This window comes from Mammaliicoccus sp. H-M34 (assembly GCF_022386495.1).
Taxonomy (GTDB): Bacteria; Bacillota; Bacilli; order Staphylococcales; family Staphylococcaceae; genus Mammaliicoccus; species Mammaliicoccus fleurettii.
This window is the reverse complement of sequence record NZ_JAJNIK010000002.1, coordinates 346,028-403,698: the sequence shown is the minus strand read 5'-3', so window position 1 is coordinate 403,698 and position 57,671 is coordinate 346,028. Positions and strand designations below refer to the sequence as shown.

Annotated in this window: 56 protein-coding genes and 1 riboswitch (1 of these 57 cut by a window edge); of the genes, 22 read left to right on the top strand and 34 right to left on the bottom strand. The window is 30.9% G+C overall.

What is annotated here, in order from left to right; translation table 11 throughout:
- The 14 genes from LQ608_RS04145 to LQ608_RS04080 all read left to right on the top strand — a co-directional run.
- Nucleotides 1-179: the 3' end of a S41 family peptidase gene (locus tag LQ608_RS04145; RefSeq protein ID WP_239749914.1), read on the top strand. 1,249 nt of this gene lie to the left of the window's left edge; the window shows 179 of its 1,428 coding nt (coding positions 1,250-1,428); its start codon lies off the left edge, out of view; it ends in the stop codon at nucleotides 177-179.
- 16 nt (nucleotides 180-195) lie between these two features.
- Nucleotides 196-711 (top strand): GNAT family N-acetyltransferase, encoded by a 516-nt coding sequence (locus tag LQ608_RS04140; protein WP_239749913.1) that lies wholly within the window; start codon nucleotides 196-198, stop codon nucleotides 709-711.
- A gap of 3 nt (nucleotides 712-714) precedes the next feature.
- Entirely contained in the window at nucleotides 715-1,782 is a 1,068-nt protein-coding gene (locus LQ608_RS04135; protein WP_239749912.1) for an undecaprenyldiphospho-muramoylpentapeptide beta-N-acetylglucosaminyltransferase, read from the top strand.
- Between the two features lie 12 nt (nucleotides 1,783-1,794).
- Nucleotides 1,795-2,403: a phosphatase PAP2 family protein gene (locus LQ608_RS04130; RefSeq protein ID WP_115337459.1), complete on the top strand. Its 609-nt coding sequence runs from the start codon at nucleotides 1,795-1,797 to the stop codon at nucleotides 2,401-2,403.
- 401 nt (nucleotides 2,404-2,804) lie between these two features.
- On the top strand, nucleotides 2,805-3,479 hold the full coding sequence (locus LQ608_RS04125; RefSeq protein WP_078358156.1) for a response regulator transcription factor: 675 nt from the start codon (nucleotides 2,805-2,807) through the stop codon (nucleotides 3,477-3,479).
- Nucleotides 3,476-4,852, top strand: coding sequence for a HAMP domain-containing sensor histidine kinase (locus LQ608_RS04120; protein WP_239749910.1), 1,377 nt, complete (start codon nucleotides 3,476-3,478; stop codon nucleotides 4,850-4,852). The genes LQ608_RS04125 and LQ608_RS04120 overlap by 4 nt, the downstream gene beginning before the upstream one ends.
- A gap of 92 nt (nucleotides 4,853-4,944) precedes the next feature.
- The gene (locus tag LQ608_RS04115) at nucleotides 4,945-7,731 is read left to right on the top strand and encodes a 2-oxoglutarate dehydrogenase E1 component (RefSeq protein WP_239749909.1); all 2,787 of its coding nucleotides are present in this window, start codon (nucleotides 4,945-4,947) and stop codon (nucleotides 7,729-7,731) included.
- A gap of 13 nt (nucleotides 7,732-7,744) precedes the next feature.
- Entirely contained in the window at nucleotides 7,745-9,004 is a 1,260-nt protein-coding gene (gene odhB, locus LQ608_RS04110) for a 2-oxoglutarate dehydrogenase complex dihydrolipoyllysine-residue succinyltransferase (RefSeq protein WP_239749907.1), read from the top strand.
- Between the two features lie 417 nt (nucleotides 9,005-9,421).
- On the top strand, nucleotides 9,422-10,237 hold the full coding sequence (locus LQ608_RS04105; RefSeq protein WP_239749906.1) for a VOC family protein: 816 nt from the start codon (nucleotides 9,422-9,424) through the stop codon (nucleotides 10,235-10,237).
- A 15-nt stretch (nucleotides 10,238-10,252) separates the two neighbouring features.
- A complete protein-coding gene (locus LQ608_RS04100) occupies nucleotides 10,253-10,456 on the top strand; it encodes a DUF6501 family protein (RefSeq protein ID WP_078358149.1) in 204 nt (67 codons plus the stop codon).
- Nucleotides 10,457-10,548: 92 nt separating this feature from the next.
- Nucleotides 10,549-11,346, top strand: coding sequence for an ATP-binding protein (locus LQ608_RS04095; protein WP_078358148.1), 798 nt, complete (start codon nucleotides 10,549-10,551; stop codon nucleotides 11,344-11,346).
- 10 nt (nucleotides 11,347-11,356) lie between these two features.
- Nucleotides 11,357-13,243, top strand: a complete 1,887-nt coding sequence (locus LQ608_RS04090; RefSeq protein WP_239749904.1) for a vWA domain-containing protein — start codon at nucleotides 11,357-11,359, stop codon at nucleotides 13,241-13,243.
- Nucleotides 13,244-13,357: 114 nt separating this feature from the next.
- Nucleotides 13,358-14,695: a branched-chain amino acid transport system II carrier protein gene (gene brnQ / locus LQ608_RS04085; RefSeq protein WP_239749903.1), complete on the top strand. Its 1,338-nt coding sequence runs from the start codon at nucleotides 13,358-13,360 to the stop codon at nucleotides 14,693-14,695.
- Nucleotides 14,696-14,773: 78 nt separating this feature from the next.
- The gene (locus LQ608_RS04080; protein ID WP_239710228.1) at nucleotides 14,774-15,976 is read left to right on the top strand and encodes a DUF819 family protein; all 1,203 of its coding nucleotides are present in this window, start codon (nucleotides 14,774-14,776) and stop codon (nucleotides 15,974-15,976) included.
- 38 nt (nucleotides 15,977-16,014) lie between these two features.
- Here the strand turns inward: LQ608_RS04080 and LQ608_RS04075 are convergent, their stop codons facing one another.
- The 3 genes from LQ608_RS04075 to LQ608_RS04065 are packed head-to-tail and all read right to left on the bottom strand — an operon-like array spanning nucleotide 16,015 to nucleotide 18,208.
- Nucleotides 16,015-17,217, bottom strand: a complete 1,203-nt coding sequence (locus LQ608_RS04075) for a toxic anion resistance protein (RefSeq protein ID WP_078358143.1) — start codon at nucleotides 17,215-17,217, stop codon at nucleotides 16,015-16,017.
- Nucleotides 17,210-17,923, bottom strand: a complete 714-nt coding sequence (locus LQ608_RS04070; RefSeq protein ID WP_078358142.1) for a 5-bromo-4-chloroindolyl phosphate hydrolysis family protein — start codon at nucleotides 17,921-17,923, stop codon at nucleotides 17,210-17,212. Before LQ608_RS04070 ends, LQ608_RS04075 begins: the two co-directional genes overlap by 8 nt.
- A 15-nt stretch (nucleotides 17,924-17,938) precedes the next feature.
- Nucleotides 17,939-18,208, bottom strand: a complete 270-nt coding sequence (locus LQ608_RS04065) for an acylphosphatase (RefSeq protein WP_239749902.1) — start codon at nucleotides 18,206-18,208, stop codon at nucleotides 17,939-17,941.
- 147 nt (nucleotides 18,209-18,355) lie between these two features.
- Here LQ608_RS04065 and LQ608_RS04060 point away from each other — a divergent pair, with 147 nt between their 5' ends.
- Nucleotides 18,356-18,658 (top strand): DUF1033 family protein, encoded by a 303-nt coding sequence (locus LQ608_RS04060; RefSeq protein ID WP_078358139.1) that lies wholly within the window; start codon nucleotides 18,356-18,358, stop codon nucleotides 18,656-18,658.
- Between the two features lie 168 nt (nucleotides 18,659-18,826).
- A complete protein-coding gene (gene cspA / locus LQ608_RS04055) occupies nucleotides 18,827-19,027 on the top strand; it encodes a cold shock protein CspA (protein ID WP_016912585.1) in 201 nt (66 codons plus the stop codon).
- Between the two features lie 769 nt (nucleotides 19,028-19,796).
- Here cspA and lysA read toward each other — a convergent pair.
- The 9 genes from lysA to LQ608_RS04010 all read right to left on the bottom strand — a co-directional run bounded on the left by lysA (nucleotide 19,797) and on the right by LQ608_RS04010 (nucleotide 29,991).
- Nucleotides 19,797-21,062, bottom strand: a complete 1,266-nt coding sequence (lysA, locus tag LQ608_RS04050; protein WP_107509954.1) for a diaminopimelate decarboxylase — start codon at nucleotides 21,060-21,062, stop codon at nucleotides 19,797-19,799.
- Complete coding sequence (gene alr / locus LQ608_RS04045) at nucleotides 21,059-22,132, bottom strand: alanine racemase (RefSeq protein ID WP_239749901.1); 1,074 nt, start codon at nucleotides 22,130-22,132, stop codon at nucleotides 21,059-21,061. The genes lysA and alr overlap by 4 nt, the downstream gene beginning before the upstream one ends.
- Nucleotides 22,132-23,280 carry a M20 metallopeptidase family protein gene (locus LQ608_RS04040; RefSeq protein WP_078358132.1) on the bottom strand — a complete coding sequence of 383 codons (1,149 nt, stop codon included), beginning with the start codon at nucleotides 23,278-23,280 and terminating at the stop codon, nucleotides 22,132-22,134. The genes alr and LQ608_RS04040 overlap by 1 nt, the downstream gene beginning before the upstream one ends.
- Nucleotides 23,281-23,359: 79 nt before the next feature.
- Nucleotides 23,360-24,079 (bottom strand): 2,3,4,5-tetrahydropyridine-2,6-dicarboxylate N-acetyltransferase, encoded by a 720-nt coding sequence (dapD, locus tag LQ608_RS04035; protein WP_107509952.1) that lies wholly within the window; start codon nucleotides 24,077-24,079, stop codon nucleotides 23,360-23,362.
- Nucleotide 24,080: 1 nt separating this feature from the next.
- Nucleotides 24,081-24,818 carry a 4-hydroxy-tetrahydrodipicolinate reductase gene (gene dapB / locus LQ608_RS04030; RefSeq protein ID WP_107509951.1) on the bottom strand — a complete coding sequence of 246 codons (738 nt, stop codon included), beginning with the start codon at nucleotides 24,816-24,818 and terminating at the stop codon, nucleotides 24,081-24,083.
- Entirely contained in the window at nucleotides 24,815-25,705 is an 891-nt protein-coding gene (gene dapA / locus LQ608_RS04025) for a 4-hydroxy-tetrahydrodipicolinate synthase (protein WP_239749900.1), read from the bottom strand. The genes dapB and dapA overlap by 4 nt, the downstream gene beginning before the upstream one ends.
- A gap of 17 nt (nucleotides 25,706-25,722) precedes the next feature.
- Nucleotides 25,723-26,706 (bottom strand): aspartate-semialdehyde dehydrogenase, encoded by a 984-nt coding sequence (locus LQ608_RS04020; RefSeq protein WP_239749897.1) that lies wholly within the window; start codon nucleotides 26,704-26,706, stop codon nucleotides 25,723-25,725.
- Nucleotides 26,707-26,726: 20 nt separating this feature from the next.
- On the bottom strand, nucleotides 26,727-27,929 hold the full coding sequence (locus tag LQ608_RS04015; protein WP_239749895.1) for an aspartate kinase: 1,203 nt from the start codon (nucleotides 27,927-27,929) through the stop codon (nucleotides 26,727-26,729).
- 86 nt (nucleotides 27,930-28,015) lie between these two features.
- Nucleotides 28,016-28,191, bottom strand: a riboswitch (Lysine riboswitch).
- 198 nt (nucleotides 28,192-28,389) lie between these two features.
- Nucleotides 28,390-29,991 carry an ABC-F family ATP-binding cassette domain-containing protein gene (locus tag LQ608_RS04010; RefSeq protein ID WP_239749894.1) on the bottom strand — a complete coding sequence of 534 codons (1,602 nt, stop codon included), beginning with the start codon at nucleotides 29,989-29,991 and terminating at the stop codon, nucleotides 28,390-28,392.
- A 143-nt stretch (nucleotides 29,992-30,134) separates the two neighbouring features.
- Here LQ608_RS04010 and LQ608_RS04005 point away from each other — a divergent pair, with 143 nt between their 5' ends.
- Nucleotides 30,135-31,037, top strand: coding sequence for a CvfB family protein (locus tag LQ608_RS04005; protein ID WP_078358125.1), 903 nt, complete (start codon nucleotides 30,135-30,137; stop codon nucleotides 31,035-31,037).
- A 62-nt stretch (nucleotides 31,038-31,099) separates the two neighbouring features.
- On the opposite strand, the gene pepF is transcribed toward LQ608_RS04005, so the two are convergent.
- Entirely contained in the window at nucleotides 31,100-32,896 is a 1,797-nt protein-coding gene (gene pepF / locus LQ608_RS04000) for an oligoendopeptidase F (RefSeq protein WP_239749892.1), read from the bottom strand.
- A gap of 211 nt (nucleotides 32,897-33,107) precedes the next feature.
- On the opposite strand from pepF, the gene LQ608_RS03995 reads away from it, so the two are divergent.
- Nucleotides 33,108-33,449 carry a hypothetical protein gene (locus LQ608_RS03995; RefSeq protein WP_239749887.1) on the top strand — a complete coding sequence of 114 codons (342 nt, stop codon included), beginning with the start codon at nucleotides 33,108-33,110 and terminating at the stop codon, nucleotides 33,447-33,449.
- Nucleotides 33,450-33,762: 313 nt separating this feature from the next.
- On the opposite strand, the gene LQ608_RS03990 is transcribed toward LQ608_RS03995, so the two are convergent.
- A complete protein-coding gene (locus tag LQ608_RS03990; RefSeq protein WP_239749886.1) occupies nucleotides 33,763-34,341 on the bottom strand; it encodes a GNAT family N-acetyltransferase in 579 nt (192 codons plus the stop codon).
- Nucleotides 34,342-34,485: 144 nt separating this feature from the next.
- Between LQ608_RS03990 and LQ608_RS03985 the strand changes: the two genes are divergently transcribed.
- Together LQ608_RS03985 and LQ608_RS12475 are read left to right on the top strand one after the other, a co-directional pair.
- Nucleotides 34,486-35,241, top strand: a complete 756-nt coding sequence (locus LQ608_RS03985) for a MerR family transcriptional regulator (protein ID WP_239749885.1) — start codon at nucleotides 34,486-34,488, stop codon at nucleotides 35,239-35,241.
- Between the two features lie 260 nt (nucleotides 35,242-35,501).
- Nucleotides 35,502-35,627, top strand: coding sequence for a hypothetical protein (locus LQ608_RS12475; RefSeq protein ID WP_275583016.1), 126 nt, complete (start codon nucleotides 35,502-35,504; stop codon nucleotides 35,625-35,627).
- Nucleotides 35,628-35,775: 148 nt separating this feature from the next.
- On the opposite strand, the gene LQ608_RS03980 is transcribed toward LQ608_RS12475, so the two are convergent.
- The 13 genes from LQ608_RS03980 to LQ608_RS03920 form a co-directional block, all read right to left on the bottom strand.
- Nucleotides 35,776-35,967, bottom strand: coding sequence for a hypothetical protein (locus LQ608_RS03980; RefSeq protein ID WP_078356368.1), 192 nt, complete (start codon nucleotides 35,965-35,967; stop codon nucleotides 35,776-35,778).
- Entirely contained in the window at nucleotides 35,954-36,097 is a 144-nt protein-coding gene (locus tag LQ608_RS03975) for a hypothetical protein (protein WP_239749884.1), read from the bottom strand. The genes LQ608_RS03980 and LQ608_RS03975 overlap by 14 nt, the downstream gene beginning before the upstream one ends.
- Before the next feature lie 333 nt (nucleotides 36,098-36,430).
- Complete coding sequence (locus LQ608_RS03970) at nucleotides 36,431-37,690, bottom strand: aminoacyltransferase (RefSeq protein WP_239749882.1); 1,260 nt, start codon at nucleotides 37,688-37,690, stop codon at nucleotides 36,431-36,433.
- A gap of 31 nt (nucleotides 37,691-37,721) precedes the next feature.
- The gene (locus tag LQ608_RS03965) at nucleotides 37,722-38,975 is read right to left on the bottom strand and encodes an aminoacyltransferase (protein WP_239749880.1); all 1,254 of its coding nucleotides are present in this window, start codon (nucleotides 38,973-38,975) and stop codon (nucleotides 37,722-37,724) included.
- Between the two features lie 145 nt (nucleotides 38,976-39,120).
- Nucleotides 39,121-39,780, bottom strand: coding sequence for a type 1 glutamine amidotransferase domain-containing protein (locus LQ608_RS03960; protein ID WP_239749879.1), 660 nt, complete (start codon nucleotides 39,778-39,780; stop codon nucleotides 39,121-39,123).
- Nucleotides 39,781-39,860: 80 nt separating this feature from the next.
- Nucleotides 39,861-40,592 carry a tryptophan synthase subunit alpha gene (trpA, locus tag LQ608_RS03955; RefSeq protein ID WP_239749877.1) on the bottom strand — a complete coding sequence of 244 codons (732 nt, stop codon included), beginning with the start codon at nucleotides 40,590-40,592 and terminating at the stop codon, nucleotides 39,861-39,863.
- Nucleotides 40,585-41,805: a tryptophan synthase subunit beta gene (gene trpB / locus LQ608_RS03950; protein ID WP_239749874.1), complete on the bottom strand. Its 1,221-nt coding sequence runs from the start codon at nucleotides 41,803-41,805 to the stop codon at nucleotides 40,585-40,587. The genes trpA and trpB overlap by 8 nt, the downstream gene beginning before the upstream one ends.
- Nucleotides 41,806-41,810: 5 nt before the next feature.
- On the bottom strand, nucleotides 41,811-42,428 hold the full coding sequence (locus LQ608_RS03945) for a phosphoribosylanthranilate isomerase (protein ID WP_239749873.1): 618 nt from the start codon (nucleotides 42,426-42,428) through the stop codon (nucleotides 41,811-41,813).
- Complete coding sequence (gene trpC, locus LQ608_RS03940; protein WP_239749871.1) at nucleotides 42,418-43,212, bottom strand: indole-3-glycerol phosphate synthase TrpC; 795 nt, start codon at nucleotides 43,210-43,212, stop codon at nucleotides 42,418-42,420. Before trpC ends, LQ608_RS03945 begins: the two co-directional genes overlap by 11 nt.
- The gene (gene trpD / locus LQ608_RS03935; RefSeq protein ID WP_239749865.1) at nucleotides 43,196-44,212 is read right to left on the bottom strand and encodes an anthranilate phosphoribosyltransferase; all 1,017 of its coding nucleotides are present in this window, start codon (nucleotides 44,210-44,212) and stop codon (nucleotides 43,196-43,198) included. Before trpD ends, trpC begins: the two co-directional genes overlap by 17 nt.
- Entirely contained in the window at nucleotides 44,178-44,774 is a 597-nt protein-coding gene (locus LQ608_RS03930) for an anthranilate synthase component II (RefSeq protein WP_239749863.1), read from the bottom strand. The genes trpD and LQ608_RS03930 overlap by 35 nt, the downstream gene beginning before the upstream one ends.
- The gene (locus LQ608_RS03925) at nucleotides 44,771-46,174 is read right to left on the bottom strand and encodes an anthranilate synthase component I (protein WP_239749849.1); all 1,404 of its coding nucleotides are present in this window, start codon (nucleotides 46,172-46,174) and stop codon (nucleotides 44,771-44,773) included. The genes LQ608_RS03930 and LQ608_RS03925 overlap by 4 nt, the downstream gene beginning before the upstream one ends.
- 508 nt (nucleotides 46,175-46,682) lie before the next feature.
- On the bottom strand, nucleotides 46,683-47,729 hold the full coding sequence (locus tag LQ608_RS03920) for a M42 family metallopeptidase (RefSeq protein WP_239749847.1): 1,047 nt from the start codon (nucleotides 47,727-47,729) through the stop codon (nucleotides 46,683-46,685).
- 113 nt (nucleotides 47,730-47,842) lie between these two features.
- Between LQ608_RS03920 and LQ608_RS03915 the strand changes: the two genes are divergently transcribed.
- The gene (locus LQ608_RS03915) at nucleotides 47,843-48,934 is read left to right on the top strand and encodes a prephenate dehydrogenase (protein WP_239749845.1); all 1,092 of its coding nucleotides are present in this window, start codon (nucleotides 47,843-47,845) and stop codon (nucleotides 48,932-48,934) included.
- A gap of 494 nt (nucleotides 48,935-49,428) precedes the next feature.
- Here the strand turns inward: LQ608_RS03915 and LQ608_RS03910 are convergent, their stop codons facing one another.
- A complete protein-coding gene (locus LQ608_RS03910; RefSeq protein WP_239749843.1) occupies nucleotides 49,429-50,154 on the bottom strand; it encodes a DUF443 family protein in 726 nt (241 codons plus the stop codon).
- Nucleotides 50,151-50,354, bottom strand: coding sequence for a helix-turn-helix transcriptional regulator (locus LQ608_RS03905; protein ID WP_078356354.1), 204 nt, complete (start codon nucleotides 50,352-50,354; stop codon nucleotides 50,151-50,153). The genes LQ608_RS03910 and LQ608_RS03905 overlap by 4 nt, the downstream gene beginning before the upstream one ends.
- 209 nt (nucleotides 50,355-50,563) lie before the next feature.
- Here LQ608_RS03905 and LQ608_RS03900 point away from each other — a divergent pair, with 209 nt between their 5' ends.
- Nucleotides 50,564-52,078 carry a Na+/H+ antiporter NhaC family protein gene (locus tag LQ608_RS03900; RefSeq protein ID WP_239749837.1) on the top strand — a complete coding sequence of 505 codons (1,515 nt, stop codon included), beginning with the start codon at nucleotides 50,564-50,566 and terminating at the stop codon, nucleotides 52,076-52,078.
- A gap of 41 nt (nucleotides 52,079-52,119) precedes the next feature.
- On the opposite strand, the gene LQ608_RS03895 is transcribed toward LQ608_RS03900, so the two are convergent.
- From LQ608_RS03895 to mqo, 5 genes are all read right to left on the bottom strand, one after another.
- Complete coding sequence (locus tag LQ608_RS03895) at nucleotides 52,120-53,262, bottom strand: glycerate kinase (protein ID WP_239749836.1); 1,143 nt, start codon at nucleotides 53,260-53,262, stop codon at nucleotides 52,120-52,122.
- 117 nt (nucleotides 53,263-53,379) lie between these two features.
- Nucleotides 53,380-53,796, bottom strand: coding sequence for a VOC family protein (locus LQ608_RS03890; RefSeq protein WP_239749833.1), 417 nt, complete (start codon nucleotides 53,794-53,796; stop codon nucleotides 53,380-53,382).
- 129 nt (nucleotides 53,797-53,925) lie between these two features.
- A complete protein-coding gene (locus tag LQ608_RS03885) occupies nucleotides 53,926-55,125 on the bottom strand; it encodes a Y-family DNA polymerase (RefSeq protein WP_239749831.1) in 1,200 nt (399 codons plus the stop codon).
- A gap of 215 nt (nucleotides 55,126-55,340) precedes the next feature.
- Nucleotides 55,341-55,745, bottom strand: a complete 405-nt coding sequence (locus LQ608_RS03880; protein WP_078356350.1) for a sporulation protein — start codon at nucleotides 55,743-55,745, stop codon at nucleotides 55,341-55,343.
- A gap of 137 nt (nucleotides 55,746-55,882) precedes the next feature.
- Nucleotides 55,883-57,367 carry a malate dehydrogenase (quinone) gene (mqo, locus tag LQ608_RS03875; protein ID WP_239749822.1) on the bottom strand — a complete coding sequence of 495 codons (1,485 nt, stop codon included), beginning with the start codon at nucleotides 57,365-57,367 and terminating at the stop codon, nucleotides 55,883-55,885.
- Nucleotides 57,368-57,671 lie beyond the last annotated feature (304 nt).

Here is a 57,671-nt window from a genome sequence, read left to right as displayed (position 1 = left end):
ATGGAAAATTCGATAATGAACTAGAGAGTAACGTAAAAGCATTCCAAAATGATCATAAATTAGAATCAAATGGTATCTTTACAGACGACACTACTAAGAAATTCATAGAATTATTACGTAAAAAAATACGTAGTGAAGATAAACAATTAGATGAAGCTATTCAATACATTCATAAGTAGATGGAGGTAAGTAAAAATGAGAAAAGCAACACGAGCAGATATACTTCACATAAATAAACTTACAGAGATGGCTAAATCTATTATGTTAGCTGATCAAAATCCACAATGGGATCATCGATATCCTATAGAAAAAGATTTCTATGACGATATTGATAAAGGGCATCTTTATTTACATGAAGTGAATGATGAAATAGTAGGTTACATTTGCATTAATCAAGTACAAGCAGAATGGTATCAACAATTTGATTGGCCAGTAAGTACTGAAAATGCACTTGTTATACACAGGATGGCAACGAATCCAGAGTATAAAGGAATTGCACAAATAATGATGCAATTCGCTCTTGATTATGCTTCACAAAATGAGCTATCAATCGTGTTAACAGACACTTTTTCACTAAATAAAAGAGCACAAAAATTGTTTCATAAATTTGATTTTAAAAAAATGGGTGAGTATGAAACAGATGAATTTCCATTTGATAAAAATGCACCATTTTATGCTTATTATAAATTGATAGAAAATGAGGAGAAATAAATAATGAAGAAAATAGCTTTTACCGGTGGCGGTACGATTGGACATGTAGCTGTAAACTTAGCACTTATACCTGAAGCAAAAAAACGTAACATTGAAACGATCTATATAGGTTCCAAAAATGGTATTGAAAGAGAAATGATTACGAATTCTGCAAAAGACACTAAATATATCGCTATATCAAGCGGTAAACTTCGAAGATATTTATCTTTCGAAAATTTAAAAGATATCTTTAAAGTTATGAAAGGTGTATTAGATGCTCGAAAGGTTTTAAAGAAAGAAAAACCTGATCTCGTTTTTTCAAAAGGTGGTTTCGTAAGTGTACCAGTTATTATGGCTGCAAAATCATTGAAAATACCAACAATTATTCATGAATCTGATGTTACACCAGGCTTGGCTAATAAAATTGCTATGAAATTTGCAACAAGAATGTATACAACATTTGAAGAAACATTAAAATACGTCCCTACTGATAAATCTGATTATATCGGTGCCATTATTAGAGAAGATTTAAGAGACGGCTCTACAGAAGAAGGCTATAAATTAACTGGATTTGATTCGAAACTTCCCGTTCTCTTAATTATGGGTGGTAGTTTAGGTTCAAAAGCACTTAATAAAGCAATTAGAGAAAATCTTGAATATTTAACTAAAAAATATCAAATTATACATTTAACAGGTAAAGGTCATCTTGATGAAACAATCAAAAATGAAAATTATGTTCAATATGAATTTGTTTCCAATGAACTGATGCACTTTTATGCTATTACAGATACTGTTATTAGTAGAGCAGGAGCAAATGCAATTTATGAATTCGCAACTTTAAAATTACCAATATTATTAATACCCCTTGGATTAGATCAATCTCGAGGTGACCAAATTGATAATGCTAAAATTTTCGAGAAAAAAGGCTATGCTAATGTATTACAAGAAAAAGATGTTAATCAATCAAATTTAGTAAGGCAATTAGACAAATTAGAAAACGAAAGAGATGACATTATTGACAAAATGTCTCATTTCAAAGAAAGTTATACTAAAGAAACATTATTTAATAAAATAGAAGAAGACTTAAAGTAAGGGGGATATCGAATGAGCCAAGCTAATCGTACATTATTAATACTTATTTTCAGTTTGATTTTTGGTGTTATTGCTTTCTTTCATGAATCAAGACTAGGTAAGTGGATTGATAATGAAGTTTATAATTTTATATATTCAACAGAAAGTTTTATCACAACTTCTATTATGCTTGGTTTTACAAAATTAGGAGAAGTTTGGGCAATGATAGCTCTATCATTGATAGTAATTTGCTACTTGAAATTAAAAAAATATAACATAGAGACATTATTTTTTGCAATTACAATGATATTATCAGGTACTTTAAATCCACTTCTTAAAAATATATTCGATAGAGAAAGACCAACTTTATTGAGACTTATAGATATTTCTGGATTTAGCTTTCCAAGCGGACATGCCATGGGATCTACCGCCTTTTTTGGATCATTGATTTATGTTCTATATAGAATATCCAACAAAACAATGAAACCATATTTAATCGGATTGTGCCTCGTATGTATAGCAATGATTTCTTCATCTCGTGTATATTTAGGCGTACATTATCCAACTGACATCATTGCAGGTATAATTGGTGGCGTTATTTGTATTCTATTAACTCAAAGCATGTTAAGAGCTAAGTTATAAATTAGGCTTGAAAATTGAACCACATAAGAAAAAAACACCCAAGTGATTTGGACAGAATCACTTGGGTGTTTTACTTTTATGGGCATAAAAGGGGGTTATAGAAAATGTTCAATCCATACTTAGAGGGGGAACTCTTTTAGTTGATTGATAATCATTTTCAATTACTATTATAACTAAATGAGAATGAATGTCAATTAGTTATTTGAAATTTATACTATTTTAAATGATAAAATAGTTCTGCTCATATATAATGAACTTATTAAACATGAAAATGTTACCTTCTAAATAGAGGGGGAACTCTTTTAGTTGATTGATAATCATTTTCAATTACTATTATACTCAATTGAGAATGATTGTCAATTAAATAGAAAAATTTTTATAAATTATTACGAGGTGCAGTTATGAAAAAAATACTCATCATAGAAGATGAACAAAATTTAGCTAGATTTATCGAATTAGAACTTAAGCATGAAGATTATGAAGTAGAAATATGTAATGATGGAGAAAGTGGTCTTAAGCAAGCTTTATCTGAAGATTATAATTGTATTCTTCTTGATCTCATGTTGCCAAAAATGAATGGATTAGAAGTATGCAGACGTGTTCGTCGTGAAAAAGAAACACCTATTATTATGATTACGGCAAAAGGTGACACTTACGATAAAGTTATCGGGCTTGATTATGGAGCGGATGACTATATTGTTAAACCTTTTGATATAGAAGAATTATTAGCAAGAATTCGTGTGATTATTAGAAGAAATGTAACTACAGAAAATGTGAGTCACACAATAACAGTAAATGATTTAACAATTGATAAAAATGCATTTTCAGTTTCAATTCAAGGTGAAAATGTGGATTTAACAAAAACTGAATACGAATTATTATTATTACTTGCTCAAAATCAAAATTTCGTTCTACAGAGAGAACAAATATTAAATCACGTTTGGGGTTATGAATCTGAAGTTGAAACGAATGTCGTGGATGTGTATATTCGTTATTTACGAAATAAACTTAAACCGTACAAAAAAGAAAACATCATCGAAACGGTTAGAGGAGTGGGATATGTGATTAGATCATGAAACAGCAATCATTAAAAACAAAATGGATGATGCTCACCACGACAATAACCTTTATAATATTCGCTTTATTTAGTATGTTCATTATTTATTTCATAAGCTTATATTTAAAAGATCAAGAAACTAGTGTAGCTACAAGAAGTGCATATGACACAGTTAATTTATTGAAGACTAAAACATTAGGTCAAATAACTTCAAATGATATAAACGCTACAATTACTGATAATCAAAAAATAGTACTTTACGATAAATTTGGCAAACCTATTTTCGAAGAAACACATAATAACAATTTAGACTATACACCGAAATTCGAAAAAGTAAGCCACCATAAACTTTATGAAACGAGCAAAGATAATAGATCTTATATTGTCATTTATACGCCAGTAAACACAAGCTATTTCAGTGGCTATGAAGCTATAATTCATCCACTCGATAATTACAATGCTATTATTAAATTCATGATTATTTTGGCTACAATATTTGGATTTATTGCTTTATTGTTAATTGCGATTATTAGTTATATATTCTCGACACAAATCACTAAACCAATCACGATTTTATCCGATAAAATGAAGCAAATACGTCGTGATGGCTTCCAAGAAAAACTAGAAGTTCCAACTAACTACGAAGAAACTGATGATATGATTCATACTTTTAACAATATGATGGAACAACTTGAAGTTTCTTTTAATCAGCAAAAGCAATTTGTTGAAGATGCATCTCATGAATTGAGAACACCACTTCAAATTATTCAAGGACATTTAAATCTTATTCAAAGATGGGGTAAGAATAATCCTGAAGTATTAGAAGAGTCTTTAGATATTTCAATTGAAGAAATGACGCGTATTACAAAACTAGTAGAAGAATTACTTTTATTATCAAAAGATGCCCGTTCTAGTACGGGTGATGAAATAGATATTGTAGATATAAATTATGAAATTCGCTCAAGAATTAAATCATTAAAAACATTACATCCAGACTATACATTTAACTTTGAGTCAAATTTCAATGCAATTAGGATGAATATTAATCGATTTCATTTTGAGCAGATGTTATTGATATTTATAGATAACGCTATGAAATATGACACAAAAAATAAAAACATCGAGATTAACACAAATCTTAAAAATAGAAATATCACAATTGATATAATTGACCACGGAATGGGTATACCTAAAAAGGACCTAGATTTTATATTTGATCGGTTTTATCGAGTTGATAAATCACGTTCACGAAAAGAAGGTGGGAATGGCTTAGGACTATCAATTGCTAAGAAATTAGTCAATTTTTATGATGGTACTGTGAAAGTAGATAGTGTCGTAAATGAATACACTAAAATCTCAGTTGTATTTAAAGAATCTTTTATAAATAAATAAGTGTGTTTAATGTCAAATTAGCCTTTAACTCAATACTGTTAAGTGCTAAAATGGAAATGTAAACGGTTTATAATTTTCTTGGAGGGTGGAACATGAAGAATGATAATCATGTCGAAGCACCTGTAAGATTTGGAACTAACTTAGGGTTAATGTTAGAAATGTATGATAATTACGTTAATGATCCAGAGTCAGTACCAGAAGACTTGCAAGTGTTATTCGATGAATTAACTAGTAACAACACAGGCGCTGGCCTAAAATCAAGTACTGGGGTGGACAACTCAAGTGTGAAACGTGTAATGCGTTTAATTGATAATATCAGACAGTATGGACATTTAACTGCCGATATTTATCCAGTATACCGTCCAGAAAGAAAAAACGTACCTAAATTAACACATCAAGACTTTGGACTATCAAAAGAAACGCTTGAAAAACTTCCATCTGTAATCGTATCAGATCATTTTGATGGTGAATTTAATAATGCATATGAAGCAATTGAATATATGACTTCATGTTACCAAGGTCCTATAGCTTTTGAATATACACATATCAATAATAATGAAGAACGTGTATGGCTAAAAAGATATATAGAATCAACTAAAACTATTGAAATTACTAAAGAAGAAAAACTTGAATTATTAAAAAGCTTAGCCGAAGTAGAAGGCTTTGAAAAATATATCCATAAAAATTTCGTAGGTGCAAAACGCTTTTCTATTGAAGGCGTGGACACATTAGTACCTATGTTACAACGTGTTTTAAAACGTACAAATGCTGCAAACATACCAAATATCCAAATTGGTATGGCTCATAGAGGTAGATTAAATGTATTAACACATGTGTTAGAGAAACCATATGAAATGATGATTTCTGAATTTATGCATAAAAATCCTTTAATCTTCTTACCTAAAGATGGTTCATTAGAAATTACTGCTGGTTGGACTGGGGATGTTAAGTATCACCTTGGTGGTACTAAAACAACAAGCAAGTACGGAATAGAACAATCTATTACGTTAGCAAACAACCCAAGTCATCTTGAAATCGTTTCTCCAGTTGTACTTGGTAAAGCTAGAGCAAACCAAGATACTACAATCGATGCTGGTAGACCTAGTCAAGATGTAAATAAATCACTAGCTGTATTAATACATGGTGATGCTGCTTTCCCTGGTCAAGGTATTAATTTCGAATCAATGAACTTAAGTAATTTAGATGGATATACAACAGGTGGTTCATTGCACATTATCACTAATAATAGAATTGGTTTTACGACTGAAGCAACAGATGGTCGTTCAACTACTTATTCTACTGATGTGGCTAAAGGTTATGATTTACCGATTATCCATGTAAATGCTGATGATGTTGAAGCAACTGTTAAAGCTATTGAAATGGCTATGGACTTCAGAGAAAAATTCAACAAAGATTTTGTAATCGACTTAGTTGGATACAGAAGATATGGCCATAATGAAATGGATGAGCCATCCATCACAAATCCAATGATGTATAAAGCAATTAAAGAACATCCTTCTATTGAGTTGTTATACGGAAGAAAACTTGTCGAAGATGGTATCATTTCTGAAGATGAAATGAATCAAATATTTGATGATGTTTCTAAGAGACTAAGAACTGCACACGATAAAATAGATAAAGATGCACAAATGGATAATCCGGAAATGACTTTACCTGACAAAATCAGTGAAGGTCAAGACTATAAACTTCAAAATGCTACTTTTGAAGAATTAAAAGCTATCAATGAAGCTATGTTTGATTATCCAGAAGATTTCACAGTGTTCAAAAAATTAAATAAAGTATTAGATAGACGTCGTGAACCTTTCGAAAAAGATGGACTAGTAGATTGGGCACATGCTGAACAATTAGCGTTTGCAACAATTTTACAAAATGGAACACCAATTCGTTTAACGGGTCAAGACTCTGAACGTGGTACATTTGCTCAAAGACATGCTGTGTTACATGATGAAAATGACGGTAAATTATTTATACCACTTCATCACGTGCCAAACGGTCAAGCATCATTTGATATCCACAACTCTCCATTATCAGAAGCAGCAGTCGTAGGTTTCGAATATGGTTATAACGTAGATCATCCACAATCATTTAATATTTGGGAAGCTCAATACGGAGACTTTGCAAATATGGCACAAATGATTTTCGATAACTTTATGGCTAATAGTAATGCTAAGTGGGGTGAGAAGAGTGGTTTAGCTCTATTCTTGCCACATAGTAATGAAGGACAAGGACCTGAGCACTCATCAGCAAGATTAGAAAGATTCTTACAACTAGCTGGTGAGAACAACATGACAATTGCTAACTTAACGAGTGCTTCAAACTATTATCATTTATTAAGAAGACACGCTAAATATTTAAATACTGACAAAATGAGACCATTAGTTTTAATGTCACCTAAGAGCTTGTTACGTAATAAAATTGTTTCGAGACCAATTGAAGAATTTACTAAAGGACAATTTGAGCCTATTTTAGTAGAACCTTACAAAAAAACTAAAGTTAAAAAAGTTATAATCTCATCAGGTAAAATGTTTATTGACTTAAAAACAGAATTGCAAAAAAATCCTAACGATGAACTTTGTTTAATTGCTTTAGAACAACTTTATCCTTTCCCGAAAGAAGAGATAACAAATGTTCTATCAGAATTTAGAAATCTAGAAACTGTTAGATGGGTTCAAGAAGAAGCGAAGAACCAAGGCGCTTGGTCATTTGTAAGCTTAAAACTACAAAGTATTCTAGAAAATCGTAAAGTAGAACTTGAATATCATGGACGTAAAGTTCGTTCTTCAACTGCAGAAGGCGATGGCGAAATTTATAAAATTCTACAAAGCAAAGTAATCGAAGAAGCTTTAAAACATAATTAGGGGGAAAAGAATAATGTCAGAGGTAAAAGTACCAGAATTAGCAGAATCAATTACAGAAGGAACAATTGCAGAGTGGCTTAAATCAGTTGGTGACCAAGTTGAAAAAGGTGAAAACATTGTTGAACTTGAAACTGACAAAGTAAACGTAGAAGTCATTTCAGAAGTTGCAGGAGTACTTTCTGAAATAAAAGCTGAAGAAGGCGAAACTGTTGAAGTTGGATCTGTAATTGCAGTCGTTTCAGATGGAGAAGCACAACCTGCATCTAATGATTCTAAAGAAACTGAAAAACAGGAAGAACCACCTAAAGAAGATGCTGCTAAAACAGTAGCACCATCTAACAAACAAGAAGTTAAAGAAGAAGAAACTGTGTCATCAAATGATAGAGTTCAAGCAACTCCTTCAGCACGTAAATTAGCACGTGAAAAAGGTATTGATTTAAGTAAAGTTAAAACACAAGCTGGAGATGTAATTAGACCAGAAGATGTTGAAAACGCATCAAAACCTGCTCAACCTAAACAAGCTGAGAAAAGTCAACCTGCACAAGCTAAATCAAATGACAATCCTTCTAAACCTGTTGTACGTGAAAAATTATCACGCAGACGTCAAACAATTGCTAAAAAGTTATTAGAAGTATCTAATAATACAGCTATGTTAACAACATTTAATGAAGTAGATATGACTAACGTTATGGAATTACGTAAACGTAAAAAAGAAAAATTCCAAGAAGATCATAATGGTACTCGTTTAGGCTTTATGTCATTCTTCACTAAAGCATCAGTAGCTGCATTGAAAAAATATCCAGATGTAAATGCTGAAATTGATGGTACTGATTTAATCTTAAAACAATTCTATGATATTGGTGTTGCTGTTTCTACTGAAGAAGGATTAGTTGTTCCAATCGTAAAAAATTGTGACAAGAAAAACTTCGCAGAAATCGAGCAAGACATTGTAGACTTAGCAGTTAAAGCTAAAGACAAAAAATTAGGATTAGATGATATGATGGGCGGATCATTTACTATTACAAATGGTGGAGTATTTGGTTCATTAATGTCTACACCAATCATCAATGGTACTCAAGCTGCAATTCTTGGCATGCATTCAATCGTAACAAGACCAGTTGCTATCGATAAAGAACGCATGGAAAATAGACCAATGATGTATATCGCTTTAAGTTATGACCATAGAATTATCGATGGTAAACAAGCAGTTGGTTTCCTAAAAACAATCAAAGACTTAATCGAAAATCCAGAAGATTTATTATTAGAAAGCTAATTATAAATAAGGTTGGGGCATAAACCCTAGCTCAAAACAAATAAGCATATCACTTAACTGATTTTTAAAGTTTACAGTGATATGCTTATTTTTTATAAAATATTGTGATTTTGTACGTGCATTTGCCAGAGGGTATGGTTCGAGCCTGTAGTCTCTCACGCATACTATTCCCTCAGGCGTCCGCACTTCACAAAATCATTACCAATAAACATTTTTATTAAATCTTGCGATTTTATCAATTAAAAAGTATAAGTACTATTCTAAAGTGTCGTCCGATGTATAAGATTGGTAAGTAATTAATTACTCGGCTCAATCAGAATTTACAAATTGTATCGTAATTATAATTTGATTGATTTGTCATTGTTTCAATATATTTGGTATAATTTACTAGACTTCATAAATGGGAGAGAGATATTCATGAATGGACTTAGAAGTGTGACTTTATCGACTTATAATTTAAACGAAACAGAATCATTCTATAAAAATATTTTAGGGCTTAATACTTTAATCAACAATGAAACAAATATTTTACATGTTGGAGATGCAAATCTTGCGCCAGGTACAAGACTTATTTTTAAACAATACCAAGGTGACCAAGAAAAAATAGATACTCATTTTCATAGTATTGCTTTACGAGTGCCGACTGATTTAGCTTTGTACGAATATAAGCAACAGTTTGATAAACATGAAGTTAAATATGAATCTGTTCAACAACTCAATGGTAAACACTTATTTAAGTTTTATGATAATAATGGACATGCTTTCCATATTATCTCAGACGAACTAAATGCGGGTGTACCACTTGGTACTGCATACGATGATGGTCCTATAAGTCCAATTCATCAAATTCAAGGGATTGGTCCAGTTATGATTAAATCACCTGAAACACAAGCTACTGGCTCACTTTTAAAAAATATTTTTGATTTGCAATTATTTGCAGAATACAAGACAATAGATGATGAGTCAGCTTTAGTCTTTAAAGTAGGTGCAGGTGGAAATGGTGGGGAACTACATTTAATAGATTATCCAAATGCTATTGAATCTTTAAATCCACCTATTGAAAGAGTTGCAGTCTCTATAGATGATATAGATCATTTTGAAAAAATAGTGAATCACGTTAAAGAAATCGAAATTGAACATCACATCATTCAACATGAAGCAGGTTTAATTTCATTATTTGTACGAGATTTAACAGGTATTATTATTACAATTACATTTGATACAGTGAATTAAAGGAGCGTTTAAAATATGTTACATGAAACTTGGAAAGATAATCACGTTATAAAGAGAGTAGAAGTTACACATACTGATGCAGAAAAGTTCAAAGTTTCTGATATGTTAACTACAGGAAAAACATACGACGTAGTAAATGAAACAGAAGAGTATTATCAAATTATTGATAATTCTGGTCATGTTGGTGGTTATTATAAAACATACTTTAAAGAAGTATAATTTTTAAAATATTAAACTAGAGAAAAGCTCTATAGTAATTATAGAACTTTTCTCTTTTTAGGTTTACTTATAGTAGATTAAAGGAGAACATTATGACAAATTTTAATAAATATTTAAATAACGATGAAACAATATACAATGATGCATTATCAATGATTCAACTTAATAAAAATATCCTTCTAAAAGGACCAACTGGATCAGGAAAGACAAAATTAGCTGAAACTCTTGCAAGAGATTTAAATAAACCTATGCATTCTGTAAACTGTTCAGTAGATTTAGACGCTGAAAGTTTGTTAGGTTTTAAAACTATAGAAACAAATGAACACGGTCATCAAGAAATTGTCTTTATAGATGGCCCAGTTATTAAAGCTATGAAAAATGGTGACATTTTATATATTGATGAAATAAACATGGCAAAACCTGAAACATTACCAATTTTGAATGGTGTATTAGACTTTAGAAGAGCTTTAACAAACCCATTTACTGGTGAAGTTGTCCAAGCTAAAGAAGGATTTTCTGTAGTCGCAGCAATCAATGTTGGCTATATTGGTACGCTACCGATGAACGAAGCATTAAAAAATAGATTCGTTGTCTTAGATATAGATTATATTGATGGCGAAACCTTAAAAATGATTATAAAAGAACAGAGTAAATTAAAGGATGATGAAATAATTGATTCCATTATTCAATTTAATAAAGATTTACGCATTATGTCTAGTCAAGGTCAAATTTCTGAAGAATCAGCAAGTATAAGAGCACTAATCGACCTTGCAGATTTAACTACAGTTATACCAGTTAGACGTGCAATAAAACGCGCAATTATCGATAAAATAGACGATGAAAGAGAACAACAAGCTATACAAAATGCCATTGAATTAATTTTCGAGTAAGGAGAATATCATGAGTGATCGTTTTATATTATTTAATGATGAACAAATCGATGCACAGCAAATTATGATGTTAACAGATCTAGCAAAATTATTACTTGAAGATCCTAATGTTAAAGTATCGTTTCAAAAGTTTCAGCATTACGATCCAATACAAAATACATGTAATGTCAGTTTCACTTGGTTACATCGTCCTGAACATGTAACAAGAGCAGGACTAAAATCTGATATCATGCTAGATACGATTGGCTTTAAACACATTGATCCTTCAATTTATAAGGAAGTATTAGATGAATCATTCGATCATATGAACTTTTTTAAGCAGTTGTTTATGCTCATTGAAGAATATAGATTGTCTAATATTATCATGCAAAAAAGACCTGTAACAAAAAATATATTTAAACATAGATTAGCAGTAAAAGTTAAACAAAATAATAGTCAAATCCATGTATATCAAACAAAAACAACTTATACTGATTTACTATTTTTAGCTATAGAACATGCTATTTTGAACGAAAATTTTATAAATAATATTGCTATTCACGAAAATTTTGATGATGCTCTTGTGCAAGTTTTTAATAGATTAACTCAAATTTTTAATTTAAATACGTCTGAAGATAGTTATGATTTAGCTGTTAGCATTATGGTACTTGTTGATTATTTATTAAAAGAAGATATGTTAAATCAGTACTATCATATTCCAGAACGAATATACAAAAGTTATGAAGAAGAGTGGTCACTTGAAGATTTAAGTAGACAAGATGCTGCTCAAACTGATCAAAGTAACGAAAAAGAGCATGACCAAGACGAAATTACGACAGAAGAAGCTGAAACAAAAACGGCAGATAGTAAAGCTGATAGTGATTCATATTTAGAAATGGAATTACATGAAGGTGAAAATAGCGATGTACTTTCTGATAACGAGCGTGAAGGCGATGCATCTGATGATATGACAGATATGATGGAGAAAAAAGGCAAAGGATCAAATGATACGATTGACGATGAAGAAGGCGGAGCACAGGGACTAAACAATCATTATAATTTAAAAGGTGTAAACCAAAATGTCTCATTATCCTTTAATAAACCTGAAATCACACCATCTGATGTTGTTGCTTATAAAGAAGCAGTAGATAGTGTACAGTTTGAAATTAAAGACTTAACGAGCATAATTCAAAAATCTATGAATCATCAATATAGTGATTTAAGAGAAAACATGACTAAAGGCAGACTACAAAAGAACTTATTAAACTGGTTTATTGATGATCAGTATAAATTATTCTTTAAAAAAGATGCTTTTAGTAGAAAACTAGATGCTACATTTACGTTATTAGTCGATGCTTCAGCAAGTATGCATGACAAAATGGAAGAAACTAAAAAGGGTGTTGTGTTATTTCATGAAACGCTTAAAAATCTTGATATAAAACATGAAATACTTGGTTTCAGTGAAGATGCGTTTGATTCTGATAAGCAAAATCAACCTAATACGATAGAAGAATTAATTTTATATAACGAATCTACACTAAAACAAAATGACGCTAGAATTATGACACTTGAACCTCAAGATGATAATCGTGATGGCGTAGCGTTAAGAGTTGCTACACAACATTTACTACAAAGATCTGAGGCACAAAAATTCTTGATCGTGTTCTCTGATGGAGAACCATCAGCCTTTGATTATGCAGAAGATGGTATTATTGATACACATGAAGCAGTCATTGAAGCAGACAAACAGGGCATTTACGTATTCAATGTTTTTCTTAATCAAGATGTAATTGATGAAAGTATTAAACGGACTGTTCATAATATTTATGGTAAGCAAAGCCTATTTGTAGAAGGTGTTGAGAATTTACCATACCAACTGGCTCCGTTACTGAAAAAATTATTATTACAATCTATATAAATGAATTTGAAAATATTTACATTCTTTTTTTAATTTTCAGAAATTTCATATGGACGAAAACTTTCTCCAATGATAAAATATAGATTATTGTAAGACGTAAAAGGAGTAAAATATATGAATAAGAATATTTTTGTAGTAGGATTTATGTTATTTGCGATTTTCTTTGGGGCAGGGAATTTAATTTTTCCACCTGCACTAGGATTATCGAGCGGCAATTTCTTTTGGCCAGCAATATTTGGGTTTGTTATAACGGGAATAGGTTTGCCTTTAATTGGTGTAATCACAGGATCAATTGAAGAGAAAGGGTACAGAGTATCATTAGGGAAGATACATCCTGTATTTGCAGTTGTGTTATTAGTTGCTATTTCTTTAACAATTGGACCGCTATTTGCTATACCACGTACGGCAGCAACATCATTTGAGATGGGAATAACTCCGATATTTGAAACAACGAGTTCAATGTCTTTATTTATTTTCACACTCATTTACTTTATTATTGTATTTTACTTAAGTTTTAACTCAAGTAAAATGGTAGATAAAGTTGGGTCAATTTTAACTCCTTTACTGCTAATATCAATCACAGCTTTGATTGTTAAAGCTTTCATTACTTTAAGTGGTGAATCTACTGTATCAGGAGATCCTGCTGTATATAGTAGTAGTGGTACTAGCTTTGGTAAAGGTTTTGTAGAAGGTTACTTAACAATGGATGCAATTGCTGCCATTGCTTTCTCTATGATTGTTATTACTGCAATTAAGAGTAAAGGTGTAACAAAAGAAACTGGATTATTTAAACAAACTATTTTTGCAGGAGTTATTGCTGCAATAGCTTTAGGTTTCATTTATATTTCATTAGGCTGGATAGGAAATCATATGAATGTTTCAGCTGAAACGATTAAAGAACTGAATGATAACGGTCAAAATATCGGAACTTACTTACTAACATCAGCAGCAAATTTAGCATTTGGTGAATTTGGTAAATATTTAATCGGTATAATCGTAGCATTAGCTTGTTTAACAACAGCTACAGGCTTGATTGTTTCTGTAAGTGAATTCTTCAATGAATTATTACCTAAAATTTCTTACAAATGGTTTGTTGCAATCTTTACTTTAATTAGTTTTATCCTTTCAAATCAAGGTTTAACAACTGTAATTAAAGGTTCTTTACCAGTATTACTTGTACTATACCCAATTGCAATTACTGCAGTGTTATTAATTTTATTAGCTAAATATGTTAAAACACCACCAATTGCACAACAATTGGCTGTAGCATTCGTTACAATCATTTCATTTATATCAGTATTTAATCAGATGGAGTGGGCAACAATTGGATTTATTAGTAAATTACCTTTAGCTCAATATCAAATGGAATGGATACCATTTGCAATTGTAGGATTTATTATTGGATTCATCATAGGTAAAGTGAAAAATCAAGCACCAATACAATATAGCTAAATTATACGAGGCTGGGACAAATTAATTGTCTCAGCCTCTATTCATAATATTTTAAGTAAAAATAAAGGGGCTGATTTAATGTATTTAAACGCAATCATCAATAAGGATGAAACTTGGCTTTTATGGGCTATATTAGTTAGTATTGCTGCACTCAGTATTTTCTTAGAACAAAGATATGCCTTTGCATCTAAAATTACTGGTGCCATTATAGCTTTAATTGGTGCTATGTTATTATCTAATCTCAATATCATCCCAATAGCATCTCCAGTTTACGATCAAGTTTGGAACTATGTTATACCTTTGGCAATACCATTACTGTTATTTAGATCAAACATCTTTAAAATATGGAAAGAAAGTAGACGTTTGTTATTTATTTTCTTAATCAGTTCAGTAGGAACAGTAGTAGGTGTTACAATCGCATTTTTATTATTGCATCAATTTATACCTGAATTAGATAAAATAGGTGCTATGATGACAGGTAGCTACATAGGAGGCGGCGTAAATTTCGCAGCACTTAGCACTAAATTTGAAACGCCTGGTGAGCTCGTTTCCGCCACAGTCGTAGCAGATAATAGTGTAATGGCGTTTTATTTTATAGTACTCATTACTTTACCTAATCTAAAATTTGTTAAAAAATATTTCAATAGATTGAGCACTGATAATAAAGATACAGAGGGAAATAATGCAGAAACATACTGGAAAAGAAATGAAATTAGTTTAAAAGATATTGCTTATTCTTTAGCAATTGCATTCGTTTTAGTTGCTATAAGTTTTAAAATCTCAGAACTTATCAATGCAATTGTACCTAAAAGTAATCCTTTTTTAGAGATTTTAGTAAGTATTATAGGAGATCAATTTTTACTATTAACAACATTGACACTTATTGCAGTAGCAGTCTTTAGTAAATTCTTTGAAAATTTAAATGCTTCAGATGAGCTTGGTACATTTTTAATTTATATTTTCTTTGTGGTAATAGGGGTGCCAGCTTCAATTCCAATTATCATAAAAACTGCACCATTATTATTTATATTCGTAGCAATTATTTTAATATTCAACTTAGCAATTACACTTTCATTCGGAAAATTGTTTAAGTTTAATATTGAAGAAATGATTCTAGCTAGTAATGCTAATGCAGGAGGACCTACTACAGCAGCTGCCTTAGCAATTTCAAAAGGTTGGCATAGTCTCGTTGGTCCAATATTAATTATAGGTACACTAGGTTATGTCATTGGAAATTATATTGGCACAATGATGGGGTATTTCTTAAGTCAATTTATGTAATCTATAGAAAAAAGGAACTTCGTTAATGAAGTTCCTTTTTATGATTTAAACGAATTTCTCAATTGATGTTGTTCATCTTTGAGTTGTAAAAGTTTTGTCTTTAAATCTTCTTCAAGTGTTTGTAATTCTTGCTCTGCTTGTTGACGTTTTCTTGTACCATCTTCTTGTATACGAAGTGTTTCTTGAATTGTATCTACTATATTCGTTTGCGTTGTCTTCAAAGTTTCAATATCTACAATACCACGTTCATTTTCTTCAGCCGTTCTGATTGCATTTTGTTTTAGCATTTCAGAATTTTTTAAGAGTAATTCGTTTGTTGTATCTGTAACTTTCTTTTGTGCTTCAGAGGCACCTTGTTGTCTTAACAATGTTAAAGCGATAGCCATTTGATTTTTCCACAATGGAATACTTGTCAAAATAGAACTTTGAATTTTTTCTGCCAATGTTTGGTTAATATTTTGTATCATTCGAATTTGTGGGGCTGATTGCAACGTAATTTGTCGTGATAGTTGTAGATCATAGATTCTTTTTTCAAGACGATTTATATATTGCTGTAAATCTGCTAATTCTTGTACATCCATTTGATTATTAGATGATTTAACTTTATTCTCTAGTGCTACTAGTTCGTTTCGTTTTAATTCATCTCGTTTTTTCTCAGCTGCTGCAATATAAATGTTTAATGCATCGAAATAGGCTTTGTTTTCTTCATATAGTTGATCCAGTAATCCAACATCTTTCATTAGCATATTTTGAGATTTTTGTAATTCAACTGATATACGGTCAACTTGAGCACCAACCGATTGATATTTACTGAACATTTCATTTACAGAACGTTCAGCTCTTCTAAATATTCTTTTTAGTCTAGATTTATTTTGTTTCTGTAATTCATCAGGATTTACCTCTTTTAATTTGTTCATTAAATTTCTTAATGAAGAACCAATGGGACCGACATCTTTAGATTGCACTTGAGTCAACATTTGATGAGAGAACTGTGATAATTTATTTTGAGCTTGCTGTCCATACAATAGTAAGCCATCATTATCTAATGGTTTAATTTGTTTAGCAATTTCGTCAATTTTACGCTGATCTTCATCAGAAAACGATTTTTCATATGTTGATGTCACATCAGATTGTCCTTGTTGCTCTGAAACTTCTGCTTTTTGTGGTGTTAATTCATTTGATGAATCTTTAAATGGATCATCAATAAGGTCGTCAAATAAGTTTTTATTTGTTTCAGTCATCGTTACGCTCCATTTCATATTCGTATTTTTTTGCCTTTTTTCTTAAATTCACTTTTTCTTTTGTCGATTCAGGAATAGCTTGCGTATAATTATTTCTATCTTTAGCTATATCAGCAAGTTCCATTTCAATATCTAATTGATGATAGCTAGATTCGTTTAGCTGTTTCAAATCTGCTACTAAAGTTCTTTTGTTTTCATCAATAGTTAGTTTCGTTTGTTTCAATTTAGCTTTTTCTTCTTTAGATTTATTAGGCATGCGTTGTAGCATTGTATAATTTTCAATTAAATTCACCGTATTGTCTAAATGAGAATAGAAGAAACTCTCAACTGTGTAAAATTTTTCAGGTGATTGTTTGACTGCATTATAAATTGTACGCGCCAATTTAGCGACTTCATTTAAATTCTTAAATTCGCTATATGATCTTACACGCATATAGTTCTTATAAAGACGCTTCAGTTTTGGTTGAGCATCGTTTAATTGTTTTCTTATAAAATGAAATTCACGACGCGTTAAGCCCATCTCTTTTAAATATTTTCTTGAGCTATACCATTGAATAGGTAAAAAGCTTAATACATATGAACCAGCAAATACTGTCATATCAATAATAAAATTTAAATCCAATTGAAAAATACTAAATAAAAATGCGATAAATGATATAGGTACAGCCAGTAGTGCACCTAATACATATGATAAATTATATTTCATTGTCATCTTCCTAATTTATAACGTTTTGAAGTGCTTTGTTTTTTCATCTAATGTCGTATCATCAATTGTATAATTTTCAACAACTGAAGCTGGTGCTACTCCCTGAATAACACCATTTATAAATTGTTCTAAGTTATCATCATTGCCACTAGCATATATCTCTACATAGTCGCTAACATTTTCAACGCTACCAACAATTTTATACTTTTTAGCAAGCTGTGCTGTAAAAAATCTAAAACCAACACCTTGTACACGTCCAAATACTTTAATATGTTTTCCGTTCATTTTTATCACCTCATATATCTATTATAAAGGGTTATGTATAAAAAAACTAATAATTAGAAACATGCACACAAGCTATTTTCTTGATTTAATTGGTAATAAGATTTAAATTTATTTTAGGGCAATTTTCTAAATAGGGGAGTTTTTTAGATGTATAAAATCGTAACAATCCGAGCAGATTATGAGGGATGGTGGCTGTTTGATGATTGGAAAGATAATATTATTAAAGAAATAGAATGTGTTGATTATGATGAAATGATTACGCAATATAAAAACTTACTTGAAAAATACCAAATTAAATTTACTAATGAACTCGTAGGCAAGCATAATATACATGCATTTTATAATAATTGCGATTTGTCATATTGTGAAGACTGTGAAGAAGACTTACAAATTTTTTATAGTATACTTGTATTAAATGACAATTCTATTTATACACCTTTACCAAATTAATAAAATCTGAAAATATCTCAAATGGTATTGCATTTGAATATTTAGTGACGTATAATAAGTAATAGCAATATCGTTATTCCATATTGCAAATGACATATTTATATTAATTGTGTTTTTTGTAATATGCGAATATCGCATATTGAATTTTAGTCTTGGAGGTTTCACATTATGAAACAAGGTACAGTAAAATGGTTTAACGCAGAAAAAGGATTTGGCTTCATCGAAATTGAAGGAGAAAATGACGTATTCGTACATTTCTCAGCAATTAACCAAGAAGGTTACAAATCTTTAGAAGAAGGTCAAGCAGTAGAATTCGAAGTAGTTGAAGGCGACCGTGGCCCACAAGCTGCAAACGTTGTAAAACTATAATATATATGAATTTGAAAGACTAGAAAGAAACCCTAACAATGTTAGGGTTTCTTTCTGCTTTAAGATAATATTTAATAGCAGTATTATTTGAGACATGTTATAACTTTTATATATAAAGCACCTCGTTAATTTGATTTTTATTGTAATTAATTAAATTATACGAAAGTGCTTTATTTTTTTGTATAAAAACGGAGATTTATAACGATTTTGTAGAGTGCGGACGCCTGAGGGAATCGTATGCGTGAGAGACTACAGGCTCGAGCCATACCCCTAGGCAAGCATGCACGTACAAAATCGCAAGATTTAATAAAAATGTTTATTGGTAATGATTTTGTAAAGTGCTGACGCCTGAGGGTATAGTATGTGTGAGAGACTACAGGCTCGAACCATACCCCTAGGCAAGCTGCACGTACAAAATCATAAGATTTAAAAAATAAATACTGCTAACGATTTTGTAAGTGCTGACGCCTGAGGGAATAGTATGTGTGAGAGACTACAGGCTCGAGCCATACCCCTAGGCAAGCATGCACGTACAAAATCGTAAGATTTTATAAAAATAGATATTGCTACGATTTTGTAAAGTGCTGACGCCTGAGGGAATAGTATGCGTGAGAGACTACAGGCTCGAGCCATACCCCTAGGCAAGCATGCACATACAAAATCGTAATATTCTATTAAAAAATAAGCATATCACTGTAAACTTTAAAAATCAGTTACGTGATATGCTTATTTATTTTGAGTTAAGATATATGATCCAAGCTATTTTAGTTTATTTCACGTCATTCAAAATTAATTGTTTTAACGTTTGTCTTTTTATTACTTCTCTTGCTTTACCATCTTTAACAAATAGCACAGATGGTTTTAACATTTGGTTATAATTAGAACTCATAGAGTAGTGATATGCTCCAGTAGAAAGTACTGCTATATAATCACCAATTTTCGTCGATTTAGGTAATTTCATGTCTCTTCCGATTAAATCTCCAGATTCACACAATTTACCAGCAATTGTTACTTCGTGCGTATCCTCATCATTTCTGTTTACAAGCAATGCTTCATACTGTGCATCATACAAAGCTGTTCTTATATGATCACTCATGCCACCATCAATTGAAACATAAGTATTCACATTCGGTATTTCTTTAATTGTACCAACTTGATATAGCGTAATTCCCGCTTCACCAACTATTGAACGACCTGGTTCTATAGATATTTCTGGTATAGCCATTTCATATTTCTTACTATTTTCTTTGATAGCGTCAGTTATAAGTTTAATACCTTCTTCTATAGGATAACTTTTATCCGCTTCTGTATATTGAATACTAAAGCCACCACCTAAATTCAAGATATCAATTTGTATATCATTCGCCTTTAACCATTCAAACACGATTTGTATAGTATTAATTGTTCCATCTGCTTCAAATATTTGTGATCCAATATGAAAATGTATCCCTTTAAAATCTATTTTTTCAGATGCTTGTAAAGCACGTACACCTTCTATTGCAGTACCATGTTTAATTGACAAGCCAAATTTACTATCTTCTTGGCCAGTTTGAATAAATTCGTGTGTATGTGCTTCAACGCCTGGATTAACTCTTAAAACAGCTTTAATTGGCTTAGAGGCAACACGATTAATACGGTCGATTTCATCTAAAGAATCTATTACAAAGTATTCAACACCACTTTCAATAGCATACTCTATTTCTTCATTTGTTTTATTGTTACCATGGAAGTGTATTTTACTCGGATTGAAGCCACTCGCTAATGCTGTATATAATTCACCTTCAGAAACAACATCTAATCCCATTTGTTCTTCATCCATTAATTTAAATAACTGTATACTGCTAAAAGCTTTAGATGCATAAGAAATATTATAAGACAATTCGCTTTCTTTAAAAGCTTCATGAAATCTTCTACATTGATTTCTAATTTGTTCTTCATCGTATACGATAGTAGGGGTACCAAAGCTTGCAGCTATTGTCTTTAATGAAACATTACCCATTGTTAGAACACCTTGTTCATTATATTTTACTGTCATGATATAATCTCCTTTATTAATGAATGATGATTCAAAGCACTAATTTGTTCAGAATTAGCACCGACACCTTTAAACGTAAATTCATCTATTCTTATTTTATCACTATACATCGTTACTGTATCGCCACTTTGTACAGATTCATCTACTTCAACAAACATATGACTCATCATTAAGCCGCGTATTGGATAGCGCTTTTGATTTATGAGTGCATCATGTTTAGCTCTTGTCTTCAGTATTCCATCCCCATATCCAATATCCACTACAGCAATGTTACAATCCTTTTCAGCAGTAAATTGAAAGCTATATCCACATGTTTCTCCTTTTTTAATAGGGCGAACTTGTATTACATTTGCTGTTACAGAAAAATTTTGTTTAGTTACTGTAGTAGGTAAGGTACTATACGGTCTTGATCCATATAAAATGATCCCTAATCGAGCATGTGTATGTTGATCTAGTATACTATCTTCACGAACATAGCTTGCACTATTTTGTGAATGAATAAATTTAAATGTATAACCTTCGTTAAGAATATGCATTAAACATTTTTTCCAAGCGTCTCTTTCAGTTTCGTATTCATTACCATCAAATTCATCAGCATAACCAAAATGCGTCCAAATGCCTTCGATAAGTGATTGATTATCTTTAGAGAGACTTGCATTGTGTTCTAATACTTGTATCATTTCATATTGATCTTTTAATCCAGAACGATGTAATAAATTTTCAAATTCTAAATGTAATTTAATGCCTGATAAAGATTCTAAATGTTCATTATAAAATTTTAAAGAGGGCAATGTCATCGCTATATCATATTGCTTCAATACTTCAAATTCTATGGACGGATTCATCAAAAAGATATTTACATGTGGATCTAATTTACGTATTCTTACTGCTTCATATAAAGAAGTAGTACTAAAAGTACGAATACCTGCTTTCATAAATGACTCTACAGCAAATTCTAGACCGAAATGATAAGCATCGTTCTTAACGACTGCCATAACGTCATTATCTTGAATGACATGCTTCACATTGTTTATAAAATTTTGTTCTTCAAATGTTATACGCGCTACCATTAATCGATCTCTCCTTGAGTTAATAATGCAGTATAATAATCAGCGACACTTATTAATACTTCTTCATCAAAATTTAATTTATTTGTATGAAGTCCATATATATAATCTTTTTGTATGTTTCGTGTACCAAAAAACACAAAATAACTTGGTGCTATATTACGATAAAAGCTAAAGTCTTCACCAAACAAATATGGTTTTTCTAATTCATGTTGTGTTAAGTTTAGTTTAGTTAGAGCTTCTTTTACATTTTTATAAAGCGTAACATCATTTGTAGTAGGTGGATAACCTTCAGCAAATTTAACAGAACAAGTTACACTAAATAATAATTCTACGCTTTCTGCTATTTTATGCATTTGATCTTTAACAATTTGAAGATCATTTGTATCATATGTTCTAATCGTACCTTCTAAATAACCATTTTGTGGAACAGTATTAATTGCTTCTCCCACATTAAATTGTCCAATATGTACGATATTACGGTTTAAACCATTTAAATGAAATTGCTGTATTTGTGAAACTTGCGACAATATATGCATCATTGCTTCTGAAGCTGCTTTGCCTTCTTCTTTACTTGCCACATGACTAGATAGACCATTTAAATAAAATCTATATTCAGTTGCACTAGCTGTGATTTCGTCATTTTTAAACGCTACAGTTCCAACATCTTCAAAAGGCATGATATGTATGCCGTATATTTTATCTATATTGTATTTATCGAATACTTTAGATTGAATCAATTGATTCGCACCAGCTTCTGTTTCTTCAGAAGGTTGATATATAAATACAACATTATGAGGTAATTGTCCTTTGTCATATAGTGCTTTACAACGTTTTGTAAAAAGCATTAATGCTGTTGTATGACCATCGTGTCCACAAGCATGCATCACATTATCTACTATACTTTTATAAGAAATTTCATTCACTTCTTGAATTGGTAATGCATCTATATCTGCTCTATAAGCAATCGTTTGATTTGAATTACCCTTTAAATATCCTATAACTCCTGTTGAAATAGGGCGTTCATATGGAATATCTAGTTCATTTAAAAATGATTCAATATATGCCGTTGTTTCATATTCTTGCATACTTAATTCAGGATGTTGATGCAAGTATCTTCTTGTATTTTTAACAAATTCTAATTCAGACATTAAACTCAGTCCCTTTATAGTATGTATAGAAAACGCCAATCAATTTGATTGGCGCATTCATTTTATATTGTGTATATAATTATTGATTTAAATTACGTAATGCCGATACAATTTCTTTTTTGCCATCTTGAACATCTGCTGATTGTTTAATTACTTTAGCAGGTGTACCAGCAACAACTGCACCTTCAGGAACATCTTTCGTTACAATCGCACCAGCTGCTACAATTGCACCTTTACCAACTCTAACACCTTCAAGAATGACAGCATTTGCACCAATTAGTACATCATCTTCAATGATAACAGGTGATGCACTTGGTGGTTCTATTACACCAGCTAATACTGAACCTGCACCAACATGAACATTTTTACCTGTTGTAGCACGTCCACCTAAAGTAGCATTCATATCTATCATTGTTCCTTCTCCAACAACTGCACCAATATTTATTGTTGCTCCCATCATAACCACTGCGCCGTCTTCAATAACAGCATGTTCTCTTATGAAAGCACCTGGCTCTATACGTGCATTTGTATTTGTTAAATCTTTTAATGGAATTGCAGAGTTACGACGATCATGTTCAATTTCTAAATCAGTGAATGCTGATTTGTTTTCTTCATAGAAACGAGTCCAATCTTTAGCATCACAAAAAATTGTTTTTGATGACTCTGAACCGAATACTTTAAATGACTCTGGAAATTCAACATTATCAAATTGACCATTTACATAAACTTTTAATGGCGTAACTTTCTCCGCCTCACTAATATATTGAATAATTTCTTCTGCTGTAAAATCTTTAACCATGTTAATTTCTCTCCTCATTTAAGTTATTGTATGTGTAATATCCATTTTCTTTATTCACTAGTACTTCAGCTACATTAATAGCACCATTTGCAAAGATATCTTTTGATTGAGCACGGTGGGTAATTTCTATCGTCTCATCATGACCTGCAAACAATACTTGATGCTCTCCAACAATTGTACCACCGCGTTGAGAGCTAATACCAATTTCTGCTGCATCACGTTTAGACGAAGACTCATGTCTATCATAAACTGGCACTGATTGCGCTCTTTTTTCTTTAATTGCATCATATAATTGTACAAGTGTTCCACTTGGTGCATCCACTTTCTTGTTATGATGTTTTTCGATCATTTCAATATCGAAGTCTTCTAAAAGCGGTACTGCATATTGAATAATTTCTTTAAGTATATGAACACCATAACTCATATTAGCACTAAAGAATACTGGCATATTTGCCGATTTTACTTTTAGTTGTTCAATTATTTTTTCCTTGTCACCAGTTGTTGCAATAACTAAAGGTAATTTAAAATCTTCTTCTAATAAAGGTAATAATAATTCTGGATTCGAAAAATCAATAGCAACATCCGCTTCTGGAGCTTTAGATATAGAATTGAAAGCAGGGTAGGGATATTGTTTGGATGGATCCTTGACAACAACGCCTACAATCTCATTATCTCTTTCTGTAGCTAATCTTGCGACGCGCTCATTCATTGCGCCATAACCAATTAATAATATTTTCATTGTTTTACACCATCTTTGAAAGTATTAAATGCTTCGCTTAAAACTTTTCTTTCTTCTTCATCTAACGTCACAAGTGGCAATCTTACTTCATAATTTCCAAAGCCCAATTCCGAAGTTAATAACTTAATTGGAATTGGATTGACATCAACACTTAAATGATTTAATAAAGTTACAATATCCTCATTTAAAGAAGTAGCTTTATCAAGTTGATCATTTGAAACATAATCATAAAGTTGTTGAGTTTCATTGGGAATGACATTAGCAACTACTGAAATCAAACCTTCGCCACCTAAGCGGTAATAATCAAACATATTGTCATCATTACCACTATATAAAGCAAAGTCACTAGGTAACTGTTCTTTTAACGATTTAGCATATTCCAAATCTCCTGTCGCATCTTTAAGTGCAACTATATATGGATTTTCACTTAATTTAAGAACAGTATCAATTTCTATTGTCATGTTCGTTCTTGAAGGCACATTATATAATACAACTGGAAGTTCAACTTCATTAGCTATTTTAGTGAAATGTGCAATTAAACCACGTTGACTCGTTTTATTATAATAAGGTGTGATTAACATAATTGCATCTGCACCTAATTCTTTCGCTCTAATTGACTCATCAATAGAAGCTTGAGTGTTATTCGTTCCTGTGCCAGCAATGACAGGAACGCGTCCATTCACTTTTTTAATTCCCCATTCTAATAGCGTTTTTCTTTCTTCGGCAGTTAATGTTGGATTCTCAGCTGTTGTACCGTTGATAATAATACTTTTAACGCCATTATCTATTAAAAATTCTATATGGTTTTCAAATGCTTCGTAGTCTACATCCTCATTTGTAAATGGTGTTGTAAGGGCAACGCCTACACCTGTAAAAATATGTGACATACTTAACACTCCTTGTTTTATTTATTTAATTGCATAACTTGTTCTAGTACTTGAACGGCATTTAAACTTGCACCTTTTAGTAAATTATCTGAAGTACACCAAATATGGAAAGTATTATCTAAAGAATCATCTTTACGAATTCTTCCAACAAACACTTCATCTTTACCAGTAGAGTGTATAGCTAATGGATATTCATTTTTTTCAACATTATCTACCAATACTACACGGTCATCTTCATTAAATAAATTTTTAATACCTTCAACTGTTGCTTCTTTATCTAAAGTAACGTTGATGTGCACACTGTGGCTATCTTGAACAGGTACACGTACACATGTTGCTGTAACATTAAGTGTCGGTTGATTTAATATTTTTCTTGTTTCTTCGATCATTTTTTGTTCTTCTTTTGTATAACCATCTTCTAAAAATACATCTATATGTGGTAATACATTATTATAGATTGGGTGAGGGTAGTTCTTAGGCGCTTCACCTTTCTCACCATTAGACAAATCTTCGCGTCCGGCAAGTCCTGAACCTGATACTGCTTGATATGTTGTATAAGCAACTCTTTTCAAACCAAAAGTATCTAATAAAGGTTTTAATGGAACGACTGATTGTATTGTTGAACAGTTAGGGTTTGCAATGATTTTTCGATTTAACTTAGGTGTATTAACTTCTGGAACTATTAAATCTATCCCTTCATGCATTCTCCATTGACTAGAATTATCTATTACAATAGCACCATGTTCTTCAAATAGTGGGGCAAAAGTTTTACTTGTACCTCCGCCAGCGCTCATAATAACGTAATCGAATTGTCCATTTGTTTTCTCTTCAGTTAATGCTTCAACAACATAAGTTCTACCTTGAAATGCCACTTCTTTACCTGCTGATCTAGGTGATGAAAATAATACAAGCTCATCAAATGGTATATTTTTTCTATCTAATACTTCTAATACTTTTTCTCCTACTAAACCTGTTGCACCAACAACTGCTAATTTTGTCATTTTTTTCACTCCATCATCAATTATATATTAAATGCTTCACTTAAAATTCGAACGGCATTTTTGCCTAAATCACGATCAACTACATAAGAAATACTTATTTCTGACGTGGTTGTTTGATAAAAATGTATATCATTAGTAATCAAAGTACGGAAAGCTTTAGATGCTATTCCTGACATATCTCTCATGCCCGTTCCAATTACAGAAAGTTTAGCGTAATTATCTTTCATTTTATAACATAGGTGAGGGTAATCCTCTGTTATGCTAACTATAATTTCCTCTATTTGATAGACATCGGAATCTTTAATCGTAAATGAAAGTTGTAAGCCTTGTTGATTTTCGATTTGCGAAATCATATCAACATTCATAGATTGTTCTTCTAATGAATCAAATAATTTTTGTAGTAAAGCAAAATTCTGCATAGGATATGTTAAAGTAACATGAATCATATGTGTATCTAATGCTACTCCTGTGACTGCTTTCTTCTCTAAAATTTCTGCTTGTGGCATAATCCATGTTCCTTTCACATTTGATAATGTTCTTCCAAGATATAAAGGTATGTTATAATTTTTAGCAATTTCAACACTTCTTGATTCTAAAACTCCTGCACCTAATGCACTCATTTCCATCATTTCTTCATAAGAAACTTCATTGAGAAGGTGTGCTTCTTTATATATTCTAGGATCTGTTCCATATACACCATCTACATCAGTATATATTTCACAAGACGTATCTATACTTGCAGCTATTGCTACTGCGGTAGTATCTGAACCTCCACGTCCTAGAGTCGTAATCTCAAGATGGTCATTTACACCTTGAAAGCCTGCAACTACAAGTATGTCATTTGTTTCAAAAGCTGATTCAAATCGATTAGCATCAATTTCAGCAATTTTACTCTTTAAATGATGACCGACTGTCTTAATTCCAGCTTGATAACCTGTCATTGCTTTCGTTTGAACGCCTATATCATTTAATACCATTGAAAGATATGAAATGGTCTGTTGTTCACCGGTTGTTAGAAGCATTGCTAAATGCTCATCTTTAGGTTGAGAGGTAAGTGTGCCAATATTTTCGAGCAAAGAATCTGTCGTTTTGCCCATAGCACTTACTACCACTACTAATTGTTCTCCATTATCAATGCGAGACTTCAACATATACGCGATATTTTTAATCTTGTTAAAATCACCGACGGATGTACCGCCAAACTTTAATACACTTTGAGCCAAAATAATTCCTCCTGTAAATCAGAGGTCAACGCCTTAATATAAACAAAAAAACAAGTTCGGCATCCGAACTTGTTTTATTATATATATACAAGTGATGCACTCCATTATTCCTAAGATAATGACAGACACTTAGCTCTTAACCTAAATGTCCAACGTAATATCTCTGCAAAAACATTACGTTTCGGCATCGCACCCTTTCACTCCTTAAAGATTGCAGTCTAACAGGGGAGTTACTAATGATTGATGCGCCTCATCAAAAACATATTCAATTGGTATGCATTCATTATACATAGAAAGAATATTGATGTAAAGAGAGAAAACAGATAAATTCAAAAGTTCTAACTATTTAAACAATTAATGGAAAAACATGGTTTTTAATAGATATACAACTTAATTCGTTTTTATATTAAAAGAAGCTTCAATTCGGCAAAAGTCGAATTGAAGCTTCTCAATATAAATATTAGTTATAAACGCCTTGATCTCTCAAGTATTCATCATAAGTGATTTCTTTAGAAATTGCGCCGTCTTCTTTAAGTTCTATAACTCTATTTGCAATTGTGTTAATAAATTCGAAGTCGTAAGATGTGAAAATTAGAGAACCTTTGAAGTTCTTTAATCCGTCATTTACAGCTGTAATACTTTCTAAATCTAAGTGGTTAGTAGGCTCATCAAGTAATAATACATTAGAGCTTGATAACATCATTTTACTTAACATACATCTAACTTTTTCTCCACCTGAAAGTACACTTGCTTTTTTCTTAACTTCTTCACCACTAAATAACATACGTCCTAAGAATCCTCTTAAGAATGTTTCTGTTTGTTCTTCTGGTGGTGCATATTGTCTTAACCAGTCAACTAAGTTCATATTAATTCCTTCAAAGAATTCTGAATTATCTTTAGGTAAATATGATTGACTTGTTGTAACGCCCCATTTAACTGTGCCTTCATCTGGCTCAATTTCACCAGCTAATATACGTAGTAGGGTAGTTTTAGCGATTTCACTTTCTCCTATTAATACTGCTTTATCATTAGGGTTCATAGTGAAAGATACATTATTTAATACTTTATTACCTTCGATTGTTTTAGAAACACCTTGAACTTGTAATAACTCATTACCAATTTCTCTTTCAATATTGAAATTAACAAATGGGTAACGTCTAGATGATGGTTGAATATCATCAAGTTCAATTTTATCAAGCATTTTTTTACGACTTGTAGCTTGTTTAGATTTAGATGCGTTGGCACTAAATCTAGCAATAAAGTCTTGTAACTCTTTAATACGTTCTTCTTTTTTCTTGTTTTGGTCTTGAGCCATTTGAGAAGCAAGTTGACTTGATTGATACCAGAAGTCATAGTTCCCAACAAACAATTTAATTTTACCGAAATCTAAATCGGCAATATGAGTACATACATTGTTTAAAAAGTGTCTGTCATGTGATACAACAATTACAGTATTTTCAAAGTTAATTAAGAAATCTTCTAACCAAGCGATCGCTTTAATATCTAAACCGTTTGTAGGTTCATCTAGTAAAAGAACATCTGGATCACCGAATAAACTTTGTGCAAGAAGCACTTTAACTTTTTGGTTGTTTTCTAACTCAGACATTTGTTTGTCATGTAATTCATCTTTAATTCCTAAGCCTGAAAGTAAAACAGATGCATCCGCTTCAGCATTCCATCCATTCATTTCAGCAAATTCACCTTCAAGCTCTGCTGCACGCATACCGTCTTCATCAGAGAAATCTGGTTTCATATAAATTTCGTTCTTTTCATTCATAACTTGCCATAATTTTTCATGACCTTTTAAAACAACATCGATTACTTTTTCATCTTCATGAGCAAAGTGATCTTGTTTTAAAACTGCTAAACGTTCATCTTTACCAAGTGAAACATGACCAGATTGAGAATCTAATTCCCCTGATAAGACTTTTAAGAACGTTGATTTTCCTGCTCCATTGGCACCTATAAGTCCGTAACAGTTACCTGGTATAAACTTAATATTTACATCTTCAAATAGTTTACGATCACCAAATCGTAAACTTACATCAGTGACTTGTAACATTAAATGACTCCTTTTCATTAATACTTCTACCGATGAATTATATCATAAATAACACAAAAAAGGGCAAGAGATTGAACAGTCGTTACACGAAGAAAAATACATGTTATAATGAATAAACGAAAAACATAAGAATGGAGAATGACATGGCACAAGATAAAGATACACTTGTAGGTCGTATTGACTTTTTAAAAGTGGATAGATTGGAAGGTTCAACATACCATCTACTTGGACCAAGTAGTGAACGAATTAAAATGAATGCTTCAGAAGTTGACGAAGATGATCAATTAGAAGTTGGAGAAGATTATAGTTTCTTCGTATATCCAAGTCGATCTGGAGAACTATTTGCTACTCAAAATATGCCAACAATAACAAAAGATCGTTATGATTGGGTAAAAGTATTAAGAGTAGATAGAGAAGGTGCAGCAGTGGATGTAGGATTGCCTAGGGAAGTATTAATACCTTGGGAAGATCTACCAAAAGTAAAAGAGTTGTGGCCACAAAATGGTGACATGATTTTCTGTACACTTAGAATAGATAGTAATAGTCAGATGTTCGCAAGATTAGCGACTGAAACAATCGTTGATACAATGTTTAAAACTGCTGAAGAATCAACATTACATCAGCATGTTAAAGCTAGACCTTATAGATTATTAAGAGTTGGAACATTCTTATTATCTGAAGAGGGCTATAAAATATTCGTACATGAATCAGAACGTCGACACGAGCCAAGACTTGGTGAAGAAATGGACGTTAGAATTATTGGAGTAAAAGAAAATGGAGAACTTAATGGTTCATTTCTACCATTAGCTCACGAACGATTAGATGAAGACGGTCAAGTTATATTCGATTTACTAGTAGAATATGATGGAGAATTACCATTCTGGGATAAGTCAGATCCAGAAGCTATAAAAGAAGTATTTAATATGAGTAAAGCTAGCTTCAAACGTGCAATCGGTAGATTATATAAACAAAAACTTATCACAATAGAGACAGGTAAAATTACAATCACTCAAAAAGGTTGGTCTCAAGTAAAAAAAGAAGATTAATATAAAATTTAACCCGCCTTCACAAGTGAAGGCGGGTTTTTAGTTTGAAAATATATTATAATTTATTCTATTTCATCAGTTAACTGTTCTAGCTGGTCAATCAAATTACCAATATATGCGATTGTTTCTTTTAATGGTTTATCAGTTGTAACATCTATACCAGCTAATTCAGCGAGTTCAACTGGTGATTTTGAACCTCCTGATTTTAAAACGTTTAACCAATCTTCAACTGCGGTTTGTCCTTCTTTTTCAATGCGCTGACTCATTGCTGTACCAATTGTAAGTCCTGCAGAATATGTATAAGGATATAATCCCATATAATAGTGGGGTTGACGCATCCAAGTTAATTCTGCGCCTTCAGTTATTTCTACTTCATCTCCCCAAAAGTCTGAAATAACTTGTTTTTTAATTCCATTTAAAAGTGGTGCAGTTAAAGCTTCACCTTTATCCACATGTCTATATACTTCTCTTTGGTATTTAGCTTCTAAAAGATGCGTAACCATATTATGATAATAGGTTCTTGAAATGATAGAACTAATTACCCAACGTTTAAATTTAGGATCGTCTGATTTTTTCAATAAGCTATTTGCCATAAGCATTTCATTCATTGTAGATGGTGCTTCTACAAAATACATAGAACAATCAGCTTGATATACATTTTGATGAGCATTTGCTAAATTAAAATGTCCTGCATGTCCTAATTCATGTGCTAATACAAATACTTCAGTCATTTTACTTGTCCATGATATAAAAATAAATGGGTTAACGCCATATGGACTTGCACAATAAGCACCTGTTTGTTTTCCTTTATTTTGAGGAAAATCAATCCACCGTTTATCATAACTATCATTTACCATTTTCATATAATCTTCGCCTAGAACGCTCAACGCTTCTTTAATATATTCTTTAGAACCTTCTATAGAAACATCTGGTTCATAAGTTGGATCTAGCGGTATACGTAAATCTTCAAATTTTAGTTTATCTAAATTATTTGTACGTTTTAGTAATTTGACATATTTTCTCATATGAGGTGCCAATTCTTCAGAAATAATATCAATTTGTCTATCATACATATCTCTCGTAACATCTTGAGGTTCTAATAAGAAATCTATCACTGAATCATAACCACGTAATTCAGATTCTATTTTTTCCTTTTGAACGTGTGCATTGTATGTAGCAGCAGTTGTATTTTCATAACGACGTAAAGCATCACTGAATTGTTTAAAGGCATTTCGTCTTACTTCAGTATTTGAAGCCACTTCGTAATCACCTTCAAATGAAACGTAATCCAATGGAATACTTTCTCCATTCGCTTCAAAAGTACCAAATTCAATATCTAGCATTTTAGTAATTCCATACATTTCATATGGCGCACCAAAAGTAGGCGAGAATGAAGCGAGTGTTTTTTCTACTTCAGGATGTAATGTATGTGCTTTTTGACGTTTCAATAAAGATAAATATTTAGGATATTCAGATTGCTTAATTAAAGCTTTAAATGCTTCTTCATCTAACTGTAAAATTTCTGATTCAACGAAAGATAAAAGACCAGCAATTTTACCATATGTAGTTGAGAATTGAGCTGCTACTTTTTGACTTTTCTCATTTGATGTATCAGTAGAATACAATAATTCTGCATATGTACTTAAATGTATAATACTGATGATAATGTCAGCTTGTTCATTTAAAGCTGATTCTATAGTTGAAATTTCATTTAATTGATTAACATACTTTTCATTAAATGTTGTGACTGTCTTTACTAATTCTTCTAATGAACTATAAAAAGCATCATTATTTTCAAATAAACTTGTAAGATCCCATGTTTCTTGAACAGGAACTTCATTTCTAAGCATTTGTCCCATTTAATTAATCATCCCTTTATATAAAATTTGCAATGTTCTAAAAGTTGCTTATTCTTATTATAGTATTAATCATTTTATAGTACAATTTTCAAACATACATACCATTTGTTTAACTTATTTAACAAAAAGATTATTATTATATTAAAAAACATAATTAATATAATAATAATCGGGTATAATTATAATCAGCGAGATAAAGGAGGCGTTTACCTTGAACATATTCGATTTTCCAAATTATTTATGGATTTCTTTCGTAGTAGTTATAGTTTTTTCATTATTATCTTCATTAATTCTTAAAAAGCACTTTATTAGTGCAATATTGACATTTATAGTATTAGGTATTATTGCTTTCGTATTACCTAATTTTTATGACATTACATATGAACCATTACTAGGATATGCTGCTTTTATGGCTATAATTAGTTTAGTTGTATGCTTATTCACATGGTATTTAATGAGAAAAAATAGAAAAAGAAAAGCTGAGAAACTTAGTCAAAAAGAAGACTTTGAGGATGGACGCAAATTTAACAAATTAAAAAGAAGTGATAAATAAGTTTGGGTCAAAAATGTCCTATAATTTTATAAAATTCATTTCTACCATAAGAGTGTCAGCAAAGTATTAGACTTTGTTGGCATTTTTTTGAGTATGCATTACCCGGAGTGCTTTTAAGGGGTCCAGTATAAGCAGGTTTCAGCGAAATTGCTGATAAGAGTACCAGTATAAGCAATTTCTAGTTATAGTGCTTTTAAAAAGTAGCCATAAAAGCACTTTGGATTACAAAAAAGCAGCCTAATGAGAAATCTCATAAGACTGCCATGGCAAATGCACGTACAAAATCGTAAGTTTCTATAACAAACAAGCTCCATTATTTAAAATAAACAGGTGTTGTAATTGCATATAATGCTTCGTTAATTAATTTTGATTGATCGGCACTTAAATCCGAATTCTTCAATGTACCTTCACGTTCGAAACTACATCTTTCTATTGTCTCGATACTTTTAGCATTTTTAACATCAATATATGCTTCAATTCTAGCAAATTGGTGTGTATCAATTAGATATCGTGTAATATATTGGATTGCTTCAGTCATGTAACCTTTGCCTTGTCCAGAAACTACAGTCCAATATCCAATTTCACAAGATGGTAATCTCAAATCAATATCTTGTAATACTAATGAGCCAACAAAAGTATTCGTTTTTTTATCAAACATAAAATATCTTAAAAACTGTTTGTTATAACTCATATCAGTTGTTTTATCGATAAATTCTGTTGCTTTAGATTTATCAAAGTTATAATTAAAAAATGATACCCATTTTTTTAAAGAATCAGCTGAATTGAGCAATTCATCAGTGATTGTTTTTTTATACGCTAATACTTGTTCTCCTGCCATTAGTATTAAACGTGGTGTTTCTAAAGTTAAATCATATTGAGGTTCTTTGTTCATTTTAAAACTCCTGTCTACCATAATTATCGTATATATACTATAACATGTAATAATCGAACATATTTTCAAAAATTTAAATAATATTAGTTGTTGACTCTTACGTTACGTAAGACTTTATAGTGAATATATGAGGAGGTTAAGTAAATGGAAATGTCAGTTAAAGAATTAGCAAACCTTGTAGGAATAAGTGTGCGCACACTTCACCATTACGATGAAATAAACTTATTAAACCCATCAAAAATTTCAGAAGCAGGTTATAGATTATATTCTGAAGCTAATTTAGATAGACTACAGCAAATTTTATTTTTTAAAGAGCTTGATTTCCCTCTAAAAAAGATCAAACAAATTCTAGATGATCCATCATTCAATAAACAAGAAGCATTGCAATTGCATAAGAAAATGTTAATGGATAAAAGGAATCACATTGATCAGATGATACAGACTATTAATCAAACAACAAAACATTTTAAAGGAGAAATAAATATGACAAATGAAGAGAAATTTAAAGGATTCGACTTCAATAAAAATGAATATGAACAAGAAGCACGTGAAAAGTGGGGCGGAAAGACAGTTGATAAAGCAAACGAAAAATTATCAAATATGCCTAAGCAAGAAAGATTCGAAAAAGAAAACGAAATGAACAATATATTTAGATCATTAGCTTCCGTTAATAATGAAGAGAAATCACCATCATCAGAAGAAGCACAACAACTTATTCAAGATTGGTATGATTTCTTAAACGATAATATCAATTATGAGTATTCATTAGAAGTATTTAAAGGTTTAGGTGAATTATATATAGCTGACGAACGTTTCACTAAAAATATAAACCAATTTGGTGAAGGATTAGCTCAATATATGCATGAAGCAATTAATATATACGTAGAAAATCATCTATAAGAGAAACACAGCAACTTAAAACGTTATTATAACGATTTGAGTTGCTGTGTTTTATATTGTCTAATCATAATTAAAATAGTATATTTCAAGCTGAACAATTAATACCTGTATTAGCAAACCTTAATATTGATCAAATATATATAAGTAAATATCAAAATGGCGAATTAAGTTCAGAAGCTCAAAAAAGAATTTTAGGCGTATATGATTCCATTAATCATTCACATAACAGTTTAATCGTTACACACAGGAATATAATGATATTGCTATTAAATCATTTTAATCGTGAGATTGGATTTGAAGAATGGAAATCATTAAAAGATCCAGATTTAAATAGTATAGATGAACATAAAAACGATAAACATATCAATATGTTAGTAAACGAATAGAAAAGGGTCCCCTAATGACAATATACTTAACTTCCTATAATATATATTATGTAAACTAATTTGGCAATTATCATATTTTGCAAGTCACGCCCAAGTAATTCCAATTAACATTCAACTTTCTAGTCTCGACTTATTTGAATGTTATCTTTTAATTATCACTCTCTTTTTTTGATTTTGATTTTAAAACATTAGCAAATAAGCTTATAGAAATAACACCTAAAATTATACTTAAAATAGCAACAATATATATATTAGGATTTGAAGATTGATTATAGGTTATTAAACTAATTGCTATTAAGACCAAAAAAGAACTAAACAAAGCTAAACTACTTAGTTTCATAATTTGATTCAACCTCCTTATGTAGTAATAATCCTCCGCCTTTGGCAGCAATAGCGCCAACTATTACATCTGATCCCATAGTCCATTCATTATTCAAATTTTTAGTTTGAACTCCTTTGAATTTCAGCATTTAATCATCACTCCTCCTTGTTATAATTTTAGTAGAACGATATTTTTTGTTGATAATATAGATTACTTTAATATTTAATAGTGAATATTATCTACAATTTTATTATACATGTAAATATGTGGTAAAAAAGGAAAAGTTTGCAACATTTTAAAATAGTAAAAAAGTGGTATTAGCATGATAATATTATATTTATTTTATTCACATCATTAACGAGTTATTTTTAATAATTTTTATATTTCACAGTAAACATCCATATAATTACTAATCTTTTGTGTTATCTTAACCAAATAATAAATAAAAAACCTGGAACAAATTTGTCCCAGGCTCATTTTGTTATCTTTTAATTTTTGATCTAACTTTTTGTATTGTGTTGTATAAGAAGTATTTCTTTTTATTAATTGGTTTATAGAAGTCACCAATCAATTCTTCGATTTGCACATTAAATCCACGTTTAAATCGGTATACACCATAGTCTTCACTATTTTCAGTAAAGTCTCCTGATAGTCCATAGAAGTTATATCTATCAAAACCATTTTCGAAACAATAATTAATCATATGCCAATGCATCATATATGGTCCCATAAAATGGTTGTATTTTTCGCTTGATCCACCTGAGAAGTAATTTATTTCATATGCATTCTCAAAGAATACACCTGCAGCTAAATTCAACACTTCTCCATCAGTTTTGATAAGTTCACTTGTTTCTAGTAATTCTTTTTGTGCGTGATCGATTTGTCTATCAGTTTCAGCAATTTTCTTAATTTGCTTTTCTGATTTGTTTTCTTTTGCCATCATTTGATCGCGTTTTGTTTCTAGTTCGTTTAAGTTTTCTTGTGTTGTTTTGATATATTCATTTAAATCCACATATGCTAAAGGTACAAGTGCTTTAGATCCATATGTATCGATAAAGTTTAAGAAATATTCATCTGTTTTTGAAATAAATCCTGCTCTTTCTTCAGTTTCTCTATATAGTTTGAAGAATATATCAAGTTCATCTCTTTCAAGGAAACGTACTTTAACACCATAATTATGTGCTTTATTAACATTACGTTTACGTTGACTATCGAACCCTTTTTTAATTTCTGCTAAAGTTTTATCTTTTAAATTTAATACACCCATCCATCTAACTTGGCTTGATGGGTCATATTTAGTTGTAAAACCATGATGATCATAACCTAAAGATTTAATAAGGTTAATGATTTCATCGTTTGCACCCTCTTCTTTAATTTGTTTAATATCTTTATCATAAATATTATAAATCCAATAAGGGTCTACTTTTACGTATAGACATTGGTGTTGTTTTAAATATTTTTCAAGTGCTTTAAAATAATATTCTACTAAATCTAGATTGCTATAATCCATTACTGGTCCACGATTTGAATAATATACATAGCTACCCATTGTAGGTATTTTAGAGAATAAACTTGCAGCAACTACTTGATTATTTTCATCTTTAACACCTAATAATACAACTTGAAAACCATCATTTTCCCTAGTCTTGATGTTTTCTTTTACTTGGAAATAGTGACTTTCATATTGACTGTCTGATACGAAATCATCATATTCAGTAACCGTTAATTCTGTAAATTTCATATTATCTAAATTCCTCTCTTACTGAAAATCATTATTTTTTTAAAACTTTTTTTATCGTTGTATATGCTTTGTACGCTGGTTTATTAATTGGTTTAACAAAATCTCCAATGTATTCATAAACATCTGCATTATAACCTTTTTTAAATTTAATAACTCCCACATCTGGTGCATCTTCAGAAAAATCACCACTAATACCATAGAAATTGTAACGATTAATATTATTGTCTAATGCGTATTTAATCATTTCCCATTGTATAGCATAACTTCCCGCAAAATGACGGTATTCATTAGATGAACCGCCTGCATAATATACTACTTCAAATGGATTTATAATGAAGAAACCTGCAGCTATCGGTAATGTATCACCGTGTTCTTTTCTTAGTTGTTGTGCTTCTTCAAGTTTAGTTTCATTTGCTTCCCTTTGTTGTTTAAGGTTGTCGATTTTATTAATTGTTTTTTGATTATCTGGCTTTTTCTCTAATTCTTTTTCTGCTTTAGAGATATCTTTATTATATTGTTCATGATCTTTTTCTAGTTGTGGAATATAAGTTTCAAAATCAATATATGCTAAAGGTATTTTAACGTTTTCAAAGTATTTTAACCTATTGTAATAAAAGTCGTCCCCACGGTCGTTAAAATCTTTTTTCTCAGTTGTATCTTCCATAAACTGACGGAAAATAGGCATTTCCTCTTTTGATAAGAAGCGTACTTTAACACCATTTTTTTGAACTTTCTTAGTATTACGCTTTCTTAAACTGTCCATATTCTTAATAAGTGTTTTTTCATCCATGTCTTCTAAATCAAGTACTGAATGCCATCTAATTTGGTGGATTGGGTGGAAACCTGTTGTGAATCCTTGATGTTCATAGCCCAATGATTCGAATTGTTCTATTAAACCATCACGATTAAATGATTTTTTGATATTACCATCATGGTCTCTTAATTGATACGGTAAATAAGGATCGATTCTAAAGAATAAACCTTTATTATTTTTTAAATAAGGAACAATTTCTTTGAAGAAGAAGTCTACAAGTTCTTTATTATCGTAATCCATTACTGGTCCTCTGTTTGAGTAGAAGTAATTAAATTTTTTCATGACTGGAACACTTGTTAATAGACAAGCTGCTTGTACTTCGCCCTCGTCATCTTTAACACCCACTAAATGTGTTGAAGTGCCTTCTGATGTTTTTAATTCATAGTTACCTACCGTTTGTGTGAAATGCGCATATGGCATTTTATTTGTAAAAGCTTCAAATTCACCAGTTGTTAAATTTGTAAATTTCATGTATACAATACTCCCAATCTCTTATTTATGTATTTGTTACAATTATACAATATTTTTTCTTTATTCTAAAACAATACTCATTACTATATCATTATTTCATAAAGAAAAACCTACCAAATGGCAGGTTTTTCCCTTTTATTTCTCATTATTTTAATACATTGACAAATTTTTCTGCTACTTCTTGACTTGAATTTGGATTTTGACCAGTAACAAATTTACCATCTGCAACTGTATGAGAATCAAAGTCAGAGCCTTTAACAAATCTTGCACCTTGCTTCTCTAATTGTGTTTGAAGTAAGAATGGTACATCTTGATCAAGATTCATTGCTTTTTCTTCGCTATCTGTAAATGCTGTTAATTTAACGTCATTAACTAAAAAGTTCCCATCAGGTAGTTTTGCACCTACAAAGGCACTAGGACCGTGGCAAACAGCTCCAATTACTTTATCGTTATTTTTGTAATAAGCTAACATGTTTTCTAAATCTTTATTATTAGGAAAATCGAACACAGTACCATGTCCACCAGGTAAGAATATACCTTCATAATTTTCGAAAACGATATCTTTTATGCTATTTGTTTGTTGTAATTTTTCTAATACATCATGATATTCTTTTGTTTCATTATTTTGTGTTGAATTAGGATCAATTGGTACACTACCACCTTTTACAGATGCAATGTCAACTTCTAATCCATTTTTAATGAATACTTTGTAAGGAATTGCTGCTTCTTCTAGCCATAACCCAGTAGGTTTACCATCTTTAAATTGAGATTCATTCGTAACAACTATGAGTACTTTTTTGCTCATTAGAAACACTCCTTTTCATTTGTTACTGTCGATTATACATGATGTAAGTTTCTTTTTCTTCCAAGAAGGGTTTTGTTTATTTAATCTTTATCTAATGCAGTTCTAATAGATTTTAAATAATCTACTGTTTGTTGTTTAGAATCATTTTCTAAACGTTTAACTATTTCACTGCCAATAACTACACCATCACTAAATGATTTTATTTCTTTTACATGATTTACTGTTTTGATACCGAAGCCGCAAACAACTGGAACGTTGGCATGTTGTTGAATAAATTGAATTTTGTCTTTTAATCCTTCATGGAATCCTCTACCATCGCCAGTTGTTGCATTCATTGTTACTGTATAAATAAATCCTTCTGCATGTTCTGCAATTTTTTTAATTCTTTCATCACTAGATGTCATGGCAATTAAAGAAATTAATTTAATATTTTTATGTTGTAACTTTTCTTTAAACCGTTCGCCTAATTCAAATGGTAAATCCGGAATAATTAATCCAAATACATTTGCTTCAGCTATTCTTTCAATAAATTGTTCAACGCCATATGAATCAATCAAATTGTAGTATGTCATAAATAAATACGGTGTTTGTATATTATTTTTATGTTGAATTAATTGATCAATAATTTTATTTACCGTCATTCCTTGTTTAATAGCTTCTTGACCTGCTTTCATAATTGTAGGTCCATCAGCAACTGGATCAGAAAATGGTAAGCCGATTTCAATATAGTCTGCACCATTTTCATCCATTAATTTAACAGAATCTATAAAATTTTCATTACCCATTATGTAAGGGATAAATAATTTATTCATTCTGATTCCCCTCCTCACCTTGCATATATTTTCTAATTGTTTCCATATCTTTATCTCCTCGACCAGAAACAGTTACAACGATAATTTCATCTTCATTCATAGTTGGTGCTAATTTTTCAACATAACTTAAAGCATGTGCGCTCTCTATTGCAGGTATAATTCCTTCTAATTGTGTGAATTTAATTAATGCGTCCATCGCTTCTTTATCACTTGCATTCGGATATTGTACACGACCAATATTATTATAATAACTATGTTCCGGCCCTACTCCAGGATAATCTAGCCCTGCTGAAATAGAATGAGCAAGTTCAATTTGTCCATTATCATCTTGAATTAAGTACATTCTAGAACCGTGTAATACCCCTGGTTTACCTTTATTAATAGCAAGTGCGTGCTTAGTAGTGTCTACACCTTCACCAGCAGCTTCTACACCATACAATTTAACTGTTTCATCATTAATAAACGGATAAAATGTACCAATAGCATTTGAACCACCACCAATACATGCAACAACTGCATCCGGTAGTCGATTTTCTTTTTCTAAAATTTGCGTTTTAATTTCTTTCCCTATTACACTTTGTAAATCTCTTACAATTGTTGGAAATGGGTGTGGACCAAGTGCGGAACCTAATAAGTAATGTGTATCATCAACATTTGACACCCAATATTGCAGTGCTTTATTTACAGCATCAGAAAGTGTACCTTGACCATCTGTTACAGGAACAACTTTAGCACCTAATAACTCCATTCTAAATACGTTTAATGCTTGTCTTTCAATATCTTCTTCACCCATAAATACAATAAGTTCCATATCAAATAATGCTGCAATTGTTGCACTTGCAACACCATGTTGACCTGCACCTGTTTCAGCAACAAGTTTACGTTTCCCCATTTTTTGAGCAATTAAAGCTTGCCCTAATGCATTATTTATTTTATGAGCTCCAGTATGGTTTAAATCTTCACGTTTTAAATATATTTTAGCGCCACCGAGTTCTTCAGTATAACGTTTAGCATAAGTTAAAGGTGTTTCTCTACCAACATAGTCTTTTAAATAAGCATTCAATGTTTTATGAAATTCTGGGTCATTTTTTAACTTTTGATACGTATCATTTAATTCTTGTACAGCAGGCATTAACGTTTCAGGTACATATTGTCCTCCAAATTCACCAAAGAAACCTAAATCATCTGCTTCTAATTGTATATTGCTATCCATAACTATCATCCCTTTACATAAGTTAGTAATGCTTTTATTTTGTCTGAATCTTTTTTACCATTTGTTTCAATACCACTTGATATATCATAACCAGCGTTATTTAAATTCAATAATTCAATTTGTTTAATTTTTTCTATATTGATACCACCTGCTATTAAATAAGGTGTATCTTTTATTTCATTTAATAAAGACCAGTCATAAGAAATACCCGTTCCTCCATAATTTTGAGATGGCGTATCAATCAACAACAAATCGACATCATTTTGAAATGTTTTAATATTATTATCTAATTCCTCATTGGCTGGTAAAGCTTTATAAATTTTAATTTGGGGATATTTTGCTTTTACAGTTTTAATAAAATCTAGTGACTCTTCACCATGAAATTGGATCGTATTAATAGAAGTATTTACCACTAACTTTTCAATTTCTTGTAATGATAAATTCACTACCACTGCAACTATGTCTATAAACTCCGGTATATCTCTGCTTAGCATTTCAATTTCTTCTACAGTTACGTAACGTTTACTTTTTGGATAAGTAATAAATCCAATAGCATTTACATTATTTTTTACTGCTGTTTCAATAGAACCCTTTTCTTGGAATCCACAACATTTAATAAACATGTTGATCACCTTGCTTTTGTAATCTTAAACTTGGTAGAAATTCATCTAAGTTTGGGTGTTTCATTAAGGATTCTCCAATAAGTGCACCATCAATACCACTATCAATAATACTTTCAACATCTTCTATAGTACGTATACCACTTTCTGAAATGTATTTGACATTAGGTTTAATTGTTGTCAATATTTCATTCGTATGTTTAACATCTGTAACAAATCGTTTTAAGTCTCTATTATTCACACCGATTAATTCAGCATTAATCTCATGTGCTATTTCAAGTTCTGCTTTGTCATGGACTTCGACGAGAACTTCTAAACCTTTACTTGTTGCATAATCAAATAAATTTTTCAGCTCTGCTTTTGATAATATATTAACAATCAATAATACGATAGAAGCACCAGCGTGTTTTGCTAAATCAATTTGAATTTTATCAATTATAAAATCTTTACATAATATTGGTAGTGTTGTTTTTGTAGTTAAACTTTGTAGTCTTTCATAACTACCATCAAAATATTTTTCATCAGTTAAAATAGATATTGCAGATGCACCATATTGTTCATATAGTTTAATTTGAGTTGCCATATCTCGTTTAGGAATGTCTGATACAGTTGGACTTTTTGCTTTTAATTCAGCTATGATATTTAACCGATCATCATTATTTATACGACTTAAAAATGAAGTTTTATGCTGAACATCTACTTTTTCTAATGTTTCTAATTTCTGTTCATAATAGTTGTCATTAAGTAAACCTTTTTTATATTCTACGATTTCATCCAATATTGTCATATACTTTTCCTCCTACAGATTCTAAAATATTCAATGCTAATTTTTCATCTATTATTTCTTCTGCTAACCTTACACCATTCTGTATAGAGTTAACTTTGCCGCCAACATATAATGCAAGTGCTGCATTTAATACAACAACATCTCTTTTCGGACCTTGATCATTACCAGTCAGAATGTTTAATGTAATTTCTTTATTGTCTTCAGGTGTACCACCTTTTAATTCTTCATTGTTTGCTGTTTGAAGCCCATAATCATTCGCATTGACTTTATAATGTACAATGCCTTTTTCTTGTGAAATTTCATAAATAGTATTGTCACCAGAAAGCGTTGCTTCATCCATTCTGCCAGCTCCATGTACGACTATCGCACGTTTACGACCTAACTTATATAATGCTTCAGCTATGATATCAAGCTTAGTATCATCATAAACACCCATTACTTGATAGTCTAATTTATAAGGATGTATCATCGGTCCTAGTAAATTAAATGTAGTTGGAGTTGGTATTGACTTTCTAACTGGTTGAACAATTTTCATAATCGGGTATGTTTCTGTAGCACTTAAAAATGCTAAGTTTGTTTCGTTCACTCTACCAGTTGCTTCACTAATTGGTGTTGTATGAATATTTAAAGCGGATAAAATATCAATACTTCCCGTTTTAGAAGTAATACTTTTATTTCCGTGTTTCAAAACTTTCAACCCAGCTGCTGCAACTACAAATGAAGCGGTAGTTGAAATATTGAAGCTTCCTGAATGATCTCCTCCAGTACCACATACACAAATACTATCTTCTATATATGGTCTTTGTTGATATGTTGTTTCTATTAAACTTTGAGTTAAATTAGAAAGTTCATCAGATGTTTCACCTTTCATACTTAAAGCGACTAAATGTGCAACTTTTAATGAAACGTCTGCCTGTTCATTCATCATAAGTTCTACGAAAGCCTTCATTTCATTTTGTGATAAATTACGATATTGAATAAGTTGTTTGAGCGTATCCATTGTTTGCACCTTCCTTTGTAGTATTTACAAATGCTTTTATAATTTCATTACCATATTCCGAAGCAAAAGACTCTGGGTGATATTGTATACCGAAATGTGGTCTTGTTATATGTTCAAATGATTGAATTGCGTCAATTGTTCGTCCTGTGACTTTTAAACATTTTGGAAATGTCAATTCTTCACTTATTAAAGAGTGATATCTCATAATATTAAAATTTTGATTACATTCTTTATACAGTACTGATTGCTCTAATAAGTTAATTTGATCAACTTTTCCGTGTTTAACTTCTTTACCTACTATTACTTTGCCACCGTAGTATGTAGTAAGTGCTTGTGCACCTAAACATATGCCTAAAATAGGTTTATCACTATAAGCATCGATTACTTTTCTTAATTCATCCGTATCATCAGGATGTCCTGGACCTGGAGATATTACTAAACCATCAATTTTCAAATCTAATGGTGCTTCATCAGGGTGGTGAATAACAACTTCATCAAATTGTTCAATCAAGTCTACTAAGTTATAAGTGAATGAATCATAATTATCGATTACTAGTATCATGGTGTTACCTCCAATAAGCTTTTAGCTTTAATCATTGTTTCTTTTAATTCTTTTTTTGGATCTGAATCATAAACAACACCGCATCCAGCTTCAACATTTACATATTCTTTATCAACAACCATCGTTCTTATCGTCAATGCGAAGTCTAAATCATGATTGCAATTAATGTATCCAACTCCACCAGCATAAATACCACGTTTTTGTTTTCTACTCTCATATATTCTAGTGATTGCTCTTGTTTTTGGTGCACCGGATACAGTTCCTGCAGGTAATAAAGCTGTTATCATTTGAAGCGGCGTTACTTCTGGTTTGATTTTTCCTTCAACAATCGTAACGATGTGCATCACATGTTCAAATCTTTCAATAGTCATCAGCTTCGGCATGAATACTGAACCTGTTTGAGCAATGATATTTAAATCGTTCCTGCCTAAATCAACTAGCATACGATGTTCAGCCAATTCCTTTTCATCTGTTAATAATGCAATTTCATTTTGTTTGTCATCTTCTTCCGTTTGACCTCGCTTATTCGTACCTGCTATTGGATTTGTTGTAATCACTTCGCCTTGTTTTTTTATAAAGCTTTCAGGAGAAGAACCAATAATTGTTCTATCTTCATCATCTACGTAGTACATATAAGGACTTGGATTTTGTCTTTTTAAATTTTTATAAATTTGAAGTTTTAAATTTCCTCTATTGTTATCATCAAAATAATGTTTGTACTTATATATTCTTGAAGGTACTACTTGAAACATATCGCCTTTACTAATTAATGATTTGTAATATTCTACTTCTTTAATAAAATCTTCTTCCGTAATATTTGTTTCTAACTCACCTCTTAATGGGTGTTTCATTTTATTTTGGAAAAGTGAAACATTTTTTAATTCATCTGTCATACGCTCAAGTTCATTATCCATTTCTTCTTCATTTTTATTGCTGAATAAATTTGAAGTAATAATGAACAGTTCTTCTTTAAAATGATCAAAAATATAAACAGATTCAACTAAATTAAATGATACATCTGGAATATCTGACTTCACTTCTAATTGTTGTAATAATTTATTTTGATATCTCACTAAATCGAAACTACAATATCCAATCATTCCTGAAATAAAAGGTAAATGTTTAAGTTCTTCTGGTATTTCTTCATGTTTCATATCGTTTATAAAAGTTTCTAACGAGTCATATGGCGTATCTTTGTAAATTTGTTCTTCATTATTTAATAGCACTTGGAAGTGTGTATCGTATAAATTAACTTTACCAATTGCATCAAAGGCTACAATTGAAAATCGACCTTTCATTTGATCTGTACTAGCACTTTCAAGAATCATTTTCTTGTTTTTTATTTGCCCTAACGTTTCTGGGGTAATATCAGCATTTAATTTTTTAAATTTTATATTCATTATTATCCTCCTTAATTAAAAAAACCGCGCATAAACATCCTAAATTAACAGGACGCTTATGCGCGGTACCACCTTGATTAATAAGTTTATAACTTATTCACTCATTAGTTATTTAATTTTCTCTACATGACCCCCATTTCAAATTTAAAGTGTGTTAGTTCTCATCAACCACTAACTTTCTATTTGCTACATACTTTAAATTTTACTCATGATCACTGAAATTTATATACAAAAAGACACCACAGTATACGCAATCTGTAAGGACGCGTTACCGTGGTGCCACCTTAGTTAACATTTAAAAATTATGTTCACTTTAAAAATCATTCAATTTAAAATTTGAAAGCCCAATTCTCTCATTGTGGATAGTGCTAATTTACATCAAACATTAGCTTTCTTTTTGCTACTATCATCACGAGATACTTATCTTTCAAATCCCGAATAACTTCTTCGGATTAATTAAATATCACTATACGAGATTATATTTTAAAAGTCAACCTATAAAATTTAATTAACTGTTAATATTGGATAAACAATAAGCTCTTAAAAGCTTTTCACTTTCTAAAATTGAATCTTCATGTGTACGTTCTAATGCATGTGATGATTCGATACCTGCACCAAATAAACCGTGTCTAATATCTGCGCCAGCGCTTAATGCTGCAGAAGCATCTGAAGCATAATAAGGATAAATATCTAATTTATAGTTAATATCATTTTCTTTACATAATTCAACAAAATGATTTCTTAGACCAACATGATATGGTCCAGAACCATCTTTTACACAAATTGAAACAGTATATTCATCGGATGCCTGTCCATCACCAAGTGCTCCCATATCAAAAGCAATGAATTCAACGACCTTTTCAGAAATATTAGAATTTGCACCATATCCAATTTCCTCATTATTAGAAATATAGAATTTAGTAGTATGAGGCAATTCAACATTTTCTTCTTTAAGATATTTTAAAAATTGTAAAATCATAGCAACACTGGCTTTATCATCTAAGTGACGAGATTTTACAAACCCTGATTCAGTATGTATAAACCTCGGATCAAAACTAACTGCATCTCCAATTTCTATTCCTAACGCTCTAGTATCTTCAGCATTAAATGTTTTCTCGTCTATTCTCACTTCCATATGCTCAGCATCTCTAGGAATTTTTGAAGTATTTTTATAAACATGAACACTTGTTTCATGTAAACAAATTGTCCCAGTAATTTCTTTACCACTTTGAGTAGTTATTGTACAATATTCCCCTTCAATCGCATTCCAACTAAATCCCCCAATTAGATCTAGTTGTAATCTACCATCTTCTTTAATATCTTTAACGATTGCACCAAGTGTATCTACATGTGCAGTAATAAGTCGTTGTTGATCGGCATTTTTACCCGGAACTTCAATAAATAGTCCACCTTTATGTGTTACACTCGTATCATAATTTAATGATTCGGCAATTTTTTTACAATATTCAATTGCAGGATCAGCAAATCCAGATGGACTATTAATTTGAACAAGCTCTTTTATAGTTTCCACTGTTTCATTTACATTAATTGTCATTGTACCACTCCTTTTGCATTTATTTTCATTCTATACTTTTAAAAAAATAAAGCAATAACACTTGATTTCATACACTAACTTACTTTAAACTATTAAAGTATTGGAGGGATTTTATGCAACGCATATTTATAGTAGGACTAGGCTTAATCGGGGGAAGTTTAATTCAAAACATTAAATTTCATCACCCTAATATACATATAACCGGTTACGATTATTTTGAAAAATATTCAGATATCGCATTATCAATGAAAATAATCGATGAAATAGCAACCGATTTTGATTCAAGTGCAAGTGAAGCAGATTTAATCATTCTAGCTACTCCGGTACAACAATCAATTGAATACGGTAAAAGATTATTAGAAATTAATACGAAACCTGGTTTAATTGTTACGGATACAGGCAGCACTAAATTAGGATTAAGTTCATTAGAATCAAAATTACTAAAGAAAGATATCCATTTAATTGGCGGTCATCCAATGGCTGGTAGTCATAAATCTGGGGTAATTAATTCTAAAAAACATTTATTCGAAAATGCCTATTATGTGTTAATTTATGATGAAGACGAAAACGAAGCTGCTTATAGTGAAGTGAAAAATTTATTTGAACCCACTAAAGCAAAATTTATAAAAATGTCGGCAAAAGAACACGATTATGTAACCGGTGTAGTCAGTCATTTCCCTCATGTAATAGCTTCAAGTTTAATTCATATGAACGAAGAAAATACACAAGTTTCTGAATATGTAAAAACATTAGCAGCAGGTGGTTTTCGTGATATCACACGTATAGCAAGTAGTAATGCTGATATGTGGCGAGACATCACTTTAGAAAATAAAAAGCATCTCGTAACTTTAATGGAAAATTGGATAGAACAAATGGAACAAACAAAAGAATTGATTCAAGAAGGTAATCCAGCATTAATTCACGACTTTTATCAATCAGCGAAAACATATAGAGACCAATTACCAATAAAAGAACAAGGTGCACTAACATCCACATTTGATTTGTATGTAGATATCCCCGATAAACCAGGTATGATCAGCGAAGTCACAAGAATATTAGGACAAAGTCATATCTCAATAACAAATATTAGAATACTAGAAGTGCGCGAGGATATAATGGGTGCTTTAAGATTAAGTTTTAAATCAAGTAATGATAGAGACCGAGCAATTGAAGCATTGAATACCTTTGACACTTACACATTGTAAAAGTTCTATATAAAAATGAAAAGTGAATTTAGATACTCTTGCTTACACTTCTCTCGACTTGTGTGAACATGGATAGCCTTGCTTACACTTCTCTCGACTTGTGTGAATATGGATAGCCATAGTTACACTTCTCTCGACTTGTGTGAATATGGTTGCCCTTGTTTACACTTCTTTCAACTTGTGTGAATATGGATAGCCTTGTTTACACTTCTTTCAACTTGTGTGAACATGGATAGCTTTGCTTACACTTCTTTCGACTTGTGTGAATATAGATATGCTTGCTTACACTTCTCTCGACTTGTGTGAATATAGATACTCTTGCTTACACTTCTCTCGACTTGTGTGAATATAGATAGCCTTGCTTACACTTCTCTCGACTTGTGTGAATTTAGATAGCCTTGCTTACACTTCTTCCGACTTGTGTGAATTTAGGTGACCTTAGTTACAATTCTTATAAAAAAAAGACCTGATCCTATATAGGACCAGGTCTTTTTTTATAAAGTTTCTGATACTTTTTTAGTGAAGTACATTGTATTAACTAGATATAAAATAATTAATAATGATACGCTGAAAAATTGATTATTATTAGAACTTATTGAAAATATTGATGCTAGTGCAATAAATCCTATGATCAATTGTTGATTTAAAGTGTATGTTTTTTGTAAAGCTAGTAAAGTGATATATTGCTCACCACTATCCATCATATCTACCATTTTTTCATTTAATTTTTTATCTCCTGCTTTTGGATAATGACGTTCTGGGTATAATTTTCTTAAATTCGATAAATGCATATAAGATAATGGTGCAGTTAAAATTAACGATAATACTGCTATAATTAACGATAAAATGCTTGGATCTTCTGATAAATTTAAAACAAGATTTAGTATTATTAATCCAAGTGTAGTTATTAATCCTAATAGTACTGGTGGAAAAATTAATGTTTTTTCTAATTGTACTTCTATATCATCCTCATTGTCTGAATCTGTTTCTAACTTTCTATAGTTTTTCGCTTTTTTATAAACATTCATTAATATAACTACTAAAATAATGATAAATATTGCTAAAATAATAGTTATAATATCTGTTTGTGTTTTTGTTAATTGTATTTCTAAAAACTGATGATTAGCCCCAAATAAGGTTGTTAATAAACCTCCCACTAAACCACCTATAAGCATATATAAAATAAGGTTACCTATTAACATAATTTTATTCTTTTTCATAATTCATCCTCCTCGAATATGAAAACATCTTCAACATTTTCTTTGAGTATTCTAGCTATTCTTACCGCAGTCAATACTGATGGCATGAAGTTATTACGTTCTATTAATGAAACTGTTTGTCTCGATATACCTGCTCTTTTTGCCAACTCAGTTTGATTAAATCCTTCTCTAGCTCTCAACTCTTTCACCCTGTTCTTCATTTGACCACCACCTACGATTACTAATATACACTATTATTGTCATTATGACAAATATAGTAGTCATTTTTATAACTATCATTGTCAACGATAGATGTATAGGTATACAATTTTATGATTGTTTATTAATCTCTTATTTACTAATTATAAATTATATGTAATGATTTAAATTATTACATCATTCAGAAAACTTTTAAGGGAGGTTGTATATTATGGATAGTTTTGGCTTTTGGTCAATTATTCCACCCATTATCGCCATCATAATGGTCTTATTAACACGAAGCGTAATTGTCTCTCTGTTCTTAGGCCTTTTTTCTGGGATATTATTATTAACAAGTTTCAATCCTATTTCTTCTTTGAAAAAGTTGTTAGGTGACTATTTATTCGTTACGGTTGCTGATGAGTATAATGCAGGCATACTGATATTATTAGTATTTATAGGTGGGTTTGTTGCATTGCTTGAAAATTCAGGTGGTGCTAAAGCATTTGCGAATCACTTTATTTCTGGAACAAAAAGTAGAATTAAAATCCAATTAGCAGCGTGGTTTAGTGGTATTATCATTTTCTTCTCTGAAATGGGAACGCCACTTATAGTTGGCCCAATATATGAAAGTTTATTTGATAAAGCTAAAATATCTCGTGAAAAATTAGCATGGATTATTGATTCAACAGCTTCTCCTGTATCTGTGATGATTCCATTTATAGGCTGGGGTGTTTATATAATGGGATTAATCGATACAGAATTTAAGCGTTTAAGTATAGATATGACTTCATGGGATGCTTTTATCACTTCTATACCTTATTTCATTTATCCTGTACTAGCTGTATTAATTGTCCCTTTAATCATTTTATTAAAATTAGATTTTGGTCCAATGAAAAAAGCCGAAGATCGAATTATGAATACAGGTGAAATTTATTGGGAAAATGCCAAACCTTTAAGAGAAAGTGTTGATACAGATAAAGATGTTGAAAACAAAAGCAAACCAATACTTATTTGGTTACCCATTCTTATATTAATCATCTCTTTATTTTCTTTATTAGCGCCAAAAGGTTTTCCATTCCAAAGTGTTGAAGGTAAAGATTTTAGAATAGCGTTAAGTTTATCTTATTTCTTTTCTGCTATTTCAATCATTATTATGATGTTAATATATAAAGTGAAAACAATTAATCAATCATTAAATATATACACATCAGGTATGAAAAACATGACTGATATTTTAATCATACTAGTATTGGCATGGTCGCTTGGAAGTGTCCTAGATAAATTAGGAACAGCTAACTATATCGTGCAAATTATAGATGGTACAATCCCTCCTGCAATTGTACCTGCGCTCATCTTCCTTGTCGGTGCATGTATGTCATTTGCAAATGGTACTTCATGGGGAACATTTGCAATAATGCTACCATTAGCTATACCACTTGGTTATCACTTAGATTTGCCGTTAACAGTATGTATTGGAGCAGTAATTTCTGGAGGCATATTTGGTGACCATAGTTCTCCTATATCAGATACAACTATTCTTTCTTCTACTGGAGCCGGAGCTGATCATAAAGATCACAACAAAACACAAGTTCCAATTGCACTATTTAATGGTGTAGTTACAGCTATCGCATTACTTATTACAAGTATAGTTGGCTTCAAGTTCACACTTATAGTAGCAATAGTGTTTATGATAATTGGTGTTCTTATAATAAATAGAATTCAAAAGTATAAATACAGAACTTAAAAAAAGCAGTATGGTTACGAAATCAACCATACTGCTTTTTCTTATTTATTATTAATTTTTATCGTTCTAAATATTTGTTCAGTTTGTTGTTCTATTAAACAACTACTATTCTGCATAGCTTCTTCTAAATTCATTGGACCATTAGTAATACTAAATGCAGCTGTTAGACCTTGATTATATAGCTCAGATAAATTCCCTTCAACACTTCCACCAAGAGCTATAATTGGTATACCATATTCATGTGCCATTAGACACATACCAGATATCACTTTTCCACCAGCTGTCTGTCCATCTATTTTGCCTTCACCCGTTATAATCAAATCAAAGTTCTCTTGTTTTAACATTTCATTTAATTCTACAAAGTCTATAACAAGTTCAATTCCTCTTTTTAAATTTGCATTTAAAAACGCAAGCATACTGCCAGCTGTACCACCTGCTGCACCTGCCCCTTCAATCTGATGAATAGAAAGATGTTTTTGTTGCTCAATTATATTCGCAAATTGCTCTATAGCGTTATCAAGAATTTTAACAACCTCAACTGATGCACCTTTTTGAGGTCCGAATATGTAACTAGCACCATTTGTTCCTATAAGTGGATTCGTAACATCACATGCAATTTCAAAATTTGCTTCATTAATTAATGTCATGACGTTAGAATCATCAATCGTGACAATATCTTTGATATATTTCCCACCAAGATTTATATCAAGTCCATTTTTATCCAAAAATTTGAATCCCAATGCTTGTAACAAACCAACACCAGCATCATTTGTAGCACTACCACCTAAACATATAATGAAATGTTTAATATTTCGTTCTAGAGCATCTTTAATAAGCATTCCAGTACCATACGTTGTTGTATTTAACGGATTAAGCTCTTCAGCATTAAGAAGATCTATACCAGAACTCGTTGCGAGTTCAATAATTGCGGTCTTACCATCACCAGAAATACCGTATTTAGATTCCATTTGTCTACCTAAAGGATCAACACTATTTGCTGTCACCACAGTACCATTAGTAGCCTGAACCAAATTTATCATCGTACCCTCGCCACCATCAGCCATTGGTAGAATAACAGTTTCAGATTTAGAATCTACTTTTAATATTCCATTTTGCATAGCATGAGCAACAGTTAAAGCATCTGAACTCCCTTTAAAAGAATCTGGTGCAATCAACACTTTCACATATATCGCCACCTTTATAATAGGTTATCTCAGTTTATTCTATCATTTTTTAATTCTCTAAAATATATAAACATAGAGGCTGAGACAAATAATTGTCCCAGCCTCTATACTTATATATTATTCTTGATGTGTATAACTTAAATCCCAACCTATACCAAATTTATCTATAACTTTAGCATATGTTTGTCCCCAAAAAGTTTTACCTAGTTCCATTTGAACCTGGCCACCTTCTTTAAATATATTATACACTTCATTTATCTTATCTTCTGTTTCAAATTCTATAACAATGTATACGTTATGGTTTTGACTCAATGACTCATCATCATTCGGTATATCTGAAAACATAAATAAATGACCATTCACTTCTAATTGTGCATGAATAATTCTATTAGAATCTTGTGCCGCATCCACACCTGCGTCACCATACGTTTGTGATTCTCTTACACTTCCATCTAGCGCTTCACTATAAAATGCCAATGCTTCTTCGCAAGTTCCGTTAAAGTAAAGATAAGGTGTAACTTGTTTAATCACCATGCACCACTCCCCATATTTGAATGTCAGTCAAAATAAGTATATAAATGTGATTAAAGTTTGTCAAATGTTAATAATATTTACATTATATACACAAAGGGAAAATATAACTACTTTCGTTTATAGGTTGAATTAGATTATTTGATCGTTAATTAAGTTTCTGTCCCAATTTATTTCATTAATTAATAATTCAAGTTCTTCTTTTCTTAATCTTTCAAATTTTTCTATAAACATATTAAGTTCACGAGCTCTTTCAGGTACAAAATTATTAAGTGAGATATTTAATTCATTATATTTTTCTTCTTTATCACATAGTTGTTCAGAAAAACTCCATATAACTCTAAATATATCCATAGCTATATTTGTGCCATCTTTTAAAGTATATTCTTTTGAGATTCCATCACTTTGATCACTTTTCAAAGAAAATGAAATAGTCTTTACTAATAATTTTCTTGATCTTAATTGTTTGGTTAAACTTTCCACTGTTTCAAGTATGATACTTTTCATTTCAAAATATTGATAGTTCTGCGAAAGTTTTAAATTATATTTTATTTTTGGTTTAATTATATTGTGAATGTCTTGAACCTTGTTTAAGTCTATACCATTACTGTTAAGATGCAAATCCTGACTTATTTCTCCATATGATTTCTCTAATTTTTTTAAAGGATAGTGTGCTAAATCTCCAACTGTGTATATTCCTATTTCATTTAAGTCTTTCTCAACCCGTTGATTAATTCCCCACATTTTATTTAATGGATGTATTGGCCACAACTTTGAAGGTATGTCTTCATAATTCCATTCAGCAATTAACTGTTTATTATTTTTTGCTTCTATATCTAATGCAGATTTACTCAGAAACATATTTGGACCTATTCCAATTGAATATTTCATATGCATTTGTTGTTCTATTTCTCTCTTCAACATACTTGCAAAGTCATATGGTGTTGAACAATAATATTTAAATACTTTAGTTATGTCAATAAATATTTCTTCAACATTGTAATGTTGAATATCTTCAAATTCTACATATTTAAGTAAAATTTTATATATAGCAATTGATTGGTCGATATAGTGATTCATATTGGGATTAATAATGTAAATATCATTTCTTTGAGGAATTTCAAATAACCTAGAACCCGTATCTATACCTAACTTTTTCAATGGTTCAGTAGCAGATAAAATAATCGCACCTTTCCTTTTAGTATCTGAAATAACTGCCAATTTATTCTCATCAGGATTTATACCTTTACTTATACATGACACGTTCGCAAAAAAGCTATTCTGATCTATGCATAAAATATGTCTCTTCTCACATAAACGGTAATCATACATAAAATCACCTTCCATCGTCGTATTAAATATATTTTCATTATATACGAACATACGTTCTGTTTCAAGGTATATATTTTAAAGAGTAACAGTAAAAGCAGTTATCAGTTAAAGTGCTTATAAGGATAGCCATAAAAGTTCATTTGATTACAAAATAGGAGGTTGAGACAATTAATTTGTCTCAACCTCCTATTTAAGTACTATACCTATTTCACGTTCTATCTAACTATTTCTAGTCTTTCTTCATCGTCAGCGCCAACTGATTGTTCTATATGGACGTGTGTCTTTAAAAAGATTTCTTCAGGCTCACCTTTAAATTCAATTTGCTCTAATTTGAACTCAAATTCATATTCTTGATGATCTTTCTTTTTAATTAAAAAGGATTTATTTACTTTGTGCTTATGCAATTCATAATCAAATTCTGAAAAATCACTGTCCTCATTCTGATTATTAACACGTTCAATTAACGACAACATAATGTATTCAACTTTTAAATCACATGTTCCACCTTTAAATATTACTTTTCCTTTAATAGGTTCTTCTTCATTAAAAGTTGTTTTTTCTAGTCGTGTATCGATTGTTAGATTACCGATACCTATAGAGGTAAGTAATTTTTCAAACATAATTCAAATCCCCCTTAAACTTCATTAAGGCTAGTTTAACCCGATTAAACTAAAATTTAAAGAGATTATATGAATATTTTTTTATTTCCAAATAAAAAAATAAAACATAAGTAACATACCTATGTTTTATTTCTTAATTATTTATATAATCCTAATGCTTTTGATGTGGATGTGTTTATCTCATTAAATAAATCTGGATGTTCAGATAAATTTAAACCAAATGATGGTATCATCTGTTTAATTTTTTCTTCCCATTTTGTAAAGTTATCAGGGAAACATTTTTCTAGTAACTGAATCATAACATGTACAGCTGTTGATGCACCTGGTGATGCTCCAAGTAAAGCTGAAATTGAACCATCTTCACTTGTTACGAGTTCTGTACCAAATTGCAATGTCCCTTTACCGCCTTCTTTAGTGTCTTTTATTACTTGAACACGTTGACCTGCGATAACGATATCCCAATCTTCTAACTTAGCAGTTGGTATAAATTCTTTAAGATCTTCTAATCTCTTTTCATCAGATAAAAGTACCTGTTCAACTAAATACTTTGTAAGTCCCATTTCTTTTAAACCTGCAGATAACATTGTAAAAACGTTATTAGGTTTAACTGAACCAAATAAATCTAAATTTGATCCTGTTTTTAAGAATTTAGGTGAAAATCCTGCGAACGGTCCAAATAACAACGTTCTCTTACCTTCTATATATCTTGTATCTAAATGTGGTACAGACATAGGTGGCGCACCTACTTTGGCTTTACCATAAACTTTTGCTTCGTGTTTCGCAATAACTTCATCGTTATTACAAACCATAAATAAGCCACTTACAGGGAAACCACCAATATTTGAAGCTTCTTTAATACCTGTTTTTTGAAGAAGAGGTAAACTTCCTCCACCAGCACCTATAAATAAGAATTTAGTATTATGGTATTCTACTTTTTTAGTTTCACCATTGTAAATCTTTAATTGCCATGTATTATCTTCGTTTCGACGAATATTTTGTACAGAGTGATTGTAGTTTAGTTCTACACCCTTCTCATTTAAATCATCTAGTAAAGAACGTGTTAAATTACCAAAGTTAACGTCAGTACCTGATTCAATCTTAGTTGCAGCAATTCTATCATCAGTTGGACGCCCTTCCATCATAAGAGGCATCCAATGTTTCAATGTTTCAAAATCATCCGTGAAAGTCATACCTGGGAATAGCGGATTACTTGATAACGCATCACAACGTTTTTTAAGAAACTGAACGTTCTTTTCCCCGTATACAAAACTCATATGTGGCACAGGACGAATAAAAGTTTCAGGATTAGGTAAGCTTCCTTTATTAACTAAATAAGTCCAAAATTGTTTTGATAATTGAAACTGCTCATTTATTTGAATTGCTTTATCAATATTTACAGAACCATCCGCCTCTTCTTTTGTATAGTTCAATTCACATAATGCTGAATGACCTGTCCCAGCGTTGTTCCATTCATTAGAACTTTCTTCGGCAGGTTTTGATAATTTTTCAAATAATTTAACTTCTAAGTTTGGTGATAGTTCTTTAAGCATCATACCTAAAGTAGCACTCATGATACCCCCACCAATTAATATTACATCTGTTTTCTTATGTAATGAATTCATAATTAACTACAGAGCCCCTTTCAATATTAACCTATTTGACTATATATTAATGTCCATAAAAAATATACAAAATAATTTTATTTGAAATAATCTATGTATTATCTCTATTATAAACCTATTAGATTCATTTAAAAAGTGACAACAAGTACACATAGTGTAATATGTATTTTTTAATAGGATGTTACATTAAATTAGTCCGAAATTAGTATAACCTATTTACTATATCAATATAAATAGTATAACACATTCCCCTAATTAATTGTTTTAAAAATTTCAACAATACAAATAGTTTACATAATATAAT

What these genes read in the sequence shown, in the direction of transcription:
- LQ608_RS03880 (WP_078356350.1), bottom strand. Translation starts at nt 55,745, where the DNA reads ATGTTTGAAAAATTACTTACCTCTATAGGTATCGGTAATCTAACAATC.
- LQ608_RS03975 (WP_239749884.1), bottom strand. Translation starts at nt 36,097, where the DNA reads ATGCTGAAATTCAAAGGAGTTCAAACTAAAAATTTGAATAATGAATGG.
- dapB (WP_107509951.1), bottom strand. Translation starts at nt 24,818, where the DNA reads ATGAAAATATTATTAATTGGTTATGGCGCAATGAATGAGCGCGTCGCA.
- LQ608_RS04095 (WP_078358148.1), top strand. Translation starts at nt 10,549, where the DNA reads ATGACAAATTTTAATAAATATTTAAATAACGATGAAACAATATACAAT.
- trpD (WP_239749865.1), bottom strand. Translation starts at nt 44,212, where the DNA reads ATGGATACGCTCAAACAACTTATTCAATATCGTAATTTATCACAAAAT.
- LQ608_RS04065 (WP_239749902.1), bottom strand. Translation starts at nt 18,208, where the DNA reads ATGAACGGAAAACATATTAAAGTATTTGGACGTGTACAAGGTGTTGGT.
- LQ608_RS04080 (WP_239710228.1), top strand. Translation starts at nt 14,774, where the DNA reads ATGTATTTAAACGCAATCATCAATAAGGATGAAACTTGGCTTTTATGG.
- LQ608_RS03965 (WP_239749880.1), bottom strand. Translation starts at nt 38,975, where the DNA reads ATGAAATTTACAAATTTAACAACTGGTGAATTTGAAGCTTTTACAAAT.
- LQ608_RS04115 (WP_239749909.1), top strand. Translation starts at nt 4,945, where the DNA reads ATGAAGAATGATAATCATGTCGAAGCACCTGTAAGATTTGGAACTAAC.
- LQ608_RS03930 (WP_239749863.1), bottom strand. Translation starts at nt 44,774, where the DNA reads ATGATACTAGTAATCGATAATTATGATTCATTCACTTATAACTTAGTA.
- alr (WP_239749901.1), bottom strand. Translation starts at nt 22,132, where the DNA reads ATGGTAGCGCGTATAACATTTGAAGAACAAAATTTTATAAACAATGTG.
- LQ608_RS04005 (WP_078358125.1), top strand. Translation starts at nt 30,135, where the DNA reads ATGGCACAAGATAAAGATACACTTGTAGGTCGTATTGACTTTTTAAAA.
- LQ608_RS03925 (WP_239749849.1), bottom strand. Translation starts at nt 46,174, where the DNA reads ATGAATATAAAATTTAAAAAATTAAATGCTGATATTACCCCAGAAACG.
- LQ608_RS03900 (WP_239749837.1), top strand. Translation starts at nt 50,564, where the DNA reads ATGGATAGTTTTGGCTTTTGGTCAATTATTCCACCCATTATCGCCATC.
- LQ608_RS04140 (WP_239749913.1), top strand. Translation starts at nt 196, where the DNA reads ATGAGAAAAGCAACACGAGCAGATATACTTCACATAAATAAACTTACA.
- LQ608_RS04130 (WP_115337459.1), top strand. Translation starts at nt 1,795, where the DNA reads ATGAGCCAAGCTAATCGTACATTATTAATACTTATTTTCAGTTTGATT.
- brnQ (WP_239749903.1), top strand. Translation starts at nt 13,358, where the DNA reads ATGAATAAGAATATTTTTGTAGTAGGATTTATGTTATTTGCGATTTTC.
- LQ608_RS03960 (WP_239749879.1), bottom strand. Translation starts at nt 39,780, where the DNA reads ATGAGCAAAAAAGTACTCATAGTTGTTACGAATGAATCTCAATTTAAA.
- LQ608_RS04070 (WP_078358142.1), bottom strand. Translation starts at nt 17,923, where the DNA reads ATGAAATATAATTTATCATATGTATTAGGTGCACTACTGGCTGTACCT.
- LQ608_RS03915 (WP_239749845.1), top strand. Translation starts at nt 47,843, where the DNA reads ATGCAACGCATATTTATAGTAGGACTAGGCTTAATCGGGGGAAGTTTA.
- LQ608_RS04060 (WP_078358139.1), top strand. Translation starts at nt 18,356, where the DNA reads ATGTATAAAATCGTAACAATCCGAGCAGATTATGAGGGATGGTGGCTG.
- LQ608_RS03920 (WP_239749847.1), bottom strand. Translation starts at nt 47,729, where the DNA reads ATGACAATTAATGTAAATGAAACAGTGGAAACTATAAAAGAGCTTGTT.
- LQ608_RS04075 (WP_078358143.1), bottom strand. Translation starts at nt 17,217, where the DNA reads ATGACTGAAACAAATAAAAACTTATTTGACGACCTTATTGATGATCCA.
- LQ608_RS04020 (WP_239749897.1), bottom strand. Translation starts at nt 26,706, where the DNA reads ATGACAAAATTAGCAGTTGTTGGTGCAACAGGTTTAGTAGGAGAAAAA.
- LQ608_RS03990 (WP_239749886.1), bottom strand. Translation starts at nt 34,341, where the DNA reads ATGAACAAAGAACCTCAATATGATTTAACTTTAGAAACACCACGTTTA.
- LQ608_RS03970 (WP_239749882.1), bottom strand. Translation starts at nt 37,690, where the DNA reads ATGAAATTTACAGAATTAACGGTTACTGAATATGATGATTTCGTATCA.
- LQ608_RS03890 (WP_239749833.1), bottom strand. Translation starts at nt 53,796, where the DNA reads ATGGTGATTAAACAAGTTACACCTTATCTTTACTTTAACGGAACTTGC.
- cspA (WP_016912585.1), top strand. Translation starts at nt 18,827, where the DNA reads ATGAAACAAGGTACAGTAAAATGGTTTAACGCAGAAAAAGGATTTGGC.
- trpC (WP_239749871.1), bottom strand. Translation starts at nt 43,212, where the DNA reads ATGACAATATTGGATGAAATCGTAGAATATAAAAAAGGTTTACTTAAT.
- trpA (WP_239749877.1), bottom strand. Translation starts at nt 40,592, where the DNA reads ATGAATAAATTATTTATCCCTTACATAATGGGTAATGAAAATTTTATA.
- LQ608_RS04090 (WP_239749904.1), top strand. Translation starts at nt 11,357, where the DNA reads ATGAGTGATCGTTTTATATTATTTAATGATGAACAAATCGATGCACAG.
- pepF (WP_239749892.1), bottom strand. Translation starts at nt 32,896, where the DNA reads ATGGGACAAATGCTTAGAAATGAAGTTCCTGTTCAAGAAACATGGGAT.
- trpB (WP_239749874.1), bottom strand. Translation starts at nt 41,805, where the DNA reads ATGGATAGCAATATACAATTAGAAGCAGATGATTTAGGTTTCTTTGGT.
- dapD (WP_107509952.1), bottom strand. Translation starts at nt 24,079, where the DNA reads ATGGTTAAAGATTTTACAGCAGAAGAAATTATTCAATATATTAGTGAG.
- LQ608_RS04100 (WP_078358149.1), top strand. Translation starts at nt 10,253, where the DNA reads ATGTTACATGAAACTTGGAAAGATAATCACGTTATAAAGAGAGTAGAA.
- dapA (WP_239749900.1), bottom strand. Translation starts at nt 25,705, where the DNA reads ATGTCACATATTTTTACAGGTGTAGGCGTTGCCCTTACAACACCATTT.
- LQ608_RS04105 (WP_239749906.1), top strand. Translation starts at nt 9,422, where the DNA reads ATGAATGGACTTAGAAGTGTGACTTTATCGACTTATAATTTAAACGAA.
- lysA (WP_107509954.1), bottom strand. Translation starts at nt 21,062, where the DNA reads ATGACAGTAAAATATAATGAACAAGGTGTTCTAACAATGGGTAATGTT.
- mqo (WP_239749822.1), bottom strand. Translation starts at nt 57,367, where the DNA reads ATGAATTCATTACATAAGAAAACAGATGTAATATTAATTGGTGGGGGT.
- LQ608_RS04125 (WP_078358156.1), top strand. Translation starts at nt 2,805, where the DNA reads ATGAAAAAAATACTCATCATAGAAGATGAACAAAATTTAGCTAGATTT.
- LQ608_RS03910 (WP_239749843.1), bottom strand. Translation starts at nt 50,154, where the DNA reads ATGAAAAAGAATAAAATTATGTTAATAGGTAACCTTATTTTATATATG.
- LQ608_RS03905 (WP_078356354.1), bottom strand. Translation starts at nt 50,354, where the DNA reads ATGAAGAACAGGGTGAAAGAGTTGAGAGCTAGAGAAGGATTTAATCAA.
- odhB (WP_239749907.1), top strand. Translation starts at nt 7,745, where the DNA reads ATGTCAGAGGTAAAAGTACCAGAATTAGCAGAATCAATTACAGAAGGA.
- LQ608_RS03945 (WP_239749873.1), bottom strand. Translation starts at nt 42,428, where the DNA reads ATGTTTATTAAATGTTGTGGATTCCAAGAAAAGGGTTCTATTGAAACA.
- LQ608_RS04120 (WP_239749910.1), top strand. Translation starts at nt 3,476, where the DNA reads ATGAAACAGCAATCATTAAAAACAAAATGGATGATGCTCACCACGACA.
- LQ608_RS04135 (WP_239749912.1), top strand. Translation starts at nt 715, where the DNA reads ATGAAGAAAATAGCTTTTACCGGTGGCGGTACGATTGGACATGTAGCT.
- LQ608_RS03885 (WP_239749831.1), bottom strand. Translation starts at nt 55,125, where the DNA reads ATGTATGATTACCGTTTATGTGAGAAGAGACATATTTTATGCATAGAT.
- LQ608_RS03985 (WP_239749885.1), top strand. Translation starts at nt 34,486, where the DNA reads ATGGAAATGTCAGTTAAAGAATTAGCAAACCTTGTAGGAATAAGTGTG.
- LQ608_RS03980 (WP_078356368.1), bottom strand. Translation starts at nt 35,967, where the DNA reads ATGAAACTAAGTAGTTTAGCTTTGTTTAGTTCTTTTTTGGTCTTAATA.
- LQ608_RS04040 (WP_078358132.1), bottom strand. Translation starts at nt 23,280, where the DNA reads ATGTCTGAATTAGAATTTGTTAAAAATACAAGAAGATACTTGCATCAA.
- LQ608_RS04010 (WP_239749894.1), bottom strand. Translation starts at nt 29,991, where the DNA reads ATGTTACAAGTCACTGATGTAAGTTTACGATTTGGTGATCGTAAACTA.